At 71.9% G+C, this 56,988-nt stretch carries 49 protein-coding genes (1 of these 49 only partly in view); 27 read left to right on the top strand and 22 right to left on the bottom strand.

Annotated features, from left to right (window positions below; all coding sequences use genetic code 11):
- Positions 1-357: 357 nt before the first annotated feature.
- The 5 genes from C6Y14_RS42640 to folE all read left to right on the top strand — a co-directional run bounded on the left by C6Y14_RS42640 (position 358) and on the right by folE (position 6,367).
- Positions 358-1,482 (top strand): zinc-dependent metalloprotease, encoded by a 1,125-nt coding sequence (locus C6Y14_RS42640; protein WP_107022324.1) that lies wholly within the window; start codon positions 358-360, stop codon positions 1,480-1,482.
- Between the two features lie 172 nt (positions 1,483-1,654).
- Positions 1,655-2,695 (top strand): tRNA lysidine(34) synthetase TilS, encoded by a 1,041-nt coding sequence (gene tilS, locus C6Y14_RS42645; RefSeq protein ID WP_107022325.1) that lies wholly within the window; start codon positions 1,655-1,657, stop codon positions 2,693-2,695.
- Between the two features lie 107 nt (positions 2,696-2,802).
- Positions 2,803-3,363: a hypoxanthine phosphoribosyltransferase gene (gene hpt / locus C6Y14_RS42650; protein WP_107022326.1), complete on the top strand. Its 561-nt coding sequence runs from the start codon at positions 2,803-2,805 to the stop codon at positions 3,361-3,363.
- 212 nt (positions 3,364-3,575) lie between these two features.
- Positions 3,576-5,615: an ATP-dependent zinc metalloprotease FtsH gene (ftsH, locus tag C6Y14_RS42655; RefSeq protein WP_107022327.1), complete on the top strand. Its 2,040-nt coding sequence runs from the start codon at positions 3,576-3,578 to the stop codon at positions 5,613-5,615.
- Positions 5,616-5,761: 146 nt separating this feature from the next.
- Positions 5,762-6,367: a GTP cyclohydrolase I FolE gene (gene folE / locus C6Y14_RS42660; RefSeq protein ID WP_107022328.1), complete on the top strand. Its 606-nt coding sequence runs from the start codon at positions 5,762-5,764 to the stop codon at positions 6,365-6,367.
- A 123-nt stretch (positions 6,368-6,490) separates the two neighbouring features.
- Here the strand turns inward: folE and C6Y14_RS42665 are convergent, their stop codons facing one another.
- From C6Y14_RS42665 to C6Y14_RS42690, 6 genes are all read right to left on the bottom strand, one after another.
- The gene (locus C6Y14_RS42665; protein WP_107022329.1) at positions 6,491-6,973 is read right to left on the bottom strand and encodes a DUF3180 domain-containing protein; all 483 of its coding nucleotides are present in this window, start codon (positions 6,971-6,973) and stop codon (positions 6,491-6,493) included.
- 48 nt (positions 6,974-7,021) lie between these two features.
- The gene (gene folK / locus C6Y14_RS42670) at positions 7,022-7,630 is read right to left on the bottom strand and encodes a 2-amino-4-hydroxy-6-hydroxymethyldihydropteridine diphosphokinase (protein ID WP_107022330.1); all 609 of its coding nucleotides are present in this window, start codon (positions 7,628-7,630) and stop codon (positions 7,022-7,024) included.
- Positions 7,627-7,986, bottom strand: coding sequence for a dihydroneopterin aldolase (folB, locus tag C6Y14_RS42675; protein WP_107022331.1), 360 nt, complete (start codon positions 7,984-7,986; stop codon positions 7,627-7,629). The genes folK and folB overlap by 4 nt, the downstream gene beginning before the upstream one ends.
- 260 nt (positions 7,987-8,246) lie before the next feature.
- Positions 8,247-8,750: a nuclear transport factor 2 family protein gene (locus C6Y14_RS42680; protein WP_107022332.1), complete on the bottom strand. Its 504-nt coding sequence runs from the start codon at positions 8,748-8,750 to the stop codon at positions 8,247-8,249.
- A complete protein-coding gene (gene folP / locus C6Y14_RS42685; RefSeq protein ID WP_107022333.1) occupies positions 8,747-9,667 on the bottom strand; it encodes a dihydropteroate synthase in 921 nt (306 codons plus the stop codon). The genes C6Y14_RS42680 and folP overlap by 4 nt, the downstream gene beginning before the upstream one ends.
- Positions 9,668-9,793: 126 nt before the next feature.
- Positions 9,794-11,707 (bottom strand): phosphatidylglycerol lysyltransferase domain-containing protein, encoded by a 1,914-nt coding sequence (locus tag C6Y14_RS42690; protein ID WP_107022334.1) that lies wholly within the window; start codon positions 11,705-11,707, stop codon positions 9,794-9,796.
- A gap of 202 nt (positions 11,708-11,909) precedes the next feature.
- Between C6Y14_RS42690 and C6Y14_RS42695 the strand changes: the two genes are divergently transcribed.
- Positions 11,910-13,034, top strand: a complete 1,125-nt coding sequence (locus C6Y14_RS42695) for an alpha/beta hydrolase (protein WP_107022335.1) — start codon at positions 11,910-11,912, stop codon at positions 13,032-13,034.
- 421 nt (positions 13,035-13,455) lie between these two features.
- The gene (locus C6Y14_RS42700) at positions 13,456-15,549 is read left to right on the top strand and encodes a hypothetical protein (RefSeq protein WP_225891557.1); all 2,094 of its coding nucleotides are present in this window, start codon (positions 13,456-13,458) and stop codon (positions 15,547-15,549) included.
- A gap of 85 nt (positions 15,550-15,634) precedes the next feature.
- Here C6Y14_RS42700 and C6Y14_RS42705 read toward each other — a convergent pair whose 3' ends face one another.
- A complete protein-coding gene (locus C6Y14_RS42705; protein WP_404828928.1) occupies positions 15,635-16,921 on the bottom strand; it encodes a PH domain-containing protein in 1,287 nt (428 codons plus the stop codon).
- Positions 16,922-17,049: 128 nt separating this feature from the next.
- Positions 17,050-17,589, bottom strand: a complete 540-nt coding sequence (locus C6Y14_RS42710) for a PH domain-containing protein (protein ID WP_107022336.1) — start codon at positions 17,587-17,589, stop codon at positions 17,050-17,052.
- Positions 17,590-17,620: 31 nt separating this feature from the next.
- Here C6Y14_RS42710 and C6Y14_RS42715 point away from each other — a divergent pair, with 31 nt between their 5' ends.
- Positions 17,621-18,772 (top strand): NADH-quinone oxidoreductase subunit D, encoded by a 1,152-nt coding sequence (locus tag C6Y14_RS42715; protein ID WP_107022337.1) that lies wholly within the window; start codon positions 17,621-17,623, stop codon positions 18,770-18,772.
- 61 nt (positions 18,773-18,833) lie between these two features.
- On the opposite strand, the gene C6Y14_RS42720 is transcribed toward C6Y14_RS42715, so the two are convergent.
- Positions 18,834-19,889 (bottom strand): SAM-dependent methyltransferase, encoded by a 1,056-nt coding sequence (locus C6Y14_RS42720; RefSeq protein WP_107022338.1) that lies wholly within the window; start codon positions 19,887-19,889, stop codon positions 18,834-18,836.
- A gap of 172 nt (positions 19,890-20,061) precedes the next feature.
- Between C6Y14_RS42720 and C6Y14_RS42725 the strand changes: the two genes are divergently transcribed.
- Complete coding sequence (locus C6Y14_RS42725) at positions 20,062-21,270, top strand: sensor histidine kinase (RefSeq protein WP_107022339.1); 1,209 nt, start codon at positions 20,062-20,064, stop codon at positions 21,268-21,270.
- Between the two features lie 57 nt (positions 21,271-21,327).
- Positions 21,328-21,999, top strand: a complete 672-nt coding sequence (locus C6Y14_RS42730) for a response regulator transcription factor (protein ID WP_107022340.1) — start codon at positions 21,328-21,330, stop codon at positions 21,997-21,999.
- Positions 22,000-22,365: 366 nt separating this feature from the next.
- Here the strand turns inward: C6Y14_RS42730 and C6Y14_RS42740 are convergent, their stop codons facing one another.
- On the bottom strand, positions 22,366-23,472 hold the full coding sequence (locus tag C6Y14_RS42740; protein ID WP_107022341.1) for a DUF5937 family protein: 1,107 nt from the start codon (positions 23,470-23,472) through the stop codon (positions 22,366-22,368).
- Between the two features lie 223 nt (positions 23,473-23,695).
- Between C6Y14_RS42740 and C6Y14_RS45980 the strand changes: the two genes are divergently transcribed.
- Entirely contained in the window at positions 23,696-23,989 is a 294-nt protein-coding gene (locus C6Y14_RS45980; protein ID WP_107022342.1) for a hypothetical protein, read from the top strand.
- On the opposite strand, the gene C6Y14_RS42750 is transcribed toward C6Y14_RS45980, so the two are convergent.
- A complete protein-coding gene (locus tag C6Y14_RS42750; protein ID WP_107022378.1) occupies positions 23,958-25,127 on the bottom strand; it encodes a threonine aldolase family protein in 1,170 nt (389 codons plus the stop codon). The genes C6Y14_RS45980 and C6Y14_RS42750 overlap by 32 nt on opposite strands.
- Before the next feature lie 198 nt (positions 25,128-25,325).
- Here C6Y14_RS42750 and C6Y14_RS42755 point away from each other — a divergent pair, with 198 nt between their 5' ends.
- From C6Y14_RS42755 to C6Y14_RS42800, 10 genes are all read left to right on the top strand, one after another.
- Positions 25,326-26,264 carry a Rossmann-like and DUF2520 domain-containing protein gene (locus C6Y14_RS42755; protein WP_107022343.1) on the top strand — a complete coding sequence of 313 codons (939 nt, stop codon included), beginning with the start codon at positions 25,326-25,328 and terminating at the stop codon, positions 26,262-26,264.
- A 73-nt stretch (positions 26,265-26,337) separates the two neighbouring features.
- Positions 26,338-27,330 carry a pantoate--beta-alanine ligase gene (gene panC, locus C6Y14_RS42760; RefSeq protein WP_107022344.1) on the top strand — a complete coding sequence of 331 codons (993 nt, stop codon included), beginning with the start codon at positions 26,338-26,340 and terminating at the stop codon, positions 27,328-27,330.
- 92 nt (positions 27,331-27,422) lie between these two features.
- Positions 27,423-29,303, top strand: coding sequence for an L-aspartate oxidase (locus C6Y14_RS42765; protein WP_107022379.1), 1,881 nt, complete (start codon positions 27,423-27,425; stop codon positions 29,301-29,303).
- Between the two features lie 5 nt (positions 29,304-29,308).
- Entirely contained in the window at positions 29,309-30,325 is a 1,017-nt protein-coding gene (gene nadC, locus C6Y14_RS42770; RefSeq protein ID WP_107022345.1) for a carboxylating nicotinate-nucleotide diphosphorylase, read from the top strand.
- Positions 30,326-30,327: 2 nt separating this feature from the next.
- Positions 30,328-31,125 (top strand): type III pantothenate kinase, encoded by a 798-nt coding sequence (locus C6Y14_RS42775; protein ID WP_107022346.1) that lies wholly within the window; start codon positions 30,328-30,330, stop codon positions 31,123-31,125.
- Positions 31,126-31,816: 691 nt separating this feature from the next.
- On the top strand, positions 31,817-32,413 hold the full coding sequence (locus C6Y14_RS42780) for a hypothetical protein (RefSeq protein ID WP_107022347.1): 597 nt from the start codon (positions 31,817-31,819) through the stop codon (positions 32,411-32,413).
- Positions 32,414-32,540: 127 nt separating this feature from the next.
- Positions 32,541-32,720, top strand: coding sequence for a hypothetical protein (locus C6Y14_RS42785; protein ID WP_107022380.1), 180 nt, complete (start codon positions 32,541-32,543; stop codon positions 32,718-32,720).
- Positions 32,721-32,897: 177 nt separating this feature from the next.
- Positions 32,898-33,320 (top strand): BlaI/MecI/CopY family transcriptional regulator, encoded by a 423-nt coding sequence (locus C6Y14_RS42790; RefSeq protein ID WP_404828930.1) that lies wholly within the window; start codon positions 32,898-32,900, stop codon positions 33,318-33,320.
- Positions 33,321-33,330: 10 nt separating this feature from the next.
- On the top strand, positions 33,331-33,870 hold the full coding sequence (locus tag C6Y14_RS42795) for an amino-acid N-acetyltransferase (RefSeq protein WP_107022349.1): 540 nt from the start codon (positions 33,331-33,333) through the stop codon (positions 33,868-33,870).
- Between the two features lie 250 nt (positions 33,871-34,120).
- On the top strand, positions 34,121-34,456 hold the full coding sequence (locus C6Y14_RS42800) for a histone-like nucleoid-structuring protein Lsr2 (protein WP_030573823.1): 336 nt from the start codon (positions 34,121-34,123) through the stop codon (positions 34,454-34,456).
- Here the strand turns inward: C6Y14_RS42800 and C6Y14_RS42805 are convergent.
- Positions 34,435-35,106 (bottom strand): SCO3374 family protein, encoded by a 672-nt coding sequence (locus C6Y14_RS42805; protein ID WP_107022350.1) that lies wholly within the window; start codon positions 35,104-35,106, stop codon positions 34,435-34,437. The two genes, C6Y14_RS42800 and C6Y14_RS42805, sit on opposite strands and share 22 nt — an antisense overlap.
- A gap of 429 nt (positions 35,107-35,535) precedes the next feature.
- Between C6Y14_RS42805 and C6Y14_RS42815 the strand changes: the two genes are divergently transcribed.
- The gene (locus C6Y14_RS42815; protein ID WP_107022352.1) at positions 35,536-38,064 is read left to right on the top strand and encodes an ATP-dependent Clp protease ATP-binding subunit; all 2,529 of its coding nucleotides are present in this window, start codon (positions 35,536-35,538) and stop codon (positions 38,062-38,064) included.
- 111 nt (positions 38,065-38,175) lie between these two features.
- On the opposite strand, the gene C6Y14_RS42820 is transcribed toward C6Y14_RS42815, so the two are convergent.
- Entirely contained in the window at positions 38,176-38,808 is a 633-nt protein-coding gene (locus C6Y14_RS42820; protein WP_107022353.1) for an HAD family acid phosphatase, read from the bottom strand.
- 317 nt (positions 38,809-39,125) lie between these two features.
- Between C6Y14_RS42820 and C6Y14_RS42825 the strand changes: the two genes are divergently transcribed.
- Both C6Y14_RS42825 and C6Y14_RS42830 read left to right on the top strand, forming a co-directional pair.
- Entirely contained in the window at positions 39,126-40,715 is a 1,590-nt protein-coding gene (locus C6Y14_RS42825; RefSeq protein WP_107022354.1) for a carboxylesterase/lipase family protein, read from the top strand.
- 434 nt (positions 40,716-41,149) lie between these two features.
- Positions 41,150-41,851: a M23 family metallopeptidase gene (locus C6Y14_RS42830; RefSeq protein WP_107022355.1), complete on the top strand. Its 702-nt coding sequence runs from the start codon at positions 41,150-41,152 to the stop codon at positions 41,849-41,851.
- Between the two features lie 74 nt (positions 41,852-41,925).
- On the opposite strand, the gene C6Y14_RS42835 is transcribed toward C6Y14_RS42830, so the two are convergent.
- Positions 41,926-42,510, bottom strand: coding sequence for a TetR/AcrR family transcriptional regulator (locus C6Y14_RS42835; protein WP_107022356.1), 585 nt, complete (start codon positions 42,508-42,510; stop codon positions 41,926-41,928).
- A gap of 354 nt (positions 42,511-42,864) precedes the next feature.
- Here C6Y14_RS42835 and C6Y14_RS42845 point away from each other — a divergent pair, with 354 nt between their 5' ends.
- Entirely contained in the window at positions 42,865-44,559 is a 1,695-nt protein-coding gene (locus tag C6Y14_RS42845) for an MDR family MFS transporter (RefSeq protein WP_225891559.1), read from the top strand.
- A gap of 397 nt (positions 44,560-44,956) precedes the next feature.
- On the opposite strand, the gene cseC is transcribed toward C6Y14_RS42845, so the two are convergent.
- From cseC to C6Y14_RS42870, 5 genes are all read right to left on the bottom strand, one after another.
- Positions 44,957-46,255 (bottom strand): two-component system sensor histidine kinase CseC, encoded by a 1,299-nt coding sequence (cseC, locus tag C6Y14_RS42850; protein ID WP_107022382.1) that lies wholly within the window; start codon positions 46,253-46,255, stop codon positions 44,957-44,959.
- 213 nt (positions 46,256-46,468) lie between these two features.
- Positions 46,469-47,200 carry a two-component system response regulator CseB gene (cseB, locus tag C6Y14_RS42855; RefSeq protein ID WP_107022357.1) on the bottom strand — a complete coding sequence of 244 codons (732 nt, stop codon included), beginning with the start codon at positions 47,198-47,200 and terminating at the stop codon, positions 46,469-46,471.
- Between the two features lie 124 nt (positions 47,201-47,324).
- Positions 47,325-47,987 (bottom strand): hypothetical protein, encoded by a 663-nt coding sequence (locus C6Y14_RS42860; protein ID WP_199855068.1) that lies wholly within the window; start codon positions 47,985-47,987, stop codon positions 47,325-47,327.
- Positions 47,975-48,532, bottom strand: a complete 558-nt coding sequence (locus tag C6Y14_RS42865) for a SigE family RNA polymerase sigma factor (RefSeq protein ID WP_107022359.1) — start codon at positions 48,530-48,532, stop codon at positions 47,975-47,977. The genes C6Y14_RS42860 and C6Y14_RS42865 overlap by 13 nt, the downstream gene beginning before the upstream one ends.
- A gap of 296 nt (positions 48,533-48,828) precedes the next feature.
- A complete protein-coding gene (locus tag C6Y14_RS42870; protein ID WP_107022360.1) occupies positions 48,829-49,758 on the bottom strand; it encodes an HhH-GPD family protein in 930 nt (309 codons plus the stop codon).
- 258 nt (positions 49,759-50,016) lie between these two features.
- Between C6Y14_RS42870 and C6Y14_RS42875 the strand changes: the two genes are divergently transcribed.
- On the top strand, positions 50,017-50,859 hold the full coding sequence (locus tag C6Y14_RS42875; RefSeq protein ID WP_107022361.1) for a hypothetical protein: 843 nt from the start codon (positions 50,017-50,019) through the stop codon (positions 50,857-50,859).
- Positions 50,860-51,327: 468 nt separating this feature from the next.
- On the opposite strand, the gene disA is transcribed toward C6Y14_RS42875, so the two are convergent.
- Positions 51,328-52,452 (bottom strand): DNA integrity scanning diadenylate cyclase DisA, encoded by a 1,125-nt coding sequence (disA, locus tag C6Y14_RS42880; RefSeq protein ID WP_107022362.1) that lies wholly within the window; start codon positions 52,450-52,452, stop codon positions 51,328-51,330.
- Between the two features lie 71 nt (positions 52,453-52,523).
- Positions 52,524-53,933: a DNA repair protein RadA gene (gene radA / locus C6Y14_RS42885; RefSeq protein WP_107022363.1), complete on the bottom strand. Its 1,410-nt coding sequence runs from the start codon at positions 53,931-53,933 to the stop codon at positions 52,524-52,526.
- Between the two features lie 233 nt (positions 53,934-54,166).
- Between radA and C6Y14_RS45430 the strand changes: the two genes are divergently transcribed.
- Complete coding sequence (locus tag C6Y14_RS45430; RefSeq protein ID WP_225891560.1) at positions 54,167-56,308, top strand: BACON domain-containing protein; 2,142 nt, start codon at positions 54,167-54,169, stop codon at positions 56,306-56,308.
- 159 nt (positions 56,309-56,467) lie between these two features.
- On the opposite strand, the gene C6Y14_RS42900 is transcribed toward C6Y14_RS45430, so the two are convergent.
- Positions 56,468-56,988: the 3' portion of a hypothetical protein gene (locus tag C6Y14_RS42900; protein ID WP_107022364.1), read on the bottom strand. Its footprint extends 355 nt past the window's final position; only the last 521 of its 876 coding nucleotides appear in the window; its start codon lies off the right edge, out of view; it ends in the stop codon at positions 56,468-56,470.

Consider the following 56,988-nt stretch of genomic DNA (forward strand, 5'->3'; position numbering starts at 1 on the left):
TCAACGGCACCCTCACCGTCACCGCGATCGTCATCTGGCTCCGAGACACCATCCAAGAGCCATCAGAAACGACCTAGCTCCGCACCGCGCCGCTGTCCGCTCGTCTGCGGGCCGGTGGGGGCTGGTCGCGCAGTTCCCCGCGCCCCTTTCGGGGCCGGTCGGCTTGTCCGCTCGGTGGGGGGCGGCCGCGCAGTCCGAGCCTCGTTAGGGGCGCGGGGAACTGCGCGCTCAGCCACGACGGACCCGCAGGCGGGCGACAAGGGAGGCCGCGCGCCCGGCCGCGGTGCCGGGCGCCGCGAGCGCACCCCCACCGCCCACCCCTGCCCCCAGCGGCAGCGCTCACGTACGGTTGGCAACATGACGAGCATCCGTGGTGCCGAGATGGTCGACTGGAATCTCGCGGTGGCGACCGCGACCCGGCTCGTACGGCCGGGCCCAGAGGTGAGCCGCGACGAGGCCAGGGCCGTCGTCGCCGAGCTGCGCCGGCATGCAAAGGCGTCGGAGGAGCACGTCCGCGGCTTCACGCGGATGGGCGGGGACGACCTCCACGACACCCCGGTCCTGGTCGTCGACCGCCCGGGCTGGGTCCGGGCGAACGTCGCCGGATTCCGGGAGGTCCTCAAACCGCTGCTCGACAAGATGCAGGAACGTCGCGGCAGCAGCCCGGGCGGAGCCGTCCTCGGCGCCGTCGGCGGCAAGGTCACCGGCGTCGAGCTGGGCATGCTGCTGTCCTTCCTGTCCTCCAGGGTCCTGGGCCAGTACGAGACGTTCGCCCCGGCCAGCCGGGAACTGCCCGCCGGGCAGAACGGCGGCGGCAGGCTCCTCCTGGTCGCGCCGAACATCGTGCACGTGGAGCGCGAACTCGACGTCCAGCCCCACGACTTCAGGCTCTGGGTCTGCCTCCACGAGGAGACCCACCGCACGCAGTTCACGGCGGTGCCCTGGCTGCGCGACCACCTTGAGGGCGAAATCCAGTCTTTCCTCGGAGAGACCGAGGTCGACCCCATGACCGTCCTGGAACGCGTCCGCGAGGCCGCCCAGTCCCTCGCGGGCAGCCGCCCCGAGGGCGAGGAGGGCGACGAGGCCCGTTCCCTCGTCGAGATCGTGCAGACCCCCGCCCAGCGCGAGATCCTCGGCAGGCTCACCGCGGTGATGTCCCTCCTGGAGGGCCACGCCGACTTCGTGATGGACGGCGTCGGCCCCGCCGTGGTCCCGTCCGTCGCCGAGATCCGGGAGAAGTTCCAGCAGCGGCGCGCCCGCGGCGCCTCCCGCCTGGACCTCGCCCTGCGCAAGCTGCTGGGCCTGGACGCGAAGCTGCGCCAGTACCGGGACGGCGAGCGTTTCGTCCGCGCGGTCGTGGACGAGGTGGGCATGGACGGCTTCAACCGTGTGTGGACCTCGCCGAACACACTTCCCACCAAGACGGAGATCGCCAAACCGGCGGACTGGGTCGCGCGGGTGCACCGTAAGGCGGAGTCGTGAACTGAATTCGGCCGACGGCAGGTGAACGCCCCTCCAATCACCCGTCCGAGGGACCGTGAGGCATGGGTAGGCGTGCAATGCTCGGGGAACGGCCCGGTTCTGTCACCATCGACACACTCTGAGTGACCGAACCCGGGCTCACCCCCCGACAATTTCATGAAGGGAACCGGACATGGGTCCCCATCCTGCGGTCGCGGCGATACGCCTGGCGGTCCGCCGCGTACTCCATGACGTCCTCACCGATCACGCCCCCGCACGCGCCCCCGGCCAGACCCCCGACGCGCCCTCGCGCGCGCCGCTCGTGCTGGTCGCGTGCTCCGGCGGCGCCGACTCCATGGCGCTCGCCTCCGCCCTCGCATTCGAGGCGCCCAAGCTCGGCGTCCGCGCCGGCGGCGTCACCGTGGACCACGGCCTGCAGTCCGGGTCCGACCTGCGCGCCGACGAGGTCGTCCTGCGGCTCACCGAACTGGGACTGGCCCCCGCCGAGTCCGTCGCGGTCACCGTCGGCCGGGAGGGCGGCCCCGAAGCCGCCGCCCGCGACGCACGGTACGCGGCTCTGGACGCCACCGCCGAGCGACATGGCGCCACCGCGGTCCTCCTCGGCCACACCCGCGACGACCAGGCCGAAACCGTCCTGCTGGGCCTCGCCCGCGGCTCCGGGACGCGCTCCCTGTCCGGCATGGCCGCCGTCTCCGGAGGACCGGGCGCCGACCGCCGCTACCGCCGCCCCTTCCTGCAGCTGGACCGGCAGACCGCCCGCAAGGCCTGCATGGTCCAGTCGCTGCCCGTCTGGGACGACCCGCACAACGCCGATCCGGCGTACACCCGCTCCCGGCTGCGCCACGAGGGGCTGCCCGCCCTGGAGAAGGCACTCGGCAAGGGCGTCGTCGAAGCACTCGCCCGTACGGCCCAGCTGTCCCGTGACGACGCCGACGCGCTCGACGCGTGGGCCGGCCGGGCCGAGGCGTCCGTACGCGACGCGGCGGGCCTCCTGGAGTGCGCCAAGCTGTACGCCCTGCCGCCCGCCGTGCGCCGCCGCATCCTGCGCCGGGCCGCCATCGAGGCCGGGGCGCCCGCCGGTTCGCTGTTCGCCCGGCACATCGAGGAGATCGACCGGCTGATCACCGGCTGGCGCGGCCAGGGAGCCATCAACCTCCCGGGCAAGGTCGTCGCCCAGCGGCAGGGTGGCAGACTGGTGATTCGGCAAGGCTGAAAAAGAGTCGCCCTTCGGGTGGCGGCTCCCCCGGAGGGCAACCCCTTCGGGGAGCGGCCCCTCTTCGCCGAGGGGCCGGGAAGCAGCCGGTGGGACGACCGAAAGTGATGCGGGTGGACGCGAAAGACCTGGGCACCGACCTCCAGTCGGTGCTCATCACCAAGGAAGAGATCGACGCGAAGCTGGTCGAGCTGGCCGCGAAGATCGACGCGGAGTACGCGGGCAAGGACCTGCTCATCGTCGGTGTCCTCAAGGGCGCCGTGATGGTGATGGCGGACCTGGCCCGGGCCCTGTCCACCCCCGTCACCATGGACTGGATGGCCGTCTCCTCGTACGGCGCGGGCACCCAGTCCTCCGGAGTGGTGCGGATCCTCAAGGACCTCGACACCGACATCAAGGGCAGGCACGTCCTGATCGTCGAGGACATCATCGACTCCGGTCTGACGCTGTCCTGGCTGATCTCCAACCTCGGCTCCCGCGAGCCCGCGTCCCTCAAGGTGTGCACGCTGCTGCGCAAGCCCGAGGCCGCGAAGGTCGCGATCGACGTGGAGTGGGTCGGCTTCGACATCCCGAACGAATTCGTCATCGGGTACGGCCTCGACTACGCCGAGAAGTACCGGAACCTCCCGTTCGTCGGTACGCTCGCGCCCCACGTCTACGGCGGCTGAGGCACCCTGGACGGGTGACGCCCCCTGACAAGGGCCAAGCCCCTGTAGGACGGCCGGGAACCCCAGAGGGTTTCGCGCCGTTGGAGCATACGTAGACGGGGCTTGTCAGCCGGACCGAGCAGCTTCCGGTGGCAATGCTGGGGTACCGTCCGAAGAACAGTCTTATCAAACTCACTATGGCAGGAGGGACGGGGCGGCACCGCTCCGTATGGATGGACGTGAAGCGATACTTCCGTGGGCCGGTCATGTGGATCGTGCTGGCCGTCCTTGCCGTGGTCGTGTTGATGCAGGTCGTCGGCTCGTCCGGCGGCTACAAGACGGTGGACACCGGCCAGGTCGTCCAGGCGATCAGTGACAACAAGGTCAAACAAGCCAAGATCACAACCGGCGACGAGCAGGTCATCAAGGCCGAGCTCAAGGACGGCGAAAAGATCGAGGGCAGCTCGAAGATCCAGGCGAGCTACATCGGCGACCAGGGTGTGAACCTGGCCACGACCCTCCAGGACAAGTTCCAGAACAAGCAGATCCCGGACGGCTACACGGTCTCGCCGACCAAGCAGAACGCTTTCGTCGGCATCCTGCTGTCCCTGCTTCCCTTCGTCCTCATCGTCGTCGTCTTCCTGTTCCTGATGAATCAGATGCAGGGCGGCGGCTCCCGCGTCATGCAGTTCGGGAAGTCCAAGGCGAAGCTCATCACCAAGGACACCCCGAAGACGACGTTCGCCGACGTGGCGGGCTCGGACGAGGCCGTCGAGGAACTCCACGAGATCAAGGAGTTCCTCCAGGAGCCGGCGAAGTTCCAGGCCGTCGGCGCCAAGATCCCCAAGGGCGTCCTCCTGTACGGGCCTCCCGGTACGGGCAAGACGCTGCTCGCGCGTGCCGTCGCGGGCGAGGCGGGCGTCCCCTTCTACTCGATCTCCGGTTCCGACTTCGTCGAGATGTTCGTCGGTGTCGGTGCCTCGCGTGTGCGAGACCTGTTCGAGCAGGCCAAGGCGAACGCCCCGGCGATCGTCTTCGTGGACGAGATCGACGCGGTCGGCCGCCATCGCGGCGCCGGCCTCGGCGGCGGCCACGACGAGCGCGAGCAGACGCTGAACCAGCTGCTCGTCGAGATGGACGGCTTCGACGTCAAGGGCGGCGTGATCCTCATCGCCGCGACGAACCGACCCGACATCCTCGACCCGGCCCTCCTGCGCCCCGGCCGCTTCGACCGCCAGATCGCGGTCGACCGTCCGGACATGCTGGGCCGTCTGGAGATCCTCAAGGTCCACCAGAAGGGCAAGCCGGTCGCGCCGGACGTCGACCTGTCGGCCGTCGCGCGTCGCACGCCGGGCTTCACGGGTGCGGACCTGTCGAACGTGCTGAACGAGGCCGCGCTGCTCACCGCGCGCAGCAACCAGAAGCTCATCGACAACCACATGCTCGACGAGGCGATCGACCGTGTGGTCGCGGGCCCGCAGAAGCGGACCCGGATCATGTCGGACAAGGAGAAGAAGATCACCGCGTACCACGAGGGCGGACACGCCCTGGTCGCGGCGGCCTCACCGAACTCCGACCCGGTGCACAAGATCACGATCCTCTCCAGAGGCCGTGCTCTCGGCTACACGATGGTCCTGCCGGACGAGGACAAGTACTCCACGACCCGCAACGAGATGCTCGACCAGCTGGCCTACATGCTGGGCGGGCGCGCGGCCGAGGAGCTCGTCTTCCACGACCCGACCACGGGTGCCGCGAACGACATCGAGAAGGCCACGGCGACGGCCCGCGCGATGGTCACGCAGTACGGCATGACCGAGCGCCTCGGCGCCATCAAGTTCGGCGGCGACAACACCGAGCCCTTCCTGGGCCGGGAGATGTCGCACCCGCGCGACTACTCGGAAGAGGTCGCCGCGCTCGTCGACGAAGAGGTCAAGAAGCTCATCGAGAACGCGCACAACGAGGCCTGGGAGATCCTGGTCGAGAACCGCGACGTGCTCGACGCGCTGGTGCTCCAGCTGCTGGAGAAGGAGACGCTGAGCAAGGAGCAGATCGCCGAGATCTTCACCCCGCTCATCAAGCGTCCGGCCCGCCCCGCGTGGACCGGCTCCTCCCGCCGCACCCCGTCCACCCGCCCGCCGGTGCTCTCCCCCAGGGAGCTGTCACTGACGAACGGGGCGAACGGTTCCACCCCCTCGCTCACCACGAAGGCCGGCGCGTCCGCCGAGGCCCACCCGGTGACCGAGACGGCCCCCGAGGACCGCACCGAGAGCTGACAGCACCCTGGCTCCCGGCGCCCTCACCAGGCCCGGAATGAATGCCGCGCCCCCCAGGTTCTAGCCTGGGGGGCGCGGCATCTTCGTATGCCCGATGGCGATACGTGCGGTTCGCGCGCGTGAGAGGCACAGGAACGAGGCACGAGATGACCGACCCCGTGAGGCTGGACGGAGAGGGTGTGATCGGCGACTTCGACGAGAAGCGTGCCGAGAACGCCGTACGAGAACTGCTGATCGCGGTCGGCGAGGATCCGGACCGGGAAGGGCTGCGGGAGACGCCGGGGCGGGTCGCCCGGGCGTACCAGGAGATCTTCGCGGGACTGCGGCAGCGCGCCGAGGACGTCCTGACGACGACGTTCGACCTGGGCCACGACGAGATGGTCCTCGTGAAGGACATCGAGGTGTTCTCGACCTGTGAGCACCATCTGGTGCCGTTCCGGGGGGTGGCGCACGTGGGCTACATCCCGAGTACGTCCGGGAAGATCACGGGGCTGTCGAAGCTCGCGCGGCTCGTGGACGTGTATGCGCGGCGGCCGCAGGTGCAGGAGCGGCTCACCACGCAGATCGCCGACTCGCTGATGGAGATTCTTGAGCCGCGGGGGGTGATCGTGGTGGTGGAGTGCGAGCACATGTGCATGTCTATGCGCGGTATTCGTAAGCCCGGGGCCAAGACGATAACGTCCGCGGTTCGGGGGCAGTTGCGGGATGCGGCCACCCGCAACGAGGCGATGAGTCTCATCATGGCTCGTTGAGTGGCTCGCTCCTGCGGGGTGGGGGCGGGGGCGGCATCGGCTTGGTGGAACGTGCGGGTCCGGTGGGGGCTGGTCGCGCAGTTCCCCGCGCCCCTCAAGAGGGGCTGCGCCCCGTCTTCAGGGTCAGGCCGGGGCCGTGTTGCCGTTTGTGTCGTCGTCCTCCGGGAGTTTGCAGACTCGTTCCAGGAAGAAGGCGGCCGCTATGACGGCGAGGCCTGCCAGGACCGAGAAGCCGGCGTAGATGGCCTGGTCGCGGCGGGCGGGGATGTCCAGCGACTCCAGCAGGAACGCGCCCGTGCCGCCGTACATCCCGGCGACGAGGGCCGCGACCAGCGCGCTGGCCTGGCCGAAGACGACCGCGCGGGCGGCCATCAGGGGGTCGACCCCCTTGGCGCCGGCCACCCGCTCGCGCTGGGCCTTCAGCCGGGCCCGCAGGGAGATCGCCGTGGCCAGCAGGACCACGGCGATCAGAGCCAGGACGATGGGCGCCGCAAGGGGGACCCGGGGCAGCGTGCCCACCGAGTTCCACAGGCGGGCACCTGCCCAGGACAGCACCCCGGCGACGAGGAACACCGCGGCCAGCGTCCTGATGCGCAGCTCTTTCACTCAGTCCCTCTCACGATGGTGTGTCCTGACGCGTCCTGACCTTAACGACTACTCGGGCAGCTGGAGTTCCAGGTCGGCCCGGGGCGCGACACCGTCACGGGTGACCGCGGACAGCAGTTGTGCCACGGGGCCCCGGCCGGGCAGCTGCGCCTCGGGCTCCACGTCGTTCCAGGGGGCCAGGACGAAGGCCCGCTCGTGGGCGCGCGGGTGGGGGAGCGTCAGCGTCGGATCGTCGGAGACCACGTCCGCGTACGCCACGATGTCGACGTCGATCGTGCGGGGGCCCCAGTGCTCGTCCCGTACCCGGTGGAAGGCCTCTTCCACGGCGTGCGCCCGCTCCAGGAGCGAGGACGGGGGGAGGGTCGTCTTCAGCACGATCACCGCGTTGAAGTACGACGGCTGGCTGTCCGTCGCCACGCCCCACGGCTCGGTCTCGTACACCGGGGAGACCGCCTTGACGCGGACTCCGGGGGTGTCCTCCAAGGCGTCGATGGCGCCCTGGAGGGTTTCCAGGCGGTTGCCGAGGTTCGAGCCCAGGGAGAGCACGGCCCGCTTGGGGTTCTGCAGGGTCGAGTCGGCCGCGTCCACCTGTTCGACCACGGAGGCGGGCACCGGCTGGACGGTCGGGTCGCTGTGGCCCTCGGTGAACGCTGTCATGCACGGCTCCGGATGATGGTGACGGTCACGTCGTCGAAGGGGACCGTGATCGGGGCGTCCGGCTTGTGGACGCACACCTCGACCTCCTGGACCCCGTCGTGCTTCAGGCAGGTCGTGGCGATCCGCTCGGCGAGGGTCTCGATGAGGTTCACCGCGTCGCCCTGGACGACGGCCACGACCTCCTCCGCCACGATGCCGTAGTGCACGGTCTTCGTGAGGTCGTCGTCGGCCGCGGCGGGCCGGGTGTCCAGGCCCAGGACGAGGTCCACGATGAAGGTCTGGCCCTCTTCGCGTTCCTTGGGGAAGACGCCGTGGTGTCCACGGGCCCTGAGGCCGCGCAGCGCGACACGATCCACGCGAATCACTCCTGCAATCGTCGGCGGGGACCGGTCCCATTCCCCCTGCGCGGGGGCGGTACACCGGCCTCGAACGAATCTACCCGCGGGCACTGACACGGCCGGTCGGCCGGGCCACGGGCCGGCGCCCCGGGGCCGGCGCCGCGATCACCAACGTACTACGGCGGTGATCGCCCGCCCGGCCCGCCTCGGCGCTTCAGCGGGCCGCGGCCGGGCTCCGGCCAGACCTCGGTGGCGTTCCGGCGGGGCGTCGGCGGGCCTCAGGGTGTCGGGTCGTCCGGCTCGTCCTCGTCGGTCTCGGCGAGGACGGGGGAGGCGTGGTGGGACCAGAGCTTCCAGCCGTCCGAGGTGCGGCGGAACACGTTCGTGGCGACGACGAGCTGGCCCACGAGCGGGCCCAGTTCGTCGCTGTCCTCGGGCGGGGGTCCGCCGCTGAGGATGTTCTCCGTGCAGGTCACCAGCGCGGTGTCCCCGGTGACCGAGACGTGCACGTCGGTCAGGAAGAACTGGATGTACTCGGTGTTCGCCATGATCAGCGCGTACGAGCGCAGCACCTCGCCGCGGCCGTTGAGGACCGGCCAGCCGGGGTGGACGCAGGAGATCTCGCCGGCCTGCGCGGGGTCGTGGTACTCCTCGTCCTGGCCCAGGTCGGAGGGGGTCAGCCAGAGAGAGGACAGTTCTTCGAAGTCGCCCTGTTCCAGCGTCTCGTAGAAGGCCGTGTTGGCGAGTTCGACCTGTTCGACGTCCGTGTGCGGGGCGCTCACCGGGCTCCCTCGCCGGCCGCTGTTCCCGTTCCATGGGCGGCCCGGTCCTCCTCCGCGCTGCGGGCGCCCTCCACGGCACGGGCGACCCGGACGGCGTCGGCGGTGGCCCGTACCTCGTGGACGCGGACGGCCCACGCGCCCTGGTGCGCGGCGAGCGCGGAGACCGCGGCGGTGGCCGCGTCCCGCTCCCGGGCGGGCGGCGGGGCACCTTCCGGGCCCGCCAGTACGCGGCCGAGGAACCGCTTGCGGGACGCCGCCACCAGCAGGGGGTGGCCGATCTCCCTCAGACGGTCGAGGTGCGCGAGGAGGACGAGGTCGTGCTCGGCCTCCTTGGAGAAGCCGAGGCCCGGGTCGACGACGACGCGGTCCGGGGCGATACCGCCCGCCAGAACGGCCTCCACGCGTGCGTGGAGCTCGTCGACCACTTCGGAGACGACGTCCTCGTACGACCCCCGGACGGTGCTGCCCTGGAGGAAGCCGCGCCAGTGCATGACCACGAAGGGGGCGCCCGCGGCGGCGACGGCGGGGATCATCGCCGGGTCGGCGAGGCCGCCGCTGACGTCGTTGACGAGGACGGCGCCGGCCGCGAGCGAACGCTCGGCCACGGAGGCGCGCATGGTGTCCACGGAGACCGTGACGCCCTCGGAGGCGAGGCCGCGGACGACCGGTATGACGCGTTTGAGTTCCTCCGCCTCGTCGACGCGGGCGGCGCCGGGGCGGGTGGACTCGCCGCCCACGTCGACCAGGTCCGCGCCCTCCGTGACCAGGTCGAGGCCGTGCTTGACGGCGGCGGTCGTGTCGAAGAAGCGGCCGCCGTCCGAGAAGGAGTCGGGGGTCACGTTCACGACGCCCATGACCGCGCAGCGGTCCCACGCCGGGAGCCCTGACACTTGCCCTCGCCCACTCATCTTGCTCATACCGTCCAGCCTAGGCCCAAGGGGGCGGGTCCCCCCTCGCGCCCGCAGACCTGCCGGGACCGGCCGCCGCGCGGCACGGGGGTGGGCGTCGCGAGGCGGCCGGGGCTCGATGGGAGCCGGGGGTGCTCAGGCCGCCCGTACGTCGCGTTCCGTCCGTGCGTGGACGCACGGACGGGGCGCCTTCGCGCGGCGGCGCAGGACGCGCGGGAGGGCGAGGCTCACGAAGCCCTCGGCCTGCAGCGCGGCGAGGCCGATGCGGGGGAGGTCGCGGGAGGTGCGGTAGACGACGAAGCGGGGCTCCCAGCAGGGGCGGAACTTGGCGTTGAACCTGTAGAGCGACTCGATCTGGAACCAGCGGGACAGGAACACCAGCAGCCCGCGCCAGAGCCGCAGCACCGGGCCCGCGCCGATCTTCTCGCCGCGGGCCAGGGCCGCGCGGAACATCGCGAAGTTCAGCGAGACGCGGCTGATGCCCAGGCGGGGGGCCGCCTGGAGGGCCGCCACGATGAGCAGTTCGTTCATGCCGGGGTCCGCCGAGCGGTCGCGGCGCATGAGGTCCAGGGAGACCCCGTCCACGCCCCAGGGGACGAAGTGGAGTACGGCCTTCAGGTCGCCGTACGGGCCGGACTGGCCGTCCGCCTTGTGGGCCGTCGCGATGAGACAGTCGCCGTCCGCCGGGTCGCCGATGCGGCCGAGCGCCATCGAGAAGCCGCGCTCGGTGTCCGTGCCGCGCCAGTCCTCCGCGGCCCTGCGGATGCGGTCCAGCTCGCCCTCGCCCAGGTCACGGATGCGCCGTACCCGGGTCTCGTAGCCAGCCCGCTCGATGCGCTTCACCATCTGGCGCACGTTCCGCATCGCGCGCCCGGCCAGGGAGAAATCCGCGACCTCCACCACCGCCTCGTCGCCCAGTTCGAGGGCGTCGAGGCCGGTCTCGCGGGTCCAGACCTCGCCGCCGGTCTCGGAGCAGCCCATGACGGCGGGTGTCCAGGAGTGGGCCGTGGCCTCGTCCATGAAGCGCTCGATCGCGCCGGGCCAGGCCTCGACGTCGCCGATCGGGTCGCCGCTGGCGAGCATCACCCCGGAGACGACGCGGTAGGTCACGGCCGCCTTGCCGCTGGGGGAGAAGACGACCGCCTTGTCGCGGCGGAGCGCGAAGTGCCCGAGCGAGTCGCGTCCGCCGTGCTTGTCCAGGAGGGCACGCAGGCGCACCTCGTCGTCCTCGGTGAGGCGCGCGGCCGGGTGTTCGGGGCGGAAGGCCAGATAGATCGTGGTCACGGCGGTCAGCAGGCCGAGCGCGCCGAGCGAGAAGGCCACCGTCCAGGACGTGGTGCCCGAGTAGTCCAGGGGACCCTCCAGGCCGAACAGGCCGTACAGCACGTGCTCGATACGGTCCGCGAGGCTCGGGTCGCCGATCATGCGGTGCGGGTGGGCGCTGACGACGACCAGACCGAGGACGAGCGAACCGGCGCCCATGAGGACGAAGTTGGCGAGCGCCCGCCAGCGGCTGCGCGGGTCGGGCAGCGCCGTGAACTCGTCCCGGTGACGCAGCAGCGGGATCAGCAGCGCCAGCGAGATGATCACGCCGACGAGCGAGTGACGGTACGTGAACTGGGCGAGGGCGCCCGCCGGGAGCAGCCCCACCGCGGCCCGCCACGCCCGCCGTTTGCGCCGGCGCAGCCCGTGGGCCAGGAGGAGCAGCAGCACACCCGTACTGAGCGACAGGGCGGCGGCGAACGGGCCGAGCGCGCCCGGCAGGACCTCCGCGAGCGTGTGCATCCGGCTGTGGCGGAAGCGCGGGAACACACCCGCGGCGATGTCCAGGACGCCCACGAGCGTGCAGGCCCGGGCGACCCAGGCGGGGACGGCCTCGGGGCGCGGGCCGTGCAGGATGCGGCGTGGACTGTGGAGTATGCGGCGCGGGCCGCGCGGGGCGGGGCGCGTAGCGCGCGGTGCGCCGCCCGGACGGCCGAGTGCGCCCCGCGGCCGGTCGGTTCGTTCCGGAACCTCGCCCGACTTTTCCCCATCTATCCTGACAGACATCGCATCCCGTGGTTCTGCGAGAGACCTTGAATCCGGTGCCAATCCGGCATCCGGCGACATTGCGCCCTCTAGGACGGTGTCTTGAGGAGCCAGGTTCACTCCCTTGCGGAAAACCGCTCCAAAGGGAAAGGAAAGACCGGGGCAAGGCACCGTGAAGGCAGCGGTGCGGCCACCGGTCGGAAAGCGCAGGCAGGAACAGCTCATGGGACTCACGAGCAACAAGGTGCTGGCACTGGTGGTCCTCGTCGCCGTGCTGCTGTTCGTCGGCACGGTGTGGTGCTGGCCGCTGCTCGCGCGCCGCGACTGGCGTGCCGTGTCGGGGCGGATCGTGCTGCTGACGGCCACTCAGGTCGCGGTCTTCGCCTCGGTCGGCCTCGGCGCCAACCAGGCCTTCGGCTTCTACGCGAGCTGGGCCGACCTCCTCGGCCGGGAGTCCGGACAGGGCGTCGTGGTCGACCACGACCCCGGGGACGCGGCCGGGCCGCTCCAGGTGGTCGGCACCCGGCAGGTCAACGTGTCCGGCGGGGCGCGGCCGCAGGTCGGCGGCCAGCTCCAGAAGGTCGAACTGGTGGGCAGGCGGACGCACATCGCCAGTCCCGCGTACGTCTATCTGCCGCCGGAGTACTTCCAGCCGCGGTACCGCACCCGTACGTTCCCGGCGGCCGTCGTGCTCACCGGCTATCCCGGCACCGCCGAGGCGCTCGTCAAGGGCCTGCACTATCCGCAGACCGCCCACGCACTGGCCAAGGACGGCCGCATGCAGCCGATGATCCTGGTCATGATGCGGCCGACCGTCGCACCGCCGCGCGACACCGAGTGCGTGGACGTGCCCGGCGGGCCGCGGACCGAGACGTTCTTCGCCCAGGACCTCCCCGACGCCGTGTCACATCACTACAGGGTGGGCGGAAAACCCGGCAGCTGGGGCGTCGTCGGGGACTCGACGGGCGGCTACTGCGCGCTGAAACTCGCGATCCACCACCCGGGGACGTACGCCGCCGGGGCGGGCCTGTCCCCGTACTACCGGCCGCCCTCCGACCCCACGACCGGCGATCTCTTCCACGGGGACCGGGAGTTGCGCGACAGTGCCGACCTGTTCTGGTACCTCAGGCACCGGCCGGCGCCCGACACCTCGCTGCTCGTCAGCAGCAGCCGACAGGGCGAGAGCAACTACCGGGAGACGCTGAAGTTCATCGACCTGGTCGAGGAGAGGAAGCCGACCCGGATCTCGTCGATCATCCTCGACAGCGGCGGCCACAACTTCAACACCTGGCGGCGCGAGATCCCGGCGACCCTCCAGTGGCTCAGCGGACGGCTGAGCGACCGTTGAGTGCCCGTCGAGTGCCCGATGAATGCCCGTTGAGGTGAGTGTCCGCTGAACGGAGGTCGGCGAAGGGCTTCCGACGGCGTTCGTACGCGAATACGCGGCGAAGTCCGCTGAATTCACCGGCCCGGCGTTTCTTTCGGGTCCCGGAAGTGCGGTGGCAAGGCCGGCGATCTCGGCCCGGTGACGAATGCGAGGAGCTTGATCGAGAAGTGGTGCGGCGGCCACGGAGGAGTCCGCGCCGAATAGGCGGACGGCGGGCGGAGGGCGCGGGACCCGTGCGACTGCTGGTGGCGGACCCAAGTCGTGGTCCGGGAGGGGCCGCTGCGGGGATTGTCCGGTGAAGGGGCGGTGAGAAGGTTTCGGTGTGGCTGCGTTTTTGCCTGCGGGGCACCATCATTCGCCTACGCGCGGTAAGTTTCTGGCCATGCCACGAGGACGTCACCGCCATTCCCCACCTCTGCACCGGCTGTTGCCCCCCTCGGCGATCGCAGGCGTATCCGTCGTCTGCGCCGTGGGGCCATGGCTGTTCTCCGAACCGATGGTGCTCCGAGGGCTGGCCGCGGGCGCCGCGCTGACGGCCGTCGTGGGCGCGGTCGTCATGCGCCGCTGGGACGCCTCGGCGGGCCGGCGCGTCGCGGATCTCGCACGCGGGCGCGCGAGCGACGAGTGGCGTCACGAGGAGCGGGTCGCCGAACTGGAGAGCGACCTCGACGAGTCGCGCGAACTCCGTACGAAGCTGGAACAGCGGCTGCGCGCCAAGCGTGCCGAGCTGGCCGGGCTGCGCAACGAGCACGCGGCGCTGCTGAGGCGGTACGCCACGGCGGAGACCGAGCGGGCCACCGTGCTGGAGAGTCGCCGGCTCCTTGAGATAGAGGCCGCGCCCGCTCCTGAGGAACCCGTCACGGATGTGGCGGCCGAGGAGACGGCCCCCGAGGGATCCGCCGATACGGCTTCCGAGGCTGCGGTGCCCGAGGCGACGACGGCGACGGTCCAGGCGGCCCTGGCGGCGTCCTCCGCGGCCTCGGTCCTCTATGTGAAGGCCAACTCGGCGCTGGACCGCCTCCTGGGGGCCCGCAACGGCGCGGCGGTCGAGGGGACGGCTCCCGCGGCCGGTTCCGACGACGACGGCCTCGACGACGACGGCCGCGGCGACGACGGCTCCGTGGTCACGTCCCGGGATGCGTCCACGTCCGAGTCCGGTGACGGCGCCGCCGCGGAGGCCGTCCCGGAGAAGTCCGAGACGGCACGGGCCGATTCTTCGGCGGCCGGCGACTCCACAGCCGCTGAAGCGGCGGCCGACGGCGCAACCGAAGTCGGCACGGGTACGGGAGCCGGCACCGGTACGGGAGCCGGGATCGATGCCGATGCCGATGCCGGTGCAGGTGCAGGTGCCGAAGCTGGTTCGGCGCGAACTGGTTCGACTCAGGCCGGTTCGACTCAGGCGGTTTCGGCACAGGCCGGCCAGGCTCAGGTCGGCGCGACGAGCGGCACGACTTCCGAGGGCCCGGCGGCCCCCGACGACTCGGCCCCCGACGACCCTGCTCCGGACGACCCGGGCACCGACGGCCCCGCGCCGACCACGCCCCCCAAGGGCGGCCCGGCCAAGCGGACTGCCGCGAAGGGCGGCGGTGCCCGGAAGGGTTCGCCGTCACCGGGCGGCCCCGGCAAGGGCGCGCCCAGGCCGGGCGGTTCCCCGAAGGCCGCCGCCTCCACCGCTTCCGCCGCCGGCGGCGCCATGACGGGTGCGCCGGCGAAGGGCGACACCCGGCAGGAGGGCGGGGCGCCGGGGAAGCCCGAGGCGGTCGGCGGGCACGAGAGCACGGCCGCCGCGACCGCCCCGAGGCCCACGCAGGCCACCGCGACCGAGAACGTACGGCCCCACGCACAGCCCGCCGAGGCCGCGCAGTCCGCCGGGAGTGCCCGGCCCCGCGTACGGTCCGGTGCCGTCGGCGTGACGTCCCTGCAGTCCACCGCGGCGCAGTCAACCGCGGCGCAGCCCACCGCGACGCAGTCCACCGCGCCCCGGACGGAGTCCAGGCCCGCGCCCGACACCGCGCACGCTCCGGCGCACGAGCCCGCGCCGGGCAGCGCCCTCGCGCGCCCGACCCCGTCGGAAGTGGCCCGCGTACAGCAGCCGCCCGCGGCCGAGGCCGGTCCGTCGCCGACGGGCGCGGCCGCGCTGACGCCCGCCGCGCGGCCCGTACGTCCCGCCGGACACTTCACCGTCCCCACGGCCGTGGCGGTCGCACCGGCCACCCCCGTGCGGCGCCCCTCCGTAGAGGGTGGCTTCGACTTCTTCGGTACGCAGAAGGGCGCGGAGACGCTGCAAGCCGTGCAGAACGAGGACCTCGCCGACGTGGTCGGACAGGAGGCGCTCGCGCTCCACAAGGCCGAGGCTGAGTCCGGCTTCAAGCCCGTGGGCGAGGAGTCGCGCGGTGTCGGCCAGGTCATCGACCTGACCGCGCACGACGAGACGGAACAGATCGACCTGACGGAACTGCGCAGCGCGGTCTCCTAGGACAGGTCCGGGCCTGCGGGACCCAGGTCGGCGACATGTGTGAGGGCGGTGGCGAACAGCCACCGCCCTCACACATGTCCGGCCGTCAGGCCATCCAGCGGTCCGGCCCGGCCTCGCGCCGGCCGGTCAGCGCACGGTCCGCCTGCGCGTACAGCAGCTCCGCCGCCTCCTCGGCGTCCCGCAGCCGGGCCGTCACGGTCTTGTTGGCCCCGGTGTCCACCCGGACGTCCGCGAGCCCCTGGCGGCGCTGCCACGGCCCCTGCTCCAGGCGCACGCTCTGCACCTTCGCGTGCGGTACGAGCGAGATGCTGCGGCGGAGCAGCCCGTGCCGGGCCACGAAGACGGTGTCGGTGACGGCGATCCCGTAACCCCGCCACCAGAGCGGCAGGCACCGGCCCGCCCGGCGAGGGGGGCGCGCGAGAGTGCTCGGCACGGTCGCGCCGGGCAGCACGCGCGCGATGACCGATTCGGCGATCTCGCGCGGGGCGACCGGTACGAGGACGGAGTTGGACGAGCCCGCCACGTCCAGCTCGATCCGGACCCAGCCGCGCCGCCGCCACAGGAGCGGTTCGACGATGTGGATGGTCTGGACGCGTCCGGGCGGCACGGTCTCGTGCGTGCGGTCGAGCAGTCCGTGGTCGATGCGCAGCCCGTCCGGGGACTCGCCCACGGTCCAGTCGTACTCGGTGACGAACCGGCCCACGCTGCTCGCGCCCGCCGCGCCGAGCAGGGGCAGCGCCGTCGCGAGCACCGTCCACACGCTGTGGGTGGCGAACCACAGCAGCGGGGGTACGACGAGTGCGGCGGCCAGCGTCCCCCAGGTGGCACCGGTCAGGACGAGCGAGACGGCGAGGACCCTGGCCGGTACGTGCAGCAGCCGGCGCACCGGTGCCTCGCCCACCCCGTGCACGGTCTCGGGGGCGAAACCGGCGGCGCGGGCGAGCAGTTCGGCCCGTAGGATCCGGGCCTCCTCCTGGCCCAGGTAGGCCAGCTCGTCCTTCTTGTCGGTCCCTACGACGTCGAGTTTGAGCTTGGCGACACCGGCCACGCGGGCCAGCAGCGGCTGGGTGACGTCGACGGCCTGGATCCGTTCGAGCCGGATGTGCGCGGTACGCCGGAACACCAGGCCCGTACGGATGCGCAGTTCGGTGTCGGTCACCGAGAAGTGCGTGAACCACCAGCTCAGGAAGCCGTAGAGGGCGGCCCCCAGGACGGCGGCGGCGAGGGAGGCCAGCAGGACGGTCGTCGTGAGCCGCATCAGCTGCCGCTGCGCCCCGTCGGGGTCGTGCACGGCCCAGCCGGCGAGCACGGCGACCGGCGCCCACGCGCGCCGCAGCGGAGTCACGGGATGCAGCCGCCGCTCAAGAGGCACGGATCCCTCTGCCGGAGCGGACTCCCCCGCCGGCACGGATCCCCCCACCGGAGCGGATTCCCCCGCCGGCCCGGCCTCGGTCCCGGTTCCTATGTCCTGTACGTCCTTGGGGGCGCCCGGTGACGTCGTCACAGCCCCGCCGATCGGGCCTCGCCCAGCTCGGTGAGCCGGTCGCGCAGCCGTTCCGCCTCCGCCGGTACGAGCCCCGGGATACGGGCGTCCGTCGCCGCGGCGGCCGTGTGCAGCTGCACGCTCGCCAGCCCGAAGTGCCGCTCCACGGGACCGGAGGTCACCTCGACCAACTGCATGCGCCCGTACGGCACGACGGTCTCCTCGTGCCACAGGACACCCCGGCTGATCAGCAGGTCGTCCGCGCGCTCGGCATAGCGCCAGGAACGCCAGTTGCGCCCCAGCACCGGCCAGCCCCACAGCAGCGCGGCCAGCGGCAGCAGCGCGAAGGCCGCCCAGGCGGGCCCGGCGAACAGGCCGAGCAGCAGGCCCGTGGCGAGGGTCAGCAGACCCAGCCACACCACCAGCAGCAGCCGTCGCATCCTCAGCAGCCCCGGCGGCAGCGCGATCCACACCGGCTCGTCCGCCGGTCGCCCCGCTGCCCGCCCGGTCGGCCGTCCCGCTGTCTGCCCCGCGTTTTCCGAGGTCCCCGTCTCCATGCAGCAAGCGTACGTACGACACACTGTCCGCATGACTCCTACGACGGAGACCATGGTCGGTATCGGCGGCGCCGCGGAGAGCACCGACATGGTGCTCAACATCGGGCCCCAGCATCCGTCCACCCACGGCGTACTCCGGCTGAAGCTGGTCCTGGACGGTGAGCGGATCCAGCACGCGGAGCCGGTGATCGGCTATATGCACCGCGGCGCGGAGAAGCTCTTCGAGGCGCGCGACTACCGGCAGATCATCATGCTGGCCAACCGCCACGACTGGCTCTCGGCGTTCTCGAACGAGCTGGGCGTGGTCCTCGGTGTGGAGCGGATGCTCGGCATGGAGGTGCCCCCGCGCGCGGTGTGGACCCGCACGCTCCTGGCCGAGCTGAACCGGGTCCTGAACCACCTGATGTTCCTCGGGTCGTACCCGCTGGAACTGGGCGGGATCACCCCGATCTTCTACGCGTTCACCGAGCGCGAGGAGCTGCAGCACGTCATGGAGGAGGTCTCCGGCGGGCGCATGCACTACATGTTCAACCGGGTGGGCGGCCTCAAGGAGGACCTGCCGGCCGGCTGGGCCACGCGCGCGCGGGAGGCCGTTTCCGGGGTGCGCTCCCGGATGGACCGCTTCGACGGCCTGGTGCTCGGCAACGAGATCTTCCGGGGGCGTACGCGCGGTGTCGGAGTGCTCTCGCCCGAAGCGGTGCACGCCTACGGAGTGAGCGGGCCGATCGCACGCGCCTCGGGTGTCGACTTCGACCTGCGCCGGGACGAGCCGTACCTCGCGTACGGCGAACTCCAGGACACCCTGAAGGTCGTCACGCGCCAGGAGGGTGACTGCCTGGCCCGTTTCGAGTGCCTCCTGGAGCAGACCCACAACGCGCTGGACCTCGCGGAAGCCTGTCTGGACCGGCTCGCGGAGCTGCCGCCCGGCCCGATCAACCAGCGGCTCCCCAAGGTCCTGAAGGCCCCCGAGGGCCACACGTACGCCTGGACCGAGAACCCCCTCGGCATCAACGGCTACTACCTCGTCAGCAAGGGCGAGAAGACCCCGTACCGGCTGAAGCTGCGCTCGGCGTCCTACAACAACATCCAGGCGCTCACCGAGCTGCTGCCGGGCACGCTGGTCGCGGACATGGTGGCGATCCTGGGCTCGCTGTTCTTCGTGGTCGGGGACATCGACAAGTAGGGCCCGTCCGGGGCGGGCGGGGTCCGTCGGCAGCAAGCAGGGCCCGTCGACGGGCAGGGCTCTACGTAGAGGGCTGTCTCGTTTCCGGGAGGGGGCCCTGCGGCGGGTCCGGGAGCGGGTCCGCAAGGGGGTTCCGGAGCGGGTTCGGGATGCCGACCGGCTGGGTCAGCCAGCCGAAGTCGCCCAGGCCGCCCCGGGCGGTCAGTTCGGCTGCCTCGCCCGCGCCCGCGAGGGCCCGTACATAGGCCGCCGGGTCCGTGGAGGCCAGGGCCAGGGACGGCCGCCCGCCGCTCACGCCCAGCATCCGCAGCGCGTCCCGCTGGCTCAGCAGCCGGCCGCCGGGCAGGGCGCACGCGTCCAGCGCCACATGGGCGGTGATGTCGCAGGAGCCGTCCGGCACGGGGGCCGTCTCCCGGCCCTCCCGGAAGCCCGTCAGCGTCCCGAAGGGCGGCCGTGCGCCCGCGCTGTGCCCGTAGTCGACGGCTACGGCCAGACCGCGGCCCAGAGCCGCCACGGCGGACGCCCAGGCGGTGTCCCTGGGCAGCCCGATCTCGGCCCGCAGACCTTCGACGGGGAGCTGGCCGCCCGGCGGGCCCGTGAGCGGCCACCACTTCTCCAGCCAGCGCGCGTCCGCGCCCCCCACCGGCGCCCCGGGGGACTCCGTCCCGGCCGCGTCCACCAGGACGAGGCGGGGCACCCCGTGCGCGTCCACCTCGACCACGTCCACCGGCACGTTGTCGAGCCACTCGTTGGCGAACAGGAGGCCCGTGACGCCCTGCGGGGGCTCCGGGAGCCACTCGATCCGGTGGTCGAGTCCGGCGGGGCGGGCGGCGCGCTCCACCGCGTACCCGCGCGCGCGGGAGGCCACTTCGGCGGGGAGCGCCTTCAGGACGGCACCCACCAGTTCGCCGCGGCCCGCGCCCAGGTCGACGAAGGCGAGTTCGGCGGGGTGGGCGAGGGCCTCGTCGACGAGGCGCAGCAGCCGGGCCACGGCCCCCGCGAACAGCGGTGACGCGTGCACCGAGGTGCGGAAATGGCCCGCGGGACCCTCCGGCCTGCGATAGAAACCGCGCGGCCCGTACAGCGCTTCCTCGGTCGCCGGGCGCCACCCGCGCATCCCGCCCGCCGCCCCACGCTCCACTGCGCCCACCCCTGTTTCCCTCGCTGTCACCGCGCCAGGCTAAGCGGCAAGTTCACAGCGGCCTCCACCTTGGGGAGTACAAGCACCGGTTACGGATCGACCCTCCGGTTGACCCCTGCACACAGCACGCTTCCCTACGCTGGGTTACGTGCAGCGCCTCTATGAACTTCTCCGCAGGCACCCGACATGGGTCGACGGCTTCTGGGCCGTCGTCCTGCTCGGGATCTCGGTCGCGAGCGGAACGGCCGGGCAGGAGAATTCCGACTCCGGGACCGACCATCTGGCCGTCACCCTTCCGATCACCCTGCTGCTCTGCCTGGTGATCGCGCTGCGCAGGCGGCTGCCCGAGTCGATGCTGATCCTCGCCGTCTCCATGGGCGGGGCACAGCTGGTGCTGGACATGCCGTTGGCGCCGGCCGACTTCGCGCTGCTGGTGATCACCTACACGGTCGCCTCGAACGGCACCCGCTGGGCGTCCCGGCTCGCCCTCACGGCCGGCCTGCTCGCGGCACCGCTGGCGCAGCTGCGCTGGCCGGAGGAGCACCAGAGCGCCGCCGGGCAGGTGGCGATAGTGATCTTCCAGACGGTCCCCTTCGCCCTCGCCTGGGTCCTCGGGGACTCCCTGCGGACCCGCCGCGCCTACTTCGCGCAGTTGGAGGAGCGGGCCGCGCGCCTGGAGAAGGAGCGTGAGGCGCAGGCCAAGGTCGCGGTCGCCGCCGAGCGGGCCCGGATCGCTCGCGAGCTGCACGACGTCGTCGCGCACAACGTCTCGGTGATGGTGGTCCAGGCCGACGGCGCGGCGTACGTCCTCGACTCCGCCCCCGACCAGGCCAAGAAGGCCCTGGAGATCATCTCCGGGACGGGGCGGCAGGCCCTCGCCGAGATGCGCCGCCTCCTCGGTGTGCTGCGCACCGGCGAGCACCAGGAGTCCGGCGAGTACGTGCCGCAGCCCGATGTGGAACAGCTCGACGACCTGATCGAGCAGTGCCGGGGTTCCGGTCTCCCGGTCGACTTCAAGATCGAGGGCACGCCGCGTCCGCTGCCCAGCGGCGTCGAGCTGACCGCGTACCGCATCGTGCAGGAGGCGCTCACCAACACCCGTAAGCACGGGGGGCCGAACGCGGGGGCGAGTGTGCGCCTGGTCTACTTCGACGACGGCCTCGGCCTGCTCGTCGAGGACGACGGCAAGGGCGCCCCGCACGAGCTGTACGAGGAGGGCGGGGTGGACGGCCAGGGCCACGGACTGATCGGTATGCGCGAGCGCATCGGCATGGTCGGCGGCACCCTGGACGCCGGGCCGCGTCCCGGCGGGGGTTTCCGCATCAGCGCCCTGCTTCCGCTCAAGCCCGCTCACTGACACGTGCACGCATGCGACAACGCGTACGCGCATTCGAACCGACCGGAGGACCTCCCCATGCCGATCCGCGTGATGCTCGTCGACGACCAGGCGCTGCTGCGCACCGGGTTCCGGATGGTGCTCGACGCCCAGCCGGACATGGAGGTCGTGGCCGAGGCGGGCGACGGTGTGGAGGCCCTGCAGGCGCTGCGCGGCAGGGACGTCGACGTGGTCCTGATGGACGTCCGCATGCCGAAGCTGGACGGGGTGGAGACGACCCGCCGCATCTGCTCCGACCCGAACCCGCCGAAGGTGCTGATCCTCACCACCTTCGACCTCGACGAGTACGCCTTCTCGGGGCTCAAGGCGGGGGCCTCCGGCTTCATGCTCAAGGACGTGCCGCCCGGTGAGCTGCTCGCCGCGATCCGGTCCGTGCACAGCGGGGACGCGGTGGTCGCGCCCTCGACGACGCGGCGCCTGCTGGACCGCTTCGCGCCGCTGCTGCCGAGTGCCGGGAAGGATCCGCAGCACAAGGAACTGGAGCGGCTGACCGGGCGGGAGCGGGAGGTCATGATCCTGGTCGCCCAGGGCCTGTCCAACGGCGAGATCGCGGCCCGCCTGGTCCTCTCCGAAGCGACGGTCAAGACCCACGTGGGCCGCATCCTCACGAAGCTGGGGTTGCGGGACCGGGTCCAGGTCGTGGTCCTGGCGTACGAGACGGGCCTGGTACGGGCGGGCGGCCAGGCCTGAGGGCCCACCCGGCTCGCCCCGCCGCCGGCGCTGCGGCCGTCCGGATGCGGCCACCCGGTGGGGGCTGGTCGCGCAGTTCCCCGCGCCCCTGAGGGGGTGGTGTCGCGCGTTGTGCGTACGTGCGGGCCGGTGGGGGTTGCCCGCGCAGTTCCCCGCGCCCCTGAGGGGGCGGGGGTGGCGGTGTCCGTTGTCGGGTGACGGTCGTGTGTGGCTGGTCGCGCAGTTCCTCGCGCCCCTAGGTCGACGAGGGCCGGGGTACGTCGTACAGGTTCCCCGCGCCCATGGCCCCTCAGGGGCGCGGGGAACTGCGCGGCTCGCCCCCACCGGCCCGCAGCCGAAAGCAACCGGCACCCCCCCGCGGAGCGGTCAGCGGAGGACGCCCTCCAGGAAGTCGCTGCCCAGGCGTGCCACCATCGTGACGTCCAACTGGTGCAGGACGTACCGCCCGCGCCGGCGCGTGGTCAGCAGCCCCGCCTTCTTCAGCACGCTCAGATGCCGCGATATCTCCGGAGCCGTCATCCCGTGCGTCTGCGCCAGCTCGCTCGTGGTGAACGCGCTGCGCGCCAGGCTCCGGCACAGCCGCATCCGCATCGGATGGGACAGGGCCGTCATCCGCAGCGTCAGCTGCTCGACGGAGGTCGGGACCGTCAGCTCCGGGGAGCCGACCGGGTAGTGGATCACCGGCTGCCACCCGTACCGGTGCAGCACCATGAGGTGCGGCCAGCCGAGGCTCGTCGGCACCAGCAGGAGACTGCCCGCCCGGATCGACGTACGGCCGTGGCCCAGCTTGTCGACGACGATCCGGCCCCCGGTCTCGTCGAGCGTCACCGCCGCCGACACGGACGCCAGGGCCTCGCCCAGGCCCCGCCGGCCGAGCAGGTCCGTCTTGCGGCGGGCGTCCGCCGCGAGCTGGTGGCGCAGCCGGGACCAGGTGTCGGCGAAGAACGCCTCGTCGCAGTCCTCCAGGAACTGCCGCAGCCAGGCCCGGATCCGCGGCGGGTCGGCCAGCAGCCGCTCGGTGAACTCCGCCGGCCGCGGCCCCCGCGCGGCGGCCAGCTCAAGGGCCCGCCGACGGGAGGCGGGGTCGACCAGGGCACCGGCGCCCTGCATGTCGTACGGCATCGCGCAGGTGAACTCCAGGGCCGCGTCCACGAACTGCTCGTCCGTCAGCTTGTCGAGCAGGTCCAGCTCCTCGGCGAGGGTGGCGCCGGGGAGCGTGCTGCCGCCTGCCGCTCCCGCGTACGGCAGGAACAGGTCCGAGAACGTCGTCCGCCACAGGAAGTCCGCCTCGCACATCCGGTCGGCCAGATGCGGGTCGAGACGGGCGGTCACACCGGTCGCCCAGCCCTGGAGGCCGGGATGGTGGGCCGGCTCGGCCAGCGCGTGCAGTGCCATGCACAACTCGGCCAGGGGCGAGGGCACGACGGCCACCCGCTCCCTGCGCAGCCCGGAGATGTCGATGGTCACGCTCATGACCTCATGGTGCACCCCGCCACCGACAACGCGGCCCTCGATTGACGAGCGCCGTCAATCGACGGGACGGCGACGGGGGGCCCGGCGCACGCTGGGTCCACCGGGGCACCGCGGGGCCCACGGAGAACGCCCGGAACCGGAACCGATGTCGCGAGCGCAAGCGCGCCGATGTCGGAACCGGTCCCGGCAGACGTCCGTACCCGTCCCGAGAAGGCGATCCGTCATGAGCATCACGCAGCAGTACCTACTGGACACCTATCGCGCCCGGCAGCATGGCGACCCGACCCCGCCCGCCCCCGGCGCCCACGACTGGCAGGTCATGCGGGAACTGCCCGACCACCGGCGGTTCCGCGCGGTCCTGGCCGGCCGCCCTGCCCGGGGCCGGGGGCGGGTACGGGCGGCCTGGGCGCGCCTGTTCACCCGCCCGAGCGGGAAGGCCGATCCGACCGGGCCGGCCGCCCCGACCAGGCCGGCCGGCCCGGTGATCAGCGGGGAATGCGCGCCACGAACTCCCTGACGGCGGCCCGTACGTCGTCCGCCGTCCACTCCAGGCCCGGCGCGCCCACCGTGACCTCGGTGTACGCGAGGCCGGGGCCGCGCAGGTCCCAGACCTGCGGGAAGAGTGACACGCCCGTCTCCTCCGCCTGCAGCGTCCCCGCGTCGGTCAGGTCGTCGGCCTCGTACGGCAGCCACACCTGGAACTGGTGCGTGTGCGGCTCCTCGGGGTGGACCCGCGCCCAGGGGAGCCCCGCCGCGGCGAACCCTTCCCGCAGCGCCGCGGCGACCACGCGCGCGTGGGCCACGTACTCGGGGAGGCGTGGCAGTTCCCGCTCCAGGCCGATCAGCGCGGACAGGGCGGTGGGGAACTGCTGGAGGATCTGGCCGCCGTACCGGTGGCGCCAGGCCTTCGCCTCGTCGACGAGTGTCCGCGGGCCCGCGAGCGCGGCGCCGCCGAAGCCGCCCAGCGACTTGTAGAAGGACACGTAGACGCTGTCCGCGAGGTCCGCGATCTCGGCCGTGGAGCGGCCGAAATGCGTGCCGCACTCCCACAGGCGGGCCCCGTCGAAGTGCACGACGGCGTCGCGTTCGCGTGCCGCGTCCGTGACGGCGACCAGCTTCTCCCAGGAGGGCAGCAGGAAACCGGCCTCCCGGAGAGGCAGTTCGAGGAACAGCGCCCCGAAGGGCTCGTCCAGGTCGCGCACCTCGTCGGCGGAGGGCATCCGCGGCTCGCTCGTGGGATGGACGGTCCGCAGGCCGCTGAGGGCGCTGAAGGAATGCCTCTCGTGGACCTCCGGGTGGGACAGGGGATGCATCGCCACCGTCGCGTTGCCCGTACGGCCCGCCCAGCAGCGCAGCGCCACCTGCTGGGCCATGGTCCCCGACGGGAAGAAGGCGGCGGCCTCCTTGCCGAGCAGGGCGGCGACGCGCTCCTCCAGGGTCTCGACGATCCCGTTGCCGTACATGTCCACCGGCAGGTCCAGGTCGTACACGTCCGGCGCGGCTTCCGTGAGACCGGTCAGCAGCTCACCGACCGTGGCGCGGAAACCGGGCCGCCACAGCGCCCGCCGGGCCCCCCGCCAGGCGACCCTGCGCCGCTCCCGCCGCTGTTCGGGCGTCTGCTCCGCCACTTCCGACCCCTGCCCCGCATCGCTCATGCTCCGGATGATGCAGGACGCCACGACGAGGAGCACGCGAATTGAACGGCGGCCTCCGTGCCGTGCCGGGGGCTGTGGATTTCCCACAGGCTGTGGACAAGAACCTGTGGACAGAAAAACGGCCTCGGACCGATCGCGTTAACATGACGAGAAAGCGTCCGGTACCCCGAGCGGACTGGAACGGAAGGCCGCCGTCGAGTGAGTACATTCCCCCAGGCAGACCCCAAGGACCGCCCCGCGCGCCTCACCGTCGGCGTCGTCGGCGCCGGGCGGGTGGGCCCCGCCCTGGCCGCGTCGCTCCAGCTCGCCGGGCACCGCCCGGTGGCCGCGTCCGGGGTCTCCGACGCCTCCCGGCGCCGCGCCGCCCACCTGCTGCCCGACGTGCCGCTGGTGACACCCGAGCAGGTCCTGGAGCGGGCCGACCTGGTCCTGCTGACGGTCCCCGACGACGCCCTGCCGGGCCTGGTCGAAGGGCTCGTCGACACCGGTTCCGTCCGGCCGGGCCAGCTCCTGGTGCACACCTCGGGACGGTACGGGGCGCGGATCCTCGACCCCGCCCTGCGCGCCGGGGCGCTGCCGCTGGCCCTGCACCCCGCGATGACGTTCAGCGGCACCCCCGTGGACGTGCAGCGGCTCGCCGGCTGCTCCTTCGGGATCACCGCCCCCGAGGAGCTGCGGCTGGCCGCCGAGGCCCTGGTCATCGAGATGGGCGGCGAGCCCGAGTGGATCGCCGAGGAGTCCCGGCCGCTGTACCACGCGGCCCTCGCGCTCGGCGCCAACCACCTGGTGACCCTGGTCGCCGAGTCCATGGACCTGCTGCGCGCGGCCGGCGTCGACGCCCCGGACCGGATGCTGGGCCCGCTCCTCGGCGCCGCACTGGACAACGCCCTCAGATCGGGCGACGCGGCCCTCACCGGACCGGTGGCGCGCGGCGACGCGGGCACGGTCGCCGCGCACATCACCGAGCTGCGCGCGCACGCCCCGCAGACCGTCGCCGGCTACCTCGCGATGGCCCGCGCGACGGCCGACCGGGCCCTCGCCCACGGCCTGCTCAAGCCGGAGCTCGCGGAGGACCTCCTGGGCGTACTCGCCGACGGCCCCGACGGACCGGACGTCCCCGAGGGAGACGTCCGATGACGCGCGCGGGGTCAGGCTCGGGCGCCGACAACCGGGGCGCCGACAACTCAGGCACCGGGAACGGAGCAGTCCGATGACCACCGTCCTGCTGAGCACCGCCGACGAGCTCCACGCGCGCGTGCGCACGGGCCGCCGCGCCGTCGTCATGACGATGGGCGCCCTGCACGAGGGCCACGCCACCTTGATCCGCACCGCCCGGGAACTCGCGGGCGGCGACGGCGAGGTCGTCGTCACCGTCTTCGTGAACCCCCTCCAGTTCGGCGCGGGCGAGGACCTCGACCGCTACCCGCGCACCCTGGACGCCGACATCAAGATTGCCGAACAGGCGGGCGCGGACGTCGTGTTCGCTCCTTCCATGGACGAGGTCTACCCGGGCGGCGAACCCCAGGTCCGGATCAGCGCGGGACCGATGGGGGAGCGCCTTGAGGGCTCCACGCGCCCCGGGCACTTCGACGGCATGCTCACCGTCGTCGCCAAGATGCTGCACCTCACCGGGCCCGACGTGGCGCTGTTCGGGCAGAAGGACGCCCAGCAGCTCGCCCTGATCCGCCGTATGGTGCGCGACCTGAACTTCGGCGTGGAGATCGTCGGCGTCCCGACCGTGCGCGAGGCGGACGGTCTCGCCCTGTCCAGCCGCAACCGCTATCTGTCGGCCGGCGAGCGCCGCACCGCGCTCGCCCTCTCCCAGGCCCTGTTCGCGGGCAGCGACCGGCACGCCGCCCAGGAGGCCCTGTGCGCGCGGGCCCGCGAGGTGCCCGCCACGCACGCGCGTGCCGAGGCCCTCAGCGCCATCGGCGAGTCCCGCGCCGCCGCCGACACGCACGCCGTCGCCAAGGCGGCCCCCGGGGGCCCCGCCGCGGTCCGCGCCGCCGCCCGGCTGGTCCTCGACGACGCGGCCCGGCTCAGCCCGCCGCTCACCCTGGACTACCTGGCGCTGGTGGATCCGTCCGACTTCACCGAGATCCCGGACGGCCACACCGGTGAGGCGGTCCTCGCCGTCGCCGCCCGGGTCGGCACGACCCGGCTGATCGACAACATTCCTCTGACCTTCGGAGCCGCCTCGTGACCAGCACAGGCACCAGCACGGGCGCCGGTACGGGCGCCGGCACAGCCGGTACGGGAACCGGCACAGGTGCAAGTACGGGCACCGGCACGGGCATACGACTGCACGCACCCGCGCCCGGCTGGTCCGTCACCGCCGACGTCGTGGTCGTCGGCTCCGGAGTCGCCGGACTCACCACCGCGCTGCGCTGCGACGCCGCAGGACTGCGGACGGTCGTCGTCACCAAGGCCCGCCTCGACGACGGCTCCACCCGCTGGGCCCAGGGCGGCATAGCCGCGGCCCTGGGAGAGGGCGACACCCCCGAGCAGCACCTCGACGACACCCTGGTCGCGGGCGCCGGCCTGTGCGACGAGGACGCCGTGCGCATCCTCGTCACCGAGGGCCCCGACGCCGTACGCCGTCTGATCGAGACCGGCGCCCACTTCGACGAGTCCGAAGAGGGCGATCTGGAGCTGACCCGCGAGGGCGGCCACCACCGCCGCCGTATCGCCCACGCGGGCGGCGACGCGACCGGCGCCGAGATCTCCCGCGCCCTCGTCGAGGCGGTCCGCGCGCGCGGGCTGCGCACGGTCGAGAACGCGCTCGTCCTGGACCTCCTCACGGACGACGGCGGACGTACGGCGGGTGTGACCCTGCACGTCATGGGAGAGGGCCAGCACGACGGCGTGGGAGCCGTCCACGCGCCCGCGGTGGTCCTAGCGACCGGCGGCATGGGCCAGGTCTTCTCGGCGACCACCAACCCGTCGGTGTCCACCGGCGACGGCGTGGCGCTGGCCCTGCGGGCGGGCGCCGAGGTCTCCGACCTCGAATTCGTGCAGTTCCACCCCACCGTGCTGTTCCTGGGCGCGGACGCGGAAGGCCAGCAGCCGCTCGTGTCCGAGGCGGTACGGGGCGAGGGCGCCCATCTCGTCGACGCGCACGGCGAGCGCTTCATGCTGGGGCAGCACGAACTGGCCGAACTGGCGCCACGGGACATCGTCGCCAAGGGCATCACGCGGCGCATGCAGGAGCAGGACGCCGAGCACATGTACCTGGACGCCCGGCACTTCGGCGCGCACATGTGGGAGCACCGCTTCCCGACGATCCTGGCCGCCTGCCGCGCCCACGGCATCGACCCGGTCACCGGGCCGATCCCGGTCGCCCCGGCCGCCCACTACGCCTCCGGAGGCGTGCGCACCGACTCCCGGGGCCGTACGACCGTGCCCGGCCTGTACGCGTGCGGCGAGGTCGCCTGCACCGGCGTCCACGGCGCCAACCGGCTCGCCTCCAACTCCCTCCTGGAGGGACTCGTCTACGCCGAGCGCATCGCGGCGGACATCGCGGCGGGCCATGACGCGGACAGCCGTGACGGAAACCCTCTCGGCGAGGGTCGGCAGGACGAGAACCGTCCCAGGGAGGGTGGGCGGGACGAGACCCGTCCCCGGGAGGGCCGGCAGGACGGGAACCCTCTCGGTGAGGGCCGGCAGGACGAGAACCGCCTCCACGCGCGCGTGCCCTCGCCCGCCGCCGACCGGCCGGAGAAGCCCGGCCACCCGCTGCTCGCCGCCGAGGCCCGGTTCGCGATCCAGCGGATCATGACGGACGGCGCCGGCGTCCTGCGCTCGGCAGGATCCCTGGAGACCGCCGCCGACCGCCTCCAGCAACTGCACACCGACGCCCGCGACGCCCTCGACGAGAACGGCAAGACGGCCGAGCCGGGCGTCGACACCTGGGAGGCGACCAACCTCCTGTGCGTGGCCCGCGTCCTGGTCGCCGCCGCCCGCCTCCGCGAGGAGACCCGCGGCTGCCACTGGCGCGAGGACCGGGGCGAACGGGACGACGACAACTGGCGGCGCCACATCGTCGTACGGCTCAATCCCGACCGGACGCTCGCGGTACGCACCACCGACACCGCAGACTTCCCCCCGACACTTCCCCGGGCCCGCGACCGCGCGCGCACCGGGAGTACCCCCACGCCCAGCCCCCAGGAGCAGTGACAGAAGTGAGCACCCCGGACCTTCCCCTCCTCGACGGCGGTGGCTGCGGCGACGGCTGCGGCTGCGGCGAGTACAGCGCCGACGACGTGGAGTACGCCGAGTACGCCGAGTGCGGGCTCGACCCCGCCCTCGCACAGCTCCTCGCCGACGCCGGGCTCGACCCCGTCGAGGTCGAGGACATCGCGCATCTGGCCATCGAGGAGGACCTCGACCACGGCGTGGACGTGACCACCGTCGCGACCATCCCCGAGGAGGCCGTCTCCACCGCCGACTTCACCGCCCGCGAGGCCGGTGTCGTGGCGGGCCTGCGGATCGCCGAGGCAGTCGTCTCCGTGGTCTGCACCGACGAGTTCGAGGTCGAGCGGCACGTCGACGACGGTGACCGCGTCGAGGCCGGGCAGCGGCTCCTGAGCGTCACGACCCGCACCCGGGACCTGCTGACCGCCGAGCGCAGCGCGCTGAACCTGCTGTGCCGCCTCTCCGGCATCGCGACGGCCACGCGCGCGTGGGCGGACGTCCTGGAAGGTACCGGTACGCGCGTACGGGACACCCGCAAGACGACCCCCGGGCTGCGCTCCCTGGAGAAGTTCGCGGTCCGCAGCGGAGGCGGTGTCAACCACCGCATGTCCCTCTCGGACGCGGCCCTCGTCAAGGACAACCACGTGGTCGCCGCGGGCGGTGTCGCCCAGGCCTTCAAGGCCGTCCGGGAGACCTTCCCCGAGCTGCCCATCGAGGTCGAGGTCGACACCGTGGACCAGCTGCGCGAAGTCCTGGACGCCGGCGCCGACCTCATCCTGCTGGACAACTTCACGCCCACCGAGTGCGAGGAGGCCGTGGCCCTGGTGGGAGGGCGCGCGCTCCTGGAGGCCTCGGGCCGCCTCACCCTGGACACCGCCGGGGCGTACGCGCGCACGGGCGTCGACTTCCTCGCGGTGGGCGCCCTCACGCACTCCTCGCCCATCCTGGACATCGGCCTCGACCTGCGCGACGCCTCCGAGACGCCCCTGAGCGAGGCTGAGTAGGCATGCTGCTCACCATCGACGTCGGCAACACGCACACCGTCCTCGGGCTCTTCGACGGCGAGGACATCGTCGAGCACTGGCGCATCTCCACGGACGCGCGCCGCACCGCGGACGAACTCGCCGTGCTCCTCCAGGGCCTGATGGGCATGCACCCGCTCCTCGGCGACGAACTGGGCGACGGCATCGACGGCATCGCGATCTGCTCGACCGTGCCCTCGGTCCTGCACGAGCTGCGCGAGGTGACCCGCCGCTACTACGGGGACGTACCCGCCGTCCTCGTCGAACCGGGCATCAAGACGGGCGTCCCGATCCTGATGGACAACCCCAAGGAGGTCGGCGCCGACCGCATCATCAACGCGGTCGCGGCGGTCGAGCTGTACGGCGGGCCGGCCATCGTCGTCGACTTCGGTACGGCGACGACCTTCGACGCGGTGTCCGCTCGCGGGGAGTACGCCGGTGGTGTCATCGCGCCCGGCATCGAGATCTCCGTGGAGGCGCTCGGTGTGCGGGGAGCGCAGCTCCGCAAGATCGAGATCGCCCGTCCCCGTACCGTCATCGGCAAGAACACGGTCGAGGCGATGCAGTCCGGGATCATCTACGGGTTCGCCGGGCAGGTCGACGGGGTCGTCCACCGCATGGCCCGCGAGCTCGCGGAGGACCCGGACGACGTGACGGTCATCGCGACGGGCGGGCTCGCGCCGATGGTGCTCGGTGAGGCGTCGGTGATCGACGAGCACGAGCCGTGGCTGACGCTGATCGGGCTGCGGCTGGTGTACGAACGGAACGTCTCCCGCACGTAGCCGCTCCGCTGGGTGGGCCGTGCGAGAGCGCGGGCACGCGGTGGCTGACCGCGCAGTTCCCCGCGCCCCTGGGTGAGTGCCACCGGGGGTGAGTGGGATTGTGCGGGTCGGTCGTGGCTGGTCGCGCAGTTCCCCGCGCCCCTGGGTGGGTGGGGGCGGGGGACGTGCGTTGTCGGCAGGCCGTCCACGGACCCGCAGGTACCTACTCACCCCCGGTGGCACCCCCCTGGGGGCGCGAGGAACTGCGCGGCCAAGCACAGCGAACCTGCAGGTAGCCACTAGGCCCCGGTGGCACCCCCGTGGGGGCGCGGGGAACTGCGCGGCCAAGCACAGCGAACCCGCAGGTACCCACTCGCCCCTGGTGGCACCCCCTGGGGGCGCGAGGAACTGCGCGGCCAAGCACAGCGGACCCGCACACACCCACTCACTCCCGGTGGCGCCCCCCTGAGGGGCGCGGGGAACTGCGCGGTCGACCGCCACGGACCCGCACACGCCCGCCCGCCCTCGGTGGCACCTACCCCGGGGGCGCGGCGAACCGCGCAGTCGGTTCGCGCGTTCCCGCCCGCCCCGGCGGCACCCCCGTGGAACGGCCCGGCACGGAGCCACGCCGCGTGACGGCCGATCTACGGGTTTTGTCTGATTAGCGCGTATCTTCGTGATCATGCCCACGCCTCACGGATCCCGCGGCGGCATGGCGTTCGGTACGGAGGAGCTGCGTGTGCTCCGACGTGCGCTCGCTCTCGCCCTTCACCCCGGCCCCGCCTCGGCCCAGGACGTCCAGGACTGCCTCCACCTGGCGGAGAGCGTCGACGAGGCGACCCGCGAGGGCGCCCGCCTGCGTACGTTCCTGCTGGCCGACCTCGCCCGTTACCGCGCCGCCCTGCCGGGCACGGCGGCCGGCTATCTGACGCTCATGGAGGAGGCCCTGGGCGCCGGCCACCGCCCGGTCCCCGACGACATGGCCGCCCTGCGCGCCCTGCGCGGCAACCCCGTGGCCGCCGCCCTCCTCGACCGCTGCGAGACGCTCGTGGAGCAGGACGTGCGCACCCGCCTCGCCCGCCGCTGCGTGCCGGCCTCGCGCATCGGCTCGCGTACGCGGTTGACGGCCCTCCCCGGCGGAAAGCCCGCCGAGCGGGGAGCTGGTGACCCGGCCTCCCGGCCCGCCCAGGAGCCGTCGCGCCGGGACCGCCCCATCCCGACCCCGGGCGAGGTCTTCCCCCCACGGCGCAAGCCGTCCGCTCCGCCCCCGAGCCCCGACGCCCCTCCCCGGCAGCTCGCCGCCGTCTAGGGCCTGTCTGACAATTCCCGTCTGCCGGGCGACGACGGGAATTGTCAGACAGGCCCTAGGGCACGTGCGCGGCGGGTCCGTGACCCCGATCCCCGCCCGGCCCGGCGCCCTGGCTACTCTGGACGGCATGGAATACGTCTCCGCGCTCGTGCCCCCGGTAGTGATGGCCGTGTTCTTCACCGGTCTGATCGTGACGATCGTGAAGACCCAGGGCGGTGCCAACAAGGCCAAGGAGGACGCGGTCGTCGACGCGGTCCTCGCCCGCGCCGAGCACGCCCGCCAGACCCACCGCGACACCGAGGCCTGAGCGCGGCCCCCGGCACACACCGCTCACGGCACGGCGTACGACTCATAAGCTTTTCGAGTCGTACGCCCTTTTTGTTGCTGTTTGTCGGTCGACGCCACGTCCACCACGTGATCGGTGACATCTCCCCCTATTGTTCTGGCTGTGCCTCGCCCATTGGGAGAACTCGAAGACTCGGTCATGACGCGGGTGTGGAAGTGGAACCGCCCGGTGACCGTACGAGAAGTCCTGGAAGACCTTCAGCAGGAGCGGTCCATCGCCTACACCACGGTGATGACCGTTTTGGACAATCTCCATCAGAAGGGCTGGGTGCGCCGTGAGGCGGAAGGCCGGGCCTATCGATATGAGGCGGTCTCCACCCGGGCCGCCTACTCGGCCGCACTCATGAACGACGCCTGGACGCAGAGCGACAACCCGGCCGCCGCTCTCGTCGCCTTCTTCGGCATGATGTCCCCACAACAGCGCGAAGCACTGCGCGATGCCGTGCGTATCGTCCAAGGGCCGGAAACGCCCGCCGTGGAGAACGCCGCCGCGGAGAACGCCGTGGCGGAGAACGCCGCCACGGAGAACCCCGCCGCCGCAGAGGGCGCGACCGGGGGATAGCGTCCGGTTCATGCCAGCAGAGCAGCCCGAAGTCAGCACTAATGCCCTCACTGTCCGCCGGGCCAGGACCAGCGATGTCCCGGCGGTTCGCGGCCTCCTCGACTCGTACGTCCGCGGGCGCATCCTGCTCGACAAAGCGACGGTCACGCTTTACGAGGACATCCAGGAGTTCTGGGTCGCGGAACGCGGCAGTGGTCCGAGTTCGGAGGTCGTGGGCTGCGGCGCTCTCCACGTCATGTGGGAAGACCTCGCGGAAGTGCGCACTCTCGCGGTGAACCCCGTGATGAAGGGTGCCGGTGTGGGCCATCAGTTGCTGGGGAAGTTGCTGGAGACCGCCCGCTGGCTCGGTGTTCGCCGCGTATTCTGCCTGACCTTCGAAGTCGACTTCTTCGCGAAGCACGGCTTCGTCGAGATCGGTGAGACGCCTGTTGACACCGATGTCTACGCCGAGCTGTTGCGTTCCTATGACGAGGGCGTGGCCGAGTTCCTGGGGCTCGAACGAGTGAAACCGAACACCTTGGGCAACAGCCGGATGCTTCTGCATCTGTGATCGCCTCCGCGTAATACTCCGGACATACCTCCGCTCCGGACGCGCCGACCCATGCCCAGTGCCTCTATGTCCGAAACGCGCATGTTTCCGGTCTTCGCGGGTCTCGTCGGTCTCTCCCAGGGGTTTGTGTTTTTCCATCAAAAGCGGTTTGCTTTCCGACGTACTGCAGTAGTGCATATAACAGGGGACACGAAACTGCGGCAGCTGCCGTGGATCCTCGGCCCTGAAGATATCGATGAAAGGAAATCCGGTGGCACAGAAGGTTCAGGTCCTTCTTGTCGATGACCTCGACGGCGGCGAGGCGGACGAGACCGTGACGTTCGCGTTGGACGGCAAGACGTACGAGATCGATCTCACGACTGCCAATGCGGACAAGCTCCGTGGACTTCTTGAGCCGTACGTCAAGGGCGGCCGTCGTACCGGAGGCCGTGCTTCGGGTGGGCGTGGAAAGGCGCGCGCCGCTTCGGGTGGCAGCCAGGACACCGCGCAGATCCGTGCCTGGGCGAAGGAGAACGGTTACGAGGTCAATGACCGTGGCCGCGTTCCGGCGTCCATTCGCGAGGCCTACGAGAAGGCCAACGGCTGAGTACAGCCACGGCGCAGCCGGATGCGATGGCACTCGGAGGCCATCGTCTCCACGAGTCGTACGAGATCGGGGGCGCCCCCACCGCCCCCGCCAAGCGCCGACAATGTCGGCAGCGACGACTCCACCTCGCAGCCAGGCTCAGGGGGCCGCAGCCACACGGCGGCCCCCTGCGAGCCGGCGGCCCGGCCCTGAGCCGCCCCGCCGTCATCGGCCGCCCCACGAGCGGCGCTACCAGCACTCGCACCGGCACCGATCTCGCCGGGGCCCCCGTGCGTGCCGCGGCCGAGGCCCGGTGGCAGCGGCGCCTCCACGCGCCCGCCCGAGCCGGTCACCCGGATGTCCAGCGCCAGAGAGCCCCACTCCAGCCAGTCGAGGAGTCCCGGCAGCTCCTCCGCGCTCCCCGCGGCGACGAACATCCGCATCCGGTCCGCCCGCACGGCCACCGGAGAGCCCGGCCCCAGGTGCCGCAGCGCCGCGTATCCCGCCTCCGCAGGTGCCTCCAGGACGTCGAAGCGCAGGCCCGTCAGCAGGTCGAGCGGGGTACCGGGCACCGTCGCCCACCCCAGTTCGTTCTCGTACCAGTGCCGGGCCGTGTCGTCCGGACGGACCGCGTCGGGCGGACGACGGGGAAAGGGGACCGTGGAGACCATGCAAGGCCAACCGCGACGGGAGCACCCGGGTTACGCTGGGTGGTCCGGCATGTGCGAAGGGTGCCCGGAAAAAGGGCGCCCGGAGGCGGTCGGCCACGCAAGGGTGTTCGCCCGTAGCGGAGGGAACCGGTGCACTCGGCATGGACTGTCGGTGCGTGCGGGTAAGACATCCCTAGTGGGAGGGGCGACACGCATGGATCGGGCATCTCGCGTTCGCCATCGGCGTACTGATGGTGGGGGTATCTGTCTGGCCTGCGGGAACATCGTCTCGCACCATCGGGTTGGAGCAGATGTCGGCGTTCGGGGTCAGGAGGCCAAGGACGGTGTCGGCAGTTGGAATGAGCGGTCCCCGCTTGCGGGACTAAGCTGCGGAAGGACAGGGAGGGGAGCGTCCCCTTACTGCCTGACCGCTCTGAGGAGCGATTAACGATGTTCGAGAGGTTCACCGACCGCGCGCGGCGGGTTGTCGTCCTGGCTCAGGAAGAAGCCCGGATGCTCAACCACAACTACATCGGCACCGAGCACATCCTCCTGGGCCTGATCCACGAGGGTGAGGGTGTCGCCGCTAAGGCCCTGGAGAGCCTCGGGATTTCACTTGAGGCGGTCCGTCAGCAGGTGGAGGAGATCATCGGGCAGGGCCAGCAGGCTCCGTCCGGTCACATTCCCTTCACCCCTCGTGCCAAGAAGGTCCTGGAGCTTTCGCTCCGCGAGGCCCTTCAGCTGGGTCACAACTACATCGGCACGGAGCACATCCTGCTCGGCCTGATCCGTGAGGGCGAGGGCGTCGCCGCCCAGGTCCTGGTCAAGCTGGGTGCCGACCTCAACCGGGTGCGGCAGCAGGTCATCCAGCTGCTCTCCGGTTACCAGGGCAAGGAGACCGCCGGCGCCAGTGGCGGTCCTGCCGAGGGCACGCCCTCGACGTCCCTGGTCCTCGACCAGTTCGGCCGGAACCTCACCCAGGCCGCTCGTGAGTCCAAGCTCGACCCGGTCATCGGGCGCGAGAAGGAGATCGAGCGGGTCATGCAGGTGCTGTCCCGCCGCACGAAGAACAACCCGGTGCTCATCGGCGAGCCCGGCGTCGGCAAGACCGCCGTCGTCGAAGGCCTCGCGCAGGCCATCGTCAAGGGCGAGGTGCCCGAGACCCTCAAGGACAAGCACCTCTACACCCTGGACCTCGGCGCGCTGGTCGCCGGCTCCCGCTACCGCGGTGACTTCGAGGAGCGCCTGAAGAAGGTCCTCAAGGAGATCCGCACCCGCGGCGACATCATCCTGTTCATCGACGAGCTGCACACGCTGGTCGGTGCGGGTGCCGCCGAGGGCGCCATCGACGCCGCGAGCATCCTCAAGCCGATGCTGGCCCGTGGTGAGCTGCAGACCATCGGTGCCACGACGCTCGACGAGTACCGCAAGCACCTGGAGAAGGACGCCGCGCTGGAGCGCCGCTTCCAGCCCATCCAGGTCGCGGAGCCGTCGCTGCCGCACACCATCGAGATCCTCAAGGGCCTGCGGGACCGCTACGAGGCGCACCACCGCGTGTCCATCACGGACGAGGCCCTGGTGCAGGCGGCGACGCTCGCCGACCGGTACATCTCGGACCGCTTCCTGCCGGACAAGGCGATCGACCTGATCGACGAGGCCGGTTCCCGGATGCGCATCCGCCGGATGACCGCGCCGCCGGACCTCCGCGAGTTCGACGAGAAGATCGCCGGCGTCCGCCGCGACAAGGAGTCCGCGATCGACTCGCAGGACTTCGAGAAGGCCGCCTCGCTGCGCGACAAGGAGAAGCAGCTCCTGGCCGCCAAGGCCAAGCGCGAGAAGGAGTGGAAGGCCGGCGACATGGACGTCGTCGCGGAGGTCGACGGCGAGCTGATCGCCGAGGTCCTCGCGACCGCCACCGGCATCCCGGTCTTCAAGCTGACCGAGGAGGAGTCCTCGCGTCTGCTGCGCATGGAGGACGAGCTCCACAAGCGGGTCATCGGCCAGGTCGACGCCGTCAAGGCGCTGTCGAAGGCGATCCGTCGTACGCGCGCCGGTCTGAAGGACCCCAAGCGTCCCGGTGGCTCGTTCATCTTCGCCGGTCCGTCCGGTGTCGGTAAGACCGAGCTGTCCAAGGCGCTCGCGGAGTTCCTCTTCGGTGACGAGGACGCGCTGATCTCCCTCGACATGTCGGAGTTCAGCGAGAAGCACACGGTCTCGCGTCTCTTCGGCTCGCCCCCCGGCTACGTGGGGTACGAGGAGGGCGGCCAGCTGACCGAGAAGGTCCGCCGCAAGCCGTTCTCCGTGGTCCTCTTCGACGAGGTCGAGAAGGCCCACCCGGACATCTTCAACTCGCTGCTGCAGATCCTGGAGGACGGTCGGCTGACCGACTCCCAGGGCCGGGTCGTGGACTTCAAGAACACGGTCATCATCATGACGACCAACCTCGGCACCCGGGACATCTCCAAGGGCTTCAACCTGGGCTTCGCGGCCTCGGGCGACAAGAAGACCAACTACGAGCGCATGAAGAACAAGGTCTCGGACGAGCTCAAGCAGCACTTCCGGCCCGAGTTCCTCAACCGCGTCGACGACGTGGTCGTCTTCCCGCAGCTCACGCAGGACGACATCCTCACGATCGTCGACCTGATGATCGGCAAGGTCGACGAGCGCCTCAAGGACCGGGACATGGGCATCGAGCTCTCCCAGTCCGCCAAGGAGCTGCTGTCGAAGAAGGGTTACGACCCGGTGCTGGGCGCGCGTCCGCTGCGTCGCACGATCCAGCGCGAGGTCGAGGACACCCTGTCGGAGAAGATCCTGTTCGGTGAGCTGCGCCCCGGTCACATCGTGGTCGTGGACACCGAGGGCGAGGGTGAGAACCAGACCTTCACCTTCCGCGGCGAGGAGAAGTCCGCACTGCCGGACGTTCCGCCGATCGAGCAGGCGGCCGGTGGGGCAGGCCCCAACCTGAGCAAGGAGGCGTGACCCCCGGGTCCGTCTGAGAACGCCCGATGGGGCCGGTGCTTCCGAGTACCGGCCCCATCGGCGTGTCCGGGTGCTCCGGGCCCCGGCCCCGCTGTGTCCCGTCCGCCTCCGTCAGGACAGCTGGCCGTCGTAGTCCGGCAGCTTGTACGTCTTCTCGGCGTGCCCGCCCGACAGGTCGGTGGCGCTGTTGCCGATGTTCGCGATGATCGTGTAGCCCTTGGCCTCGACGGCCTTGCGCTGCGCGGTCTTGTAGGCGGCCACGTCCTTGAAGAGGTCGACGAAGCTGCGGACGTACAGGCCGGAGACCTGGTAGCCGACGTGCTTGAGGTTGTAGTCCGTCACCGACTTGATGATGTCCGGGCGGGCCGTGACGAAGAACAGGGCGACGCCGTGGTCCTGCGCGTACCTGGCCACGTCGAGGACGGGCGCGTTGGCCGGCGAGGGATAGCTGAAGCCGAAGTCGGTCTCCAGTGTGGTGTTGTCGATGTCGAAGACGATGGCCTGCTTCTCGCCGGCGGCCGCACCGGCGATACGTTCCTTCAGATACGGCAGCGCCTCGGCCATCACGGCCCGGCAGTCGTTCTGCCAGGTGGCGTGGTCGACGTCGGCGGCTGCCGCGGCGGTCACCGCGGTGGTGGCCGTCGCGGCCGGAGTGGCGGCGGCGGCCGGGCTCATCAGGGCCGCGGTGGCGGCCGTGGCGGCGACGGCCACACCGATCAGGCGCTGCAGACTGCTTCCGGTCATGGGTGGGGGTTCCTCTCGCGGGGAGGCGCGCGAAGGCGCTGAGGATCGCATAGGAGCGCTGCGGGACATGGCTCGTGGTGCATGCTCACGGGCGTAAGGGGCCGGAGGGGGACGACGGGATTACTGGGCGGTAACTGTAGGGCGCCCAGGTGGGGTTGGGATAGATCTCGGGGTCGATGAAGGCGGCCCGGAGAACGGGGTGCGTCTGCGTGACGGTGTGCGTGCCGCCGATCTCCGCGGGACAAAAGCGGTGGCCGTGTCGGTCGGTGGGGCGGGAGGATGCGCGATGTCCCGAACCGTCCGAGGAGGGAACCGCCATGGATACCGACCGACCCGAAGTCCGTACGCAGGCAGGGGTGTTGAGGGGCGAGGCAGGGAGGGCGGGCACGGCGGTGTTCCGGGGGATCCCGTTCGCCGAACCGCCCGTCGGCGCGCTGCGGTTCGGGGCGCCGCGGCCCGCGCGGGGCTGGGACGGCGTACGGGAGGCGACCGCGTTCGGGACACCGCCCCCGCAGTCCGCGGCGTTCGGCATGGACGCGCTCGCGCCCCCGGACGCCGACGACGGGGACTGGCTGACGCTGAACGTCTGGACGCCCGATCCCGGCCCCGGCGCCGGGCTGCCGGTGATGGTGTGGCTGTTCGGGGGCGCGTACGTCATCGGGATGTCGGGTCTGCCCGAGTACGACGGCGGGCGGCTGGCGGCGGAGGGTGTCGTCCTGGTGACCCTCAACTACCGGATCGGCATCGAGGGATTCGCGCAGATCGAGGGTGCGCCCGCCAACCGCGGACTGCTCGACCAGGTCGCCGCGCTCGCCTGGGTGCGGGACAACATCCGTGCCTTCGGCGGTGACCCCGACCGCGTCACGGTCTTCGGCGAGTCGGCGGGCGCGGGGTCGCTCGCCGCGCTGCTGGCGATGGAGCGCGCGGCCGGGCTCTTCCGGCGGGCCGTCGCGCAGAGCGTGCCCGGTCCGTTCCTCTCGGCCCCGCTGGCCGCGGACATCGCCGGCGAGTTCGCGGCGGAGCTGGGGCTGCGGCCGACGGTGGAAGACCTGGCCACGGTCGGGCCGGGGCTGCTGCCCGCTGCGGCGGACGCGGTCGGGGCACGGATGGAGCGGTACGCGCACCGGTGGGGTGTGCTGGCGCACACGGCGATCCCGCTGGCGCCCGTGGTGGACGGAGACGTGCTGCCCCGCGCGCCCTGGGAGGCGCTCGCGGCCGGAGCCGCGCGTGACGTCGAGCTGGTGGCCGGCCATACGCGGGACGAGTACCGGCTCTTCATGGCACTCGACGGAACCCTCGGCGAGGAGCTGACGGAGGCGCGGGCGCAGGAGCGGGCGACGGCTGCGCTTCGGACGTTCTCACCCCGAGCGGATGGAGCGGGTGGCGCAGGCGGAGGCGCGGGCGGAGCAGGCGGCTCGGGCGGGGAGGAGGCGTATCGGAAGGCCGTGCCGGGGCTCGACGCGGCGGGGCTGTACGAGCTGGTCCGCTCCGACTGGCTCTTCCGGATGCCGTCCCTGCATCTGGCCGAGGCCCAGGTCGCGGGCGGCGGCCGGGCCCACGTGTACGAGCTGGTCTGGGAGGCGCCCGGCATGGGCGGGCTGCTCGGGGCCTGTCACGGGCTCGATGTGCCGCTGGTCTTCGGGAACCTGCGCGGTGGACTGCCCACGCTGCTGTTCGGGGAGGCGCCGCCCGCCGAGGCGGAGGAACTGTCGGCGCTGTTCCGGGCCGCGTGGACGGGCTTCGCGGCGGGGGAGGGGCCCGGGTGGCCCGCGTACGACGTCGACCGGCGGCCGGTACGGCTCTTCGACACGCGGCCGACCGTGACGGCGTACCCGGAGGAGGTCTCCCGGGAGCTGTGGCGCGAGCACGTCTTCGGGGCGTTGCCGCTGCTCGGACCGAGGGCCTGACGGGGGAGGGGCTGTAGTCGCCGTCACATCCGGGGGCCGCCGTGCGGGGGTGCCCGGTGACATGACGCACAGGCGTTTCACGCCCTACTAGGAGCGGTAGTGGCGGACGCGGGGTGGACAAAAAGGACCTTTGACCCTGGGGGTGGGTCCGAGGTCCTTCGGGTTGGGCGGTGTGGTCGCCGGCCTGGGGTCCCGGCCGTACGGGACTGGTCTGAAGTGGGGGTAAACCAGACTTCCGACAGAAAAACGGGAGGTTTTCGTATTCGGCGGTGGTTCTGTCAAGGAGTCGGAAGTTTCAGGGTCAAGTACGACTTGGGGTCGTAGAAGGGTGTTTTGGGGGATGGCGGGCGTACGGGTTACCAAGGGATGACCCCCGCCCGGCGCACCGACAGCGCGCCGGGTGTGTTGTTGCCCGTCCCCCGGAGGTAGTCCCCATGTCGCAGCGCATCACGTCCCGCATACCCGGCACGTCCCAGCTCCGTGCCCGGGCGGCCGTCCTGGCCCTCGGCCTCGGAGTCTCGACCGCCGTCGGAGCCGGGGTCGCGGTCGCCGCGGACGCCAAGCCGAGCGCGGTCTCCCTGTCGAGTGCGGCCGCCGCCTCCGTGCAGGAGCAGGCCGCCGCCCAGGCCAAGGCCGCCCAGACGAAGAGCAAGGCCGCCGCCGCCCAGGCCAAGGCCAAGAAGGCCGCGGCCAAGCCGGCTGCCGCGAAGAAGGCCTCCTCGTGGGTCGACCCGGTCGCGAAGTACAAGCTTTCCGCGAGCTTCGCCCAGGCCGGCAACCTGTGGTCGTCCACCCACTCCGGCCAGGACTTCGCCGTCTCCTCCGGCACCAAGGTCGTCGCCGCCCACGGCGGCACCGTCGTGAAGACCGGCGGCAACGGCGCCGGCGACGGGCCCGCGTACGGCAACGCCGTCGTGATCAAGCACAGCAACGGTACGTACTCGCAGTACGCGCACCTGTCCCGTATCGACGTGAAGGCCGGCCAGGTCGTGAAGACCGGCCAGCGGATCGCGCTGTCCGGCAACACCGGCAACTCCAGCGGGCCGCACCTGCACTTCGAGATCCGGACGTCTGCCAACTACGGCTCGGCGGTCGACCCGGTCGCCTTCCTGCGCTCCAAGGGGCTCAGCCTCTGACGGACCCCAGCCTCTGACGGACCCCAGCCTCTGGCGGACCTCGGCCTCTGGCGGACCTCGGCCTCTGACGGGTCTCAGGATTCGTGCGGGCCCGAGTGTGCCCGCGTGACCAGATCGATGGCGACCTCCAGGACGGCTTTCCGCTTGTCCTCGGGGTCGCCTTCCATGTCCTTGAGGGCGAACATCCCGGCGTGCATCGTGAACAGGGCGCTCACGCAGCGGACCTGGTCGGTCAGCGGGGCCTCGGGCTCCCTGATGATGTCCAGCAGCTTGACCATGCGGTCCTTGAACGACTCACCGATGCTCAGCTCGCGGACCGTCGCCTGGTTCTCCTGCATGAAGCGGAAGAGGGGGGCCGCGTCGGTGAGGGCCTGGCTGTACCGGCGCAGCAGTTCCTGCTTGGTGTCCAGCGAGCGCGGCTGGCCCTTGCCCCACTCGATCAGCTCGTCCATCGGCCTCGTCAGATCCTCGAAGAGGCTGATGAGGATGTCTTCCTTCGTCTTGAAGTGGTAGTAGAGCGCGGCCTTGGTGACGTCCAGCCGCTCGGCGATCTCGCGCAGGGACGTCTTCTCGTAACCCTGCTCGGCGAACAGTTCGACAGCCACGTCCTGGATGCGCTGGCGGGTGTCTCCGCGCCGCCGCTGCCTGCTGCCGCCCATCGTGGCCGCCCCTCGTCCTGGTCGCACGCCGCAGCGTGGGTAAAGAAAAACTTACTTGACGCCCGGCTAGTTACGGGTCTACTTTCCCCAGTGTAGTCAACTTGCCGGTCGGCAAGTAAGTGGCCAAGTGAATGGCCAAGTAAGTGGCAACGAAGTGCGGTACCCAGGGGAGTGGGCAGAGTGGCGGACACCAGGACGGCCGGAGCGGCCGGGGCAGCCGGAGCAGCGGATGAGGCGGAGCCGACGGACGCGGTGCGGGGGTCGGCTCCGGCTTCGGCTTCGGCACCGGCTTCGGCTTCGGCTTCGGACGGATCGATATCCGGATCCGAGAGGCCGCGCAGGCCGATCACGCCGATGAAGCCGGCGAAGTCGGTCACCTCGGCGAAGTCGGCCGAGTCGGCCGAGTCGGCCGAGCCGGGGGACGGGGCGGTGAAGACCGCAGCGGCGTCCGAGGCGTCGGCAGCGGCAGCGGTGGCGGACCCCGTGGGTGCCATAGGCGCCGTGGACGCCGTGGACGCGGGCAAGCAGCCCCGAAGCGTACGGGTCGTCCTGCTCGCGCTGATGATCGCGATGCTCCTCGCCATGCTCGACAACATGATCATCGGCACCGCGATGCCGACCATCGTGGGCGAGCTGGGCGGCCTGGAGCACCTGTCGTGGGTCGTCACCGCCTACACGCTCGCGACCGCCGCCTCCACCCCGATCTGGGGCAAACTCGGCGACATGTACGGGCGCAAGGGCGTCTTCATGACGTCCATCGTGCTCTTCCTGATCGGGTCCGCGCTCAGCGGAATGGCCCAGGACATGGGCCAGCTCATCGGGTTCCGGGCGATCCAGGGACTCGGCGCGGGCGGCCTGATGGTCGGCGTCATGGCGATCATCGGCGACCTGATCCCGCCGCGTGAGCGGGGCAAGTACCAGGGCATGATGGCCGGCGTGATGGCCCTCGCCATGATCGGCGGACCGCTCGTCGGCGGCACCATCACCGACCACTGGGGCTGGCGCTGGTCCTTCTACATCAACCTGCCGCTCGGCGTCGTAGCCCTGATCGCCGTCAGCGCCGTACTGCATCTGCCCAAGAAGCGGGTCGACGCGCGGATCGACTACCTTGGCGCCGCGCTGCTCACCGTCGGCATCACCTCGATCGTGCTCGTCACCACCTGGGGCGGGACCGAGTACGCCTGGGGCTCCGCCCGGATCATGGAACTGATCGGCATCGGGGTCGCCGCGCTCATCGGCTTCCTGTTCGTGCAGACCAAGGCCGCCGCGCCGGTCATGCCGCTGCACATCTTCCGCAGCCGCAACTTCACGCTGATGTCCGTCGTCGGGTTCGTCGCCGGATTCGTGATGTTCGGTGCCGTGCTGTTCCTGCCGCTGTACCAGCAGTCGGTGCAGGGCGCGTCCGCGACCAACTCCGGGCTGCTGCTCCTGCCCATGCTCGGCGCGATGCTCGTGACGTCGATGGTCGCCGGGCGGGTGACCACCAGCACCGGCCGGTACAAGGCCTTCCCGATCGTGGGCAGTGCGCTGATGGTGGTCGGGCTGTACCTGCTGTCACTCATGGACACCGATACGTCCCGGCTGACGTCCGGTGTGTACATGGCGGTGGTGGGTGCGGGCATGGGCTGTCTGATGCAGATCACCATGCTCGTCTCGCAGAACAGCGTCGAGATGAAGGACATGGGCGTCGCGTCGTCCAGCACCACGCTGTTCCGTACGCTCGGCTCGTCCTTCGGTGTCGCCATCATGGGGGCGCTGTTCAACAACCGCGTCCAGGACGTGATGAGCGAGCGGGCCGGGGCGCTGGGGTCCAAGGTGACCGAGCAGTCCGCTCAGCTGGATGCGGCGAGCTTGGCGAAGCTGCCCGTGGCTGCGCGGGAGGCGTACCAGCACGCGGTCGCGTCCGGGACGCATTCCGCGTTTCTGCTCGGGGCGGTTGTCGCGGTCGTCGCGCTGGTGGGGGCTGTGTTCGTGAAGGAGGTTCCGCTTCGGGGGGCGGGGGCGGGGGCGGGTGCCTCCGGCGGGGAGAAGTCGGCGGAGGCGGTCTGAGTCCTGGGGACTCAGCGAGCGGCCTGACGACCCCTGGGTCGGCCTCTGGTTGCGGCCCCTGGTTCCGGACGACGTCCGGGGCCGGGGGCCTTTTCCTCGCCCCCGCCGCCCCTACCCGTCCCGTCACCACCTCAGGGGCTCCGCCCCCGAACCCCCGCTCCTTAAACGCCGGAGGGGCTGGATTCGGCGGGGGCTGGATGCCAAGCCGCGGCCGCCCTGAAAATCGGGGCGCAGCCCCATTTTCAGGGGCGCGGGGAACTGCGCGGTCGGCCCCCACCGGCCGGCAGACGAAGGCGGCTTGTTTCAGGGGCGCGGGGAACTGCGCGATCGGCCCCCACCGGCCCGCGGGCGAAGCCGGGCATCCCTGAGCCCGTCCGGCGTTTGAGGGCCGGGCAGGTCACTCCGGCAGCATGGGGTAGCTGCCCGTGTTCGTCGGAGCGTGTTCCGGGAGCCAGAGCACCGCCACCGCCCCCTCCGCCGGCACCCCCTCAGGAGCCCCCACCGCCCGCACGTTGCGGAACGTGAGCCGCGCCCCCAGCACCCGCGCCTGCCCCGCCGCGATCGTGAGCCCCAGCCCGTGCCCGTGGCCGGCCCGGTCACTGCTGCCGGTGCGGAAGCGGCTGGGGCCGTCGGCCAGGAGCGCGTCGGGGAAGCCGGGCCCGTGGTCGCGGACCCGGATGACCCGGCCCTCGACGGTGACCTCGATGGGCGGCTTGCCGTGCTTGGCGGCGTTGACCAGCAGGTTGATGAGGACGCGTTCCAGGCGGCGCGGGTCGGTCGTGACCGCCGACTCGTGGACCACGCGGACAAGGATCTCGGGGTCCCGCGCGATCACGCGCCGGGTCACGAACTCGCCCAGCAGGATGTCCTGCAACTCGGCCCGCTCGGACGCGCTGTCCAGCCGGGCCACCTCCAGCACGTCCTCGACCAGTTGCCGCATGGCCTGGGCCCGGTCCCGTACGAGTTCCGTCGGGCGCCCGGGCGGCAGCAGTTCCGCCGCGGTGAGCAGCCCGGTCACCGGCGTGCGCAGCTCGTGCGCGATGTCCGCGGTCACCCGCCGCTCCGCTTCGATGCGCTGCTGCAACGCGTCCGCCATCGCGTCCACGGCCCGCGCGAGATCGTCGGTCTCGTCGCGCACGACTCCGCCGATGGAGTCCCGTACGCGCACGTCCGGTTCGCCCTGGGCGACCCGCCGGGCCGCCGTGGCGGCCTTGCGCAGCCGCCGCGAGAGCTGGCCGCCGATGAGCACGCCGAGCGCGCAGCCGCCGAAGACGACCGCGATCGAACCGATGAGCAGCGCCTCGTCGAGGTCCTTCAGGACGGTCGTGCTGCGGTCGGTGAAGTTCGTGTGCAGCGACAGGATGCGGCCGTCCTTGAGCGGTACGGCCGCCCAGATGTCGGGCACGCCGTCGTGGTGCTCCGTCACATAGGTCGCCCGCCGCCCGGCCGTCGCCTTCGCCAGCAGGTCCTTCGGCAGGGCGGGGTCGTCGATCCTGACGCCGGGGAAGTTCGGGCGTCCGGACGCCTCGTAGTTCCGCTGTGCGATCTGGACGCGTTCGTCGGCGAGGTCGCGCGCGTTGTCGAGCATCGAGACCCGGGCGGCGTTGTGCACGACCAGGCTCAGCGCGACGGCGACCAGCGCCCCGACCGCGGCGATGGCGGCACTCAGCTTCCATCGGATTCCCGTACGAGGCATCAGGCGCCCGAGTCTCTCGCGCCGCCCGCCCGCACCGGCCCGCCCCTGCCCCGCGACGGTCACGACCGGCCCAGTGAGCCCGTGCCTGTTCTCGTGCCCGTTCCCGTGCCCGTTCCCGTGCCCGGTCCTGTTCGCGCGCCCGTTCCCGTCATCGCCGAACCCGCCCTGCCCGTCGACCGCGTCGCCGTTCGTCCCCCGCATCGTCCGCTCCGCTCAGGCCTTCAACTTGTAGCCGAAGCCGCGGACCGTCTCGATCCGGTCCTGGCCGATCTTCGTACGCAGCCGCTGCACATGGACGTCGACGACCCGGGTGTCACCGCCCCAGCCGTAGTCCCACACCCGCTCCAGCAGCTTGTCGCGCGACAGGACCGTACCGGGTGAGGACGAGAACTCCAGGAGCAGCCGCATCTCGGTGGGTGTCAGTGACACCGGGGCGCCGCCCCTGCGCACCTCCATGCCCTCCGTGTCGATCTCCAGTTCGCCGGCGCCGGAGCCCGCGCCGAAGGTCAGCACGCCACCGCCGGGGTCGGATGCCGTGCCGTCGCTCCCGTCCGCGGAGCGCGGGCCGCTCGCGTGTCCGAAGCGCCGCAGGACCGCCCGGATACGCGCGACCAGCACGGCTCCGTCGAAGGGCTTGGTCACGTAGTCGTCGGCGCCCGCCTCCAGGCCCAGCACTACGTCGATGGAGTCGGCGCGGGCCGACAGCATGATCACGGGAACGGTCGACTCGTCGCGGATCCGGCGGCACAGCGACACCCCGTCGAGGCCCGGCACCATGACGTCGAGGAGTGCGATGTCGGGCCGGTCGGCCCGGAACGCCTCAAGTCCCGACAGCCCGTCGGGCATGGCGGTGACCACGAAGCCGTCGCGTTCCAGCGCGAGTTGGGTGGCCTCGCGGATGACGTCGTCGTCCTCGACGAACAGGACATGGGTGTGCTCTGCCATCCGGGTGCTCTCGTCTTCTCGGTCTGTCGGGCCGTTACGACTTGCTTGTGCGGTTGTGCGGTTGTGCGGTTGTGCGGTTGTGCGGTTGCACGGTTGGGCGGTTGTGCGATTGCGTGGTGCGGGGTCACTGGTCGGTGGGGGCCGCCGACTCGCCGCCCACCACCTTGCTGTAGTCGTTGTGCGTCCTGGCCCGCTCGGTGAAGCGGGTCGCCGTCCAGTGGTACGTGATCACTTCCTCGCCGGACGGATACGTCACCGAGTCGTCCTTCTCGTACACCTGCTGGGTGATCACCAGGTCGCCGCGGTCGATCTCCGCGTACACCGGGGGCTCCTCGGCACGGAAGACGTTCTTGTACGCGTCGCCCTCCTCGCGGTACACGTACGAGCCGACGCCGACCGCGTCCCCGCAGGTCATCACGTTGATGACGACGTCCGCGGCGGAACCGCCGGTGAGGTTGCCGTAGGACACGTCGACCGGGTACTCGTCGCCGACGCACGGCTTCAGGTCGCGCTTGACCGCCGTGCTGACCCCGGGGTCGGCCCTGACCAGACGGACCGCGTCCACCCGGTCGGGGGTGGCCGGGGCCTGGGCCGGATAGGAGGTGGCGGGGGCCGCGTCCCGGGCGCTTCCGGAGTCGGAGAGGGCCGGACCCTCGTCCCGGGCGCCGGTGCCGCCCGTACCGCAGGCGGACACGGAAAGGCCGAGGGCGGCGAGCACGGCCGCTGCCGCGATCACCGCCTTCCGGACCCCGCGGGCCCGCGGAGCCTCAGGGTCTAGGCCGCGCAACGCTCCCGCTCCTCACGCTCCGGCACGCGTACGCCGAGCTCGTCGTTCTCGTCGGACGCCCGGCGCTCCAGCTCCTCGCGGAGCCGGGCGAGCGCCCGGTGCAGTGTGCTCTTGACCGTGCCGGCCGACATACCGAGGGCGGCGGCCGTCTCCTCCGTGGACATCTGCTCCCAGTGTCGCAGCACGACGACGCTGCGCTGCTTGGGAGCCAGCACCTTCATGATGTCCATCAGGAGCGCGCGGTCCGCGTGCTGCTCGGTGGAGTCGTCCACGCTCGCGTCCGGCAGCTGCTCGGTGGGGACCTCCTCCAGCTTGCGGGCCCGCCACCACTCCGTACGCGTGTTGATCATGACGCGGCGCAGATAGGCGTCGGCCAGGCGCTTGTCCGCGATGCCGTCCCAGCGTCCGTACGTGCGCACCAACGCGGTCTGCAGGAGGTCCTGGGCGTCGACGGGGTCGGGGACCAGGCGGCGTGCGCTGCGCAGCAACGCGTCCTGCCGAGTGCGTACGTACTCCTCGAATTCGAGCACCTCGCCGTGCGCCATTCCAACCGCCTCCGTCCCCGTTCCGGCCTGGGTGCTGCCGGCTGTCCGTTGCCTGCCGTACCGCCGGTCCGCGGTACGGCACTGAAGTTACGGAGCTGTTGTCACGGGGTTGTCCGAGCGAGCATGCGACGAGCGCTCGGCTGTCCATAGGTTGTGTAACGGAAGTAGGGCCTGGGTAAGACGAGGTGCCGACTGGGGCGGGTACGGGGCGTTTTGCCCACCGGGCCTCTGTTACGGAGCTCGGTGAAGCCTGTGGGTCAGCTCCGCGGGTCAGCTCTGTGGGTCCGTCGTGCGGGTCAGCTCTGTGGGAGCCGGTACAGGCCGCCTGCGAGCGGTTCGACCAGTCCGTCGGCGACCAGGCCGTCCAGGGCACGGGCGCGTTGCACCGGCTCCTCCCAGACACGGTCGAGGGCCGACTGGGGGACGGGGGTGACCGCCTCGCGCAGTACGGCGAGCAGCCGGCCGCGCACCTGCCGGTCCGTACCCGCGTAGGTCTGGCCGCGCCGCGGCGGTCCGTCGTGCGCGGGCTTCCCGGCCAGCCGCCAGGTGCACAGGGCGGCGATCGGGCAGCGTACGCACGTCTCGTTCTTCGCCGTGCAGACGAGCGCGCCGAGCTCCATGGACGCGGCGGCCCACAGCGCGGCCGTGCGCTCGTCGTCGGGCAGCAGCGTGCGGGCGAGCCTGCGCTCGGCGGCGGTCGTGGCGTTCGGCGGGTACTGGACGCCGGTGACGGCCCGCGCGAACACCCGCCGCACGTTCGTGTCGAGGACGGCGTGCCGCTGCCCGTACGCGAACGAGGCCACCGCCGCGGCCGTGTACTCGCCGATGCCGGGCAGCGCGAGCAGCTGCGCGTGCTCCGTGGGTACGTCGCCGTCGTGGCGCTCCGTTATGGCGACCGCGGCGCCGTGCAGGCGCAGGGCGCGGCGGGGGTAACCGAGGCGGCCCCAGGCGCGGACGGCCTCGCCCGGCGCGTCCTCGGCGAGATCGGCGGGGCGCGGCCAGCGGGCCATCCACTGCTCGTACACCGGGAACACGCGGCTCACCGGGGTCTGCTGCAGCATGAACTCGCTGACCATCACGCCCCACGGGCCCGCGTCGGGGCGGCGCCAGGGGAGGTCGCGTGCGTTCTCCTCGAACCAGTCGATGACGGGGGCGTGGAGGTCGTCGCCGACGGTTTCGGACGAGTCCGCCTGGGCGGGGGGCGTGGGTTTCGTGGGCGCAGTCATGGCATGGGCGATTCTTCCATGCGGGGGTGTGTGTGGAGGTTTGGTCGGGGTGCGTCGTGTGTTGGCTGCGGGACGGTGGGGTCTTGTCGCGCAGTTCCCCGCGCCCCTGAAAGCCGCCCTGGGGGCGACCCCGCGGCGGCCCCGGGGCGGTTCCAGGGCGGTTCCGAAGCAGTCCCCGGGCTGATGATCGGAAAAAGTTGGGGCCGTTGACGGCGGGTGAGGCCAGTGAACTCCCCGATCTCTCGTACAGTTTGCGCCGTGGGATCTTTGCGCAATCCGGTCGGGCCGCTTCCCTCCTCCATCTACTGGCGACGGAGGGCCATTCTGGCGTCCATGTTCGCCGTGATGGCCCTGTTGGTCACCTGGGTGGTGACCTCCGACGGCGGGGGCGGCGGCAAGAACGACGCCGACGGCTCCAACGGCAAGAACCCCACCGCGTCGATCACGCCCGGCCCCTCGGACTCGGAGTCCGCGATCAGCCAAGCGCCGGGCGGACGCGACGAGTCGACCGACGGCGGCTCCGAAGGATCGGGAGGCTCCGGCGGGTCCGGGGGCTCCGGCCGGTCGGGCGATTCCGGCGCGGGCGGGGCCGGTTCGGGATCCGGCTCCGGTTCCGGTTCCGGCGGTAGCGGTGGCGGCGCGGACGACGGTGAGGGTGGCGGTGGCTCGGGCGACACGGTGCCGGCCGGGTCGAGCCTCCCCAACTGCACGCCCGGTTCCGTGAAGTTGACGCTGCGCAGTGTCCACAACTCGTACACGCCGGACGAGAAGCCCACGTTCGAGCTGATCGCCAAGAATTCCTCGGGCAGTGACTGCAAGCTCGATCTCGGCCCGAAGAGCGCGGTACTGACGATCACTCAGGCGAAGGGTGACGACGAGATCTGGTCCTCGGCGGACTGCCCGACGGGTGCGGCGAGCGTGCTGTTCCGCATCCCGGCGAACGATCAGGTCATCCGCACGGTCGAGTGGAACCGCAAGGCGAGTGCGCCGCAGTGTGCGACGCCGCCGGCGCTTTCGGCTACGCCGGGCACGTACTTGGTCGAAGCGAAGCCGACGGGCCTTCCGAAGTCGCAGACGTCGTTCGTCCTGAAGAAGGACTGACGAGGGCGCCTCCGGCGGCGGCTCGGATCGGCTGAACTCGACTTCCGGGTGCGGCGTGGCGGGGGCCGTTCGCGCAGTTCCCCGCGCCCCTGGAAGCGGCGGCTGGGTTCGGCTCTCGGGTGCGGGTGCGGGTCCGGTGGGGGTGTGCCGCGCCGTTCCCCGCGCCCCTAAGACAGCTGGGCGCGCGGCGACGCAGTTTGCCACCCCCCCGTGCCCATTGCCTTTAGGGGCGCGGGGAACTGCGCGAGCGGCCCCCACCGAACCTGCACCCGAGAGCCGAGCTCAGCCCCCGCTTTCAGGGGGCGCGGGGAACGGCGCGAGCGGCCCCCACCGGACCCGCACCCGAATGCCGAGTCCAGCCCCTGCCTTTAGGGGCGCGGGGAACTGCGCGAACGGCCCCCACCGGGCCCGCACCCGAGAGCCGAGCTCAGCCCAGCCCCCGAGGGGCAACGCCGAACCGCCGGACGGCTACACGTAGCGTTCGAGGATCGACGACTCCGCCAACCGCGAAAGCCCCTCCCGTACGCTCCGCGCCCGCGCCTCCCCGACCCCGTCCACGGTCTGCAGGTCGTCCACGCTCGCGGCGAGCAGCTTCTGCAGCCCGCCGAAGTGCTCGACCAGCCGGTCGATGATCGCGCCGGGCAGCCGCGGCACCTTCGCCAGCAGCCGGAACCCGCGCGGCGACACCGCGGAGTCGAGCGCCTCGGGCGACCCGGTGTATCCCAACGCCCGCGCCACGGTGGGCATTTCGAGCAGCTCCGCATGGCTGAGCGCGTTCAGCTCGAACAGCGCCTCGTCCACCGTGCGGGACCGCTTCGCCGTCGGCTCGGGCACGTAGTCCCGTACGACGAGCTCCCGCTCGGGCTCGACCCCGGCGATCAGCTCGTCCAGCTGGAGGGAGAGCAGCCGCCCGTCCGTGCCCAGCTCCACCACGTACTCGGCGATCTCCGTGGCGATCCGGCGCACCATCTCCAGGCGCTGGGCCACCGCCGACACGTCCCGGACGGTGACCAGGTCCTCGATCTCCAGCGCGGACAGCGTGCCCGCGACCTCGTCGAGCCGCAGCTTGTACCGCTCCAGCGTGGCCAGCGCCTGGTTCGCGCGCGAGAGGATCGCGGCGGAGTCCTCCAGGACCCGCCGCTGCCCGTCCACGTACAGCGCGATCAGGCGCATGGACTGGGAGACGGAGACGACGGGGAAGCCGACCTGCTTGCTCACCCGGTCCGCCGTGCGGTGCCGTGTGCCCGTCTCCTCGGTGGGGATGGTCGGGTCGGGGACCAGCTGCACGCCGGCCCGCAGGATCTTCGTGATGTCCTTGTCCAGCACGATGCCGCCGTCGAGCTTGCACAGCTCGCGCAGCCGTGTCGCGGTGAACTCGACGTCCAGCACGAAACCGCCGCTGCACATCGCCTCGACGGTCTTGTCCCAGCCGAGCACGATGAGCCCGCCGGTGTTGCCGCGGAGGATGCGCTCCAGGCCGTCGCGCAGCCCGGTGCCGGGTGCCACAGCGCTGAGAGCCGTGCGCATCAGGCCATCGGTGCCGGAACTCCCGCCGGACTTGCCGGGAACTGCTGCCCGGTCGTTGGCTGCCACTGCACTCCTCCGGTCGCAGGCTTTTTAGGGGCGCCCTCGGTTCGTACGGACGGGCGAGACCTGGGCAAAGTCTACCGGCGCTCTTCCTCGTCCCGTGGGGCGTCTCGCCGACGCGACCGCGGGAGGACCCGGAGCGCGTCCCCCATGTCGGCGACTTCCAGGACCTTCATACCCGGAGGGATCTTGCCCGGGTCGCTCGGAACAAGGGCGTGGGTGAAGCCCAGACGGTGAGCTTCGGCGAGTCTGCGCTGGACGCCCGTGACCCGTCTGACCTCGCCCGCGAGCCCCACTTCGCCGATCGCGACGAGGTTCTGCGGGAGCGGGGTGTCGCTCGCCGCACTGGCCAGCGCGAGCGCGATCGCGAGGTCCGCGGCGGGCTCGGACAGTTTCACGCCACCGACCGTCGCGGTGTAGATGTCCCGCTTCCCGAGGGCGCTGATCCGGCCGCGCTGCTCCAGGACGGCGAGCATCATCTGGACGCGGGAGGTCTCCAGACCGGAGGTCGTACGCCGCGGCGTGGGGATCTGGGTGTCGACGGTGAGCGCCTGCACCTCGGCCACCAGCGGGCGGCGGCCTTCGAGGGTGACGGTCAGACATGTGCCGGGGACGGGCTCGGCGCGGCGGGTGAGGAAGAGACCGGAGGGGTCGGTGAGCCCGGTGATCCCCTCGTCGTGCAGCTCGAAGCAGCCGACCTCGTCCGTGGTGCCGTACCGGTTCTTGACGCCTCGTACGAGACGCAGGCGCGCGTGCCGGTCGCCCTCGAAGCTCAGGACGACGTCCACCAGGTGCTCCAGGAGACGTGGTCCCGCGATGGCGCCGTCCTTGGTGACGTGGCCGACCAGGAGGGTGGCCATGCCGCGCTCCTTGGAGGCACGGATCAGGGCCCCGGCCACCTCGCGGACCTGGGACATGCCGCCGGGGGCGCCGTCGATCTCCGGAGAGGCCACCGTCTGTACGGAGTCGACGATGAGCAGGGACGGCTTCACCGCGTCCAGATGGCCGAGGACCGCCGACAGATCGGTCTCGGCCGCCAGGAAGAGGTTGTCGTCGATCGCCTTGATGCGGTCGGCGCGCAGCCGGACCTGGCTCGCCGACTCCTCACCCGTGATGTAGAGCGTGCGGTGCTCGTCGCTCGCCGCCTTGGCCGCCACGTCCAGCAGCAGCGTGGACTTGCCGACGCCCGGCTCGCCCGCCACGAGCACCACCGCGCCCGGTACGAGTCCGCCGCCGAGCACGCGGTCCAGTTCGGGCACACCCGTGGAGCGGGCGGTCGCCTGCCGGCCGTCGACCTGGCCGATGGGCAGCGCGTTCGTGGTGACGCGGCCGGGGGCCGTCGTGCGCACCGCGGGCGCGCCGTACTCCTCGACCGTCCCCCAGGCCTGGCACTCGGAGCAGCGGCCGAGCCACTTGGCCGTCTGCCAGCCGCACTCGGTGCAGCGGTAGGACGGCCGGTCCTTCGCGGTCTTCGTACGGGCAGCCATGACACGAACCGTAACCGCCGCCACTGACAGAGCCGTGACGGCCTGTTCGGCGGGCGGTGCCGATAACGGGGCAGCTTGCGCAAACCGGCCGCTTTTCCGTGCCGGTGCGACAGGGACACGACACGGAATACAGGTCCCCCGCCCTCATTTGAGGGATCGTTTCACCCGTATGGATTAAATGTGCTCAAGCAGGGAGAAGGGCCCACCACAAGGCACCTACGGTCGCACGGGTGATGAGCAGCAGTCCCGAGACCTCGACCCGCACCACCGGCGCACACCGGGCGCACCGTGAGGCGCGCGACCGGGGCGCGGCGCGCACGGTGGCACAGTGCCCGCCGACCCGTTACGAGCCGTACCTGGACGGCCTGTTCACCTACTGTCTGTCCGTCCTGTGCGACCACGACACGGCGACCGCCGCCCTCGGCGACGTCCTCGCCCTCGCCGAGCGCCGCGGCCATCGTGGCCGCGAGACGCCCGACGACCGCAGGGCCTGGCTGTACGCGCTGGCCCGCTGGTCCTGTCTGCGCAAGCTCGCCGAGGCCAGGCAGAGGCGTCATGGCGCCGGCGGCGCCCATGCGTCCGGCCGGTCCGGAGACGGCACCGCCCGCCCGGACGGCCGTTCCACCGACTCGCGCCCGGACGGCCGTTCCACCGACTCGCGCGCGGACGGCCGTTCCGCCGGCCTCCGCCCGGAGGACGGCACCGGCCCGCGCGCGGAGGGCCGGATGGGCGCCCGCGCGGAGGGCGGCACGGTCGGCCCGAACGCGGAAGCCCGGTTCGAGGGAGCCCGGTTCGAGGGGGCTCGTGCCGCCGGCCGCGGCACCGTTCCCGCGGGCCCGGGACGTACCGGCGGCGGGGCCGGTGCACGCGTCGGCGGGCCGACCGGCGAAGGCGCCGGTGCGCGCGCCGGTCAGCTCTCCGGCGACCGGGGCGGCGACCGGACCGCCGACCTCCTCGCCGACACCGACGCCGACGCCGATGTGGACGCCGATGCGGACGCCGAGAAGGACCGGCGTCGTCGCGAACTCGCCCTGCTGGCCTGGCCGGAGGCCGCCGGTACGACGCCCGAACAGCGCGAGGCACTCGAACTCGCCGTACGCCACCAGCTCGCCGCGCACGAGGTCGCCGCCGTCCTCGGCACCGACCCGGTGGCCGCCCGGGAGCTCCTCGCCGCGGGCGCCTGCGAGGTCGAGCGCACGCGCGCGGCCCTGGCCGTCGTCGAGACCGGCAACTGTCCCGGCGTGACCCGGCTCACCGGCGACAACCGCCTCGTCCTCAGCGCGGCCCTGCGCCGCGAACTGGTCCGGCACGTCGACGACTGCCCGCGCTGCCGCCGGACCGCCGAGCGCGCGGGCCCCGGCTCCTGGCCCGGCACCAGCGTCACACCCGCCGCGCTGCCCGTACTCGAAGCCCCGCGCGCGGCCCTCCACAAGGCGATGACGCACCTCCCGCGCGCGCGGGGCGGCGGTCCGCGCTTCGACCGGCGCGGATTCCCGATGGACCCCAAGGACCACGCGGCCCGTCGTGACCGGCTCCGCGCGCGTGCCGTCACGACCACGGTCGTCGCCACCGTCGTGGCGGCCCCCGTGCTCGCCCTGTGGGCGGCCTACCGGGGGGCGCCCCTCATCGGTGAGGGCTCCGACGGCCGGCCGGTCACCGCGAACGAGGCGCAGGGCTCCGAGGAACTCGACGGCGAGGCGTCCGGCTACGAGAACGCGGGCAACGCCCGTACGCGGCCCGGCTCCCGCTTCACCCCGCGCAGCGGCTCGTCCGACGTCTCCGTGGAGGTCGTCAGCGTGGCGCCGGGGCGCGAGAGCGGGCTGGCCGTCGCGGCCCACTCCGACGGCGACACGACACTGATCACCCTCACGGCGACCGGCGACTCGGCGGTCCGCTGGTCGGCGCGGACCGGGGCGTCCTGGCTCTACCTGAGCCAGTCGTCCGGGACGCTGGAACCGGGGGAGTCGCTGACGATCAAGGTGTACGTCGATCATCTGCGGGAGCCGAACGGGGCGTGGAGCGCGCGGGTCGCGGTCGGGCCTGCGGGGGCGGTGGTCACGATCGGCGGGTACGGGACCGCGGGGCCTTCGGGGCCGGGGCCTCGGCCGGATCCGCCTTCGCCGGGTGAGCCCGGGCCGTCGGATCCCGGGCCCGGGCCTGGACCTGGGCCTGGACCTGGACCTGGGCCTGGACCTGGACCATCGGATCCGGGGCCCGGGCCCGAGCCGACGCCGTCCGGGCCGTCGCCGTCCGATCCCGGGCCGTCCGAGCCCGGGCCGGAGCCGACGCCGTCCGGGCCGGGGTCGGCGGATCCGGAGCCTGAGCCTCCGCCGGGCTCCTCCGGAGAGGGTGAGCCGAGTCCGTCGGGGAGTTGAACGCTTCCGCTCCCGCGGGTGGGGATTCGGCCGCGGGTCCGTCGTGGCTGGTCGCGCCGTTCCCCGCGCCCCTTGGGGGTGCGGGGGTACGGCTTTCGACTGCGGGTCCGGTCGTGGCTGGTCGCGCAGTTCCCCGCGCCCCTTACGGGGCGCTGCCCCTCACGCGCGGTGGGGTGGGTCCGCCGGGTGGGGGGCCAGGAGGGGGAGTTGGGAGGCCAGGCGTTCCTCGCAGAGGTTCACCAGGCGGTCGTAGCCCGACTTGCCCATCAGTTCGATCAGTTCCGGGCGGTACGAGACGTAGACCGGGTCTCCCGCGCCGTGGGCGGACGTCGCCGACGTGCACCACCAGTGCAGGTCGTGCCCGCCAGGACCCCACCCGCGGCGGTCGTACTCGCCGATCGAGACCTGCAGCACCCGCGTGTCGTCGGGCCGGTCGATCCACTCGTACGTCCGCCGGACCGGGAGCTGCCAGCAGACGTCCGGCTTGGTCTCCAGGGGCTCGCGGCCCTCCTTGACGGCCAGGATGTGCAGCGAGCACCCCATGCCGCCGGCGAAACCGGGGCGGTTCTGGAAGATGCAGGACCCCTGGTACGGGCGTGTCTGCCGGTCCCCGTCCTCGTCCTGCGAGACCCAGCCGGTCGCGGTCCCCACGTCGTGGTGCTGCCAGATGTCCGGCGTGA

The sequence above is a fragment of the Streptomyces dioscori genome, from assembly GCF_003024195.1.
In the GTDB taxonomy this organism is placed as follows: domain Bacteria; phylum Actinomycetota; class Actinomycetes; order Streptomycetales; family Streptomycetaceae; genus Streptomyces; species Streptomyces dioscori.

Coding starts and splice junctions, on each gene's coding strand:
- C6Y14_RS42640 (WP_107022324.1), top strand. CDS start 358: ATGACGAGCATCCGTGGTGCCGAGATGGTCGACTGGAATCTCGCGGTG.
- tilS (WP_107022325.1), top strand. CDS start 1,655: ATGGGTCCCCATCCTGCGGTCGCGGCGATACGCCTGGCGGTCCGCCGC.
- hpt (WP_107022326.1), top strand. CDS start 2,803: ATGCGGGTGGACGCGAAAGACCTGGGCACCGACCTCCAGTCGGTGCTC.
- ftsH (WP_107022327.1), top strand. CDS start 3,576: ATGGACGTGAAGCGATACTTCCGTGGGCCGGTCATGTGGATCGTGCTG.
- folE (WP_107022328.1), top strand. CDS start 5,762: ATGACCGACCCCGTGAGGCTGGACGGAGAGGGTGTGATCGGCGACTTC.
- folK (WP_107022330.1), bottom strand. CDS start 7,630: ATGACAGCGTTCACCGAGGGCCACAGCGACCCGACCGTCCAGCCGGTG.
- folP (WP_107022333.1), bottom strand. CDS start 9,667: ATGAGCAAGATGAGTGGGCGAGGGCAAGTGTCAGGGCTCCCGGCGTGG.
- C6Y14_RS42690 (WP_107022334.1), bottom strand. CDS start 11,707: ATGTCTGTCAGGATAGATGGGGAAAAGTCGGGCGAGGTTCCGGAACGA.
- C6Y14_RS42695 (WP_107022335.1), top strand. CDS start 11,910: ATGGGACTCACGAGCAACAAGGTGCTGGCACTGGTGGTCCTCGTCGCC.
- C6Y14_RS42700 (WP_225891557.1), top strand. CDS start 13,456: ATGCCACGAGGACGTCACCGCCATTCCCCACCTCTGCACCGGCTGTTG.
- C6Y14_RS42710 (WP_107022336.1), bottom strand. CDS start 17,589: ATGGAGACGGGGACCTCGGAAAACGCGGGGCAGACAGCGGGACGGCCG.
- C6Y14_RS42715 (WP_107022337.1), top strand. CDS start 17,621: ATGACTCCTACGACGGAGACCATGGTCGGTATCGGCGGCGCCGCGGAG.
- C6Y14_RS42720 (WP_107022338.1), bottom strand. CDS start 19,889: ATGCGCGGGTGGCGCCCGGCGACCGAGGAAGCGCTGTACGGGCCGCGC.
- C6Y14_RS42730 (WP_107022340.1), top strand. CDS start 21,328: ATGCCGATCCGCGTGATGCTCGTCGACGACCAGGCGCTGCTGCGCACC.
- C6Y14_RS42740 (WP_107022341.1), bottom strand. CDS start 23,472: ATGAGCGTGACCATCGACATCTCCGGGCTGCGCAGGGAGCGGGTGGCC.
- C6Y14_RS45980 (WP_107022342.1), top strand. CDS start 23,696: ATGAGCATCACGCAGCAGTACCTACTGGACACCTATCGCGCCCGGCAG.
- C6Y14_RS42750 (WP_107022378.1), bottom strand. CDS start 25,127: ATGAGCGATGCGGGGCAGGGGTCGGAAGTGGCGGAGCAGACGCCCGAA.
- panC (WP_107022344.1), top strand. CDS start 26,338: ATGACCACCGTCCTGCTGAGCACCGCCGACGAGCTCCACGCGCGCGTG.
- C6Y14_RS42775 (WP_107022346.1), top strand. CDS start 30,328: ATGCTGCTCACCATCGACGTCGGCAACACGCACACCGTCCTCGGGCTC.
- C6Y14_RS42780 (WP_107022347.1), top strand. CDS start 31,817: ATGGCGTTCGGTACGGAGGAGCTGCGTGTGCTCCGACGTGCGCTCGCT.
- C6Y14_RS42785 (WP_107022380.1), top strand. CDS start 32,541: ATGGAATACGTCTCCGCGCTCGTGCCCCCGGTAGTGATGGCCGTGTTC.
- C6Y14_RS42790 (WP_404828930.1), top strand. CDS start 32,898: ATGACGCGGGTGTGGAAGTGGAACCGCCCGGTGACCGTACGAGAAGTC.
- C6Y14_RS42795 (WP_107022349.1), top strand. CDS start 33,331: ATGCCAGCAGAGCAGCCCGAAGTCAGCACTAATGCCCTCACTGTCCGC.
- C6Y14_RS42805 (WP_107022350.1), bottom strand. CDS start 35,106: ATGGTCTCCACGGTCCCCTTTCCCCGTCGTCCGCCCGACGCGGTCCGT.
- C6Y14_RS42815 (WP_107022352.1), top strand. CDS start 35,536: ATGTTCGAGAGGTTCACCGACCGCGCGCGGCGGGTTGTCGTCCTGGCT.
- C6Y14_RS42820 (WP_107022353.1), bottom strand. CDS start 38,808: ATGACCGGAAGCAGTCTGCAGCGCCTGATCGGTGTGGCCGTCGCCGCC.
- C6Y14_RS42825 (WP_107022354.1), top strand. CDS start 39,126: ATGGATACCGACCGACCCGAAGTCCGTACGCAGGCAGGGGTGTTGAGG.
- C6Y14_RS42830 (WP_107022355.1), top strand. CDS start 41,150: ATGTCGCAGCGCATCACGTCCCGCATACCCGGCACGTCCCAGCTCCGT.
- C6Y14_RS42835 (WP_107022356.1), bottom strand. CDS start 42,510: ATGGGCGGCAGCAGGCAGCGGCGGCGCGGAGACACCCGCCAGCGCATC.
- C6Y14_RS42845 (WP_225891559.1), top strand. CDS start 42,865: ATGAAGCCGGCGAAGTCGGTCACCTCGGCGAAGTCGGCCGAGTCGGCC.
- cseC (WP_107022382.1), bottom strand. CDS start 46,255: ATGCCTCGTACGGGAATCCGATGGAAGCTGAGTGCCGCCATCGCCGCG.
- cseB (WP_107022357.1), bottom strand. CDS start 47,200: ATGGCAGAGCACACCCATGTCCTGTTCGTCGAGGACGACGACGTCATC.
- C6Y14_RS42865 (WP_107022359.1), bottom strand. CDS start 48,532: ATGGCGCACGGCGAGGTGCTCGAATTCGAGGAGTACGTACGCACTCGG.
- C6Y14_RS42870 (WP_107022360.1), bottom strand. CDS start 49,758: ATGACTGCGCCCACGAAACCCACGCCCCCCGCCCAGGCGGACTCGTCC.
- radA (WP_107022363.1), bottom strand. CDS start 53,933: ATGGCTGCCCGTACGAAGACCGCGAAGGACCGGCCGTCCTACCGCTGC.
- C6Y14_RS45430 (WP_225891560.1), top strand. CDS start 54,167: ATGAGCAGCAGTCCCGAGACCTCGACCCGCACCACCGGCGCACACCGG.